The organism is Lysobacter sp. Soil_N_51 (assembly GCF_057655755.1).
The window spans coordinates 516,542-574,212 of the sequence record NZ_JBDGLR010000002.1 but is presented as its reverse complement, the minus strand read 5'-3'; the positions used below and the strand labels follow the sequence as shown (position 1 = coordinate 574,212).

Here is a 57,671-nt window from a genome sequence, read left to right as displayed (position 1 = left end):
GGACTGGCGAATCGTCCAGTTTTCGTTGAAGCGATGCTCGAACAGCCAGCCCGCGGTGGTACGGTCGGTGTCGTAGTGGTCGCCCGGGTTGCCGATGAAGCGATGGGACGGGACGCGGCCGTTCGGATTGGGCGCGATCGAGCCGCTCCAGCCGAAGAACTGCGAGGTCGAGCCGGTGCGGTCCTGCTGCCAGCGCAGCTGCAGCGTCAGCGAGGTGTCTTCGCTCGGCTTCCAGGTCAGCGACGGCGCGATCAGGCGGCGGTCGTCGTCGACGTGATCGACCTGGGTTTCGCTGTCGCGATAGACCCCGACGACGCGGTACAGCCAAGTGCCGTCGTCGGTCAGCGCACCGGTGAAGTCGGCGTTGACCTGGCGACGATCGAAGCTGCCGAGCTGCACGCCGATTTCGCGCCGCGTCTGCGCGTGCGGGCGCTTGCTGACCAGATTGACCACGCCGGCGGTGCTGCCTTGGCCGAACAGCATCGACGCCGGGCCGCGCAACACTTCGATGCGCTCGAGCGTGAAAGGATCGGTGCGCGCGGTGCTGGTGTAGTAGTTGAACGAGCTGCGCAGGCCGTCGAGATATTCCTGCGGCGAACTGCCGCGGATCAGCACCGAATCGGTGCGCGAGTCCAGGCCGTAAGCGTCCGAACGCACACCGGCGGCGTAGTTGAGCGCATCCTGGACGTTCTGCGCGCCCTGATCGCGTATCCGCTCGCCGGTGACCACGGTGATCGCCTGCGGGGTTTGCGAAATCGGCGTGTCGGTCTTGGTCGCGGTACTGGCGTTGTCGGCCTTGTAACCGGTCGATTGACCCTGAACGACGATGTGATCGAGGGTCGTGGCCTGGGGATCAGCGGCCTCGGCCTCGGCGGGGACTGCCGCCCACGCGGGCGCGCTCAGGGAAAAAGCGATGGCCAGGGCCAAGGGCGCCGGAAGGTGGCGGCTGCGGGACATGCGGGGGGACTCCGAAGTTGAAGCAAACGAGAATTATTATCGTTTGATCCAAAAGCCCGCGTAAAGCCCCCTGGCGGCGATCAAAGGCACTGTGAAACCACTCGGACGGCATCGAAAGGGGTGGCACAGCGCCGCACGCGGGCCGCATGGAAGCTGTCTTACCGGCCTGCCAACCACCGCGAAATCGGCCCGACTCAGGCGTCACTTGGCTCAGGCGCCGCTGCTCTCAAGCGCCTGGCCTCAGGGGCACGGGGTCAAAGCCGGGCGGCGATGCGCTTGGCGAGCGCGTCCAGGCTCGCGCGATCGCTGGGCGCCGGCACCTCGTGCTGGTAGCGGCGCAGAATGCCGTCGTCCACCCGCGGCTGTACGTGCAGATGCACGTGCGGGACTTCCTGGCCACCCGCCTCGCCATTGGACTGCCACAGGTTCAGCCCGGCCGGCGGCTGATCGGCGGCCAGGGCCTTGGCGATGCGCACCGCGATCGCCATCAAATGCCCAGCCGTGGCCTCATCGATGACATACAGATCGGGAATATGCCGCAGCGGCACGATCAACACGTGGCCGGGCACGGCTTGACGCAAATCCATGAACGCGGCGACCCGATCGTCGCGGTACACGAAACTCGCCGGCGCCCGGCCGGCGACGATGTCGCAGAACACGCATTCGCTTTCGCTCATCGCCGCTACCGTCGCGCTCAGCGACCGAGAAACTGCAGCAGCGCCGCGCGCAGACGCGCCAGCCCCTCGGCCACGTCGACGTCGCCGATGTTGAGCGCCGGGACGAAACGCAGCACGTCCGGACCGGCCTGCAAGGTCAGCAAGCCGTGTTCGACGCAGCGATCGAGAATTTCGCCGGCCTTGCCCGCGTGTTGCTCGCGCAACTGCGCGCCGATCATCAGGCCGCGGCCGCGCACTTCCACGAACAGATTCAACTCGGCGTCGAGCGCGGCCAAGCCGTCGCGGATCGCCTGCGCCTGACGCTCGACGTTGGCCATCAACTCGGGCGAGCGCAGTTCGCGCAAGGCCGCGCCCGCGACCGCCGCCGCCAGCGGATTGCCACCGAAGGTGGTGCCGTGCGCGCCGAACTGCATCGACTGCGCGGCCTTGGAGCCGACCAGCATCGCACCGATCGGAAAGCCGCTGCCCAATGCCTTGGCCAGAGTGACCACATCGGGCGTCACGCCATAGGCATGACAGGCGAACAACTCGCCGGTGCGGCCCATGCCGCACTGGATTTCGTCGAGGATCAACAGCGCGCCGTGGCGATCGCACAACTCGCGCAGGCCGCGCAGGAACGCGTCGGTGGCCGGAGTCACCCCGCCCTCGCCCTGCACCGGTTCGACCAGCACCGCGCACACCGCGCCGTCGACCATCGCCGCTTCGGCGGCGGCCAGATCGTTGAAATCGCTGTAGCGAAAGCCCGGCGGCAGCGGTTCGAAACCTTCGTGGTACTTGGGCTGCGCGGTGGCGGTGACCGCGGCCAGGGTGCGGCCGTGGAAACTGCCGCGAAAACTCAGGATCGCGCGGCGCTCGGGTTCGCGGCCCTGCGCGGTGGCCCATTTGCGCGCCAGCTTGATTGCCGCCTCGTTGGCTTCGGCGCCGGAGTTGCACAGGAACACGCGCTCGGCGAAACCCGAGGCCGACACCAGTTGTTCGGCCAGACGCAGCGGCGGTTCGCTGATGAACACGTTGCTGGTATGCCACAGCTTACCGGCCTGCTCGGTCAGCGCCGCGATCAGCGCCGGATGCGCGTGGCCGAGCGCGTTGACCGCGATGCCGGCGCCGAAGTCCACGTACTCGCGACCGTCCAGATCCCAGATCCGCGAGCCTTTGCCGTGATCGAGCACGATCCGGCGCGGACGGTAGACGGGCAGGTAATAGCGCTCGGAAAGCGCGTACAGCGAGGCGGTGTCCATGGGGGCGGCAGCGAGGTGGGGAGCGGAACGGCCATTGTCGCCGATCGCCGCTGCGCTTGCAGTGTCGGTGGTAGCCGCTGCGCGATGCGGGCGCTGCGACGCACCGCGCCGGCGCGGTTGCAGTCATGATCGGTCCACGCCGATGGTCGGGGCCCCGCTTGCCACGAACCCACCCGACCTGCCGTATCGGCGCTTCGCGCCCTGCCCGCTTCAAGCTTGCCTACGACGAGGGAAACGCCATGAGTTCACGCAGTCGCCGCACCGCTTCGTTGTTGTCCGCCGCACTCGCACTGGCCTTGTTGCCGATCGCATCGGCGGCGGCCACGCCGCCCAGGATCGAAATCACCGAAACCGCCGCCTTCGACGCCTCCAGCGTGGCGCCCTTCGCCGGCGATTACGCCGACGTCTACGCGTACCTGCATCAGCATCGCGACGCCGACCTCGCCCAGTTGCAGCGCTGGGTGCGGCAGCCGTCGATCAGCGCGCAGAACCAAGGCATCGCGCAGATGGCCGAGTTGCTGCGCGAAGACCTGCAGACCTTGGGCTTTCGCGACACCGCGCTGGTGCCGACCTCGGGTCACCCGGGCGTCTACGGTTATTACGATGCCGGCGCCGAGCACACGCTGGTGGTCTACATGATGTACGACGTGCAGCCGATCGAGCCGACCGGCTGGAAGGTCGACGCCTTCGCCGGCACCCTGGTCGACGACCCCGCGCTCGGCAAGGTGCTGATGGCGCGCGGCGCGACCAACCAGAAAGGGCCGCAGCGCGCGTTCCTCAATGCGCTCGACGCGATCATCAAGGTGCGCGGCAAACCGCCGGTGAATCTGATCGTGCTGGCCGAGGGCGAGGAAGAACTCGGCTCGCCGCACTATCCGCAAGTGGTCGCCAAGTACGAAGCGCAACTGCGCAAGGCCGACGGCGTGTTCTTCCCGATGAACACTCAGGATCGCGACGGACAGGCGTCGATGTTCCTCGGGGTCAAGGGCATTCTCTACATGGAACTGGAAGCCAAGGGCAACGCCAGCAGCGGCGGCCCGCAGCGCGCCGAAGTGCATGGCTCGCTCGCCGCCAAACTCGATTCGCCGAGCTGGCGCCTGGTGCAGGCGCTGGCGACCTTGACCACGCCCGACGGCGAGATCGCGGTGCCCGGCTATCGCGATGCGATCCGCGCACCCAACGCGGAAGAGCAGCGATTGTTCAACGGCATCGTGCGCGGCCGCGAGAGCGAGCAGGCCAAGCAGCTTGAATCGCTGGGCGCGGCGCGCTGGAAGAACGGCCGCGGTTTTCGCGACGCGGCCGCGGCGGAGTTGTTCGACACCACGCTCAATATCGATGGGCTGGTGGCGGGCTACACCGGCGAAGGCGTCAAGACCATCCTGCCGCATCGCGCGGTGGCCAAGGTCGACTCGCGCCTGGTCCCGGACCAGACCCCGGACCAGGCGTTGGCGTTGATCCGCAAACAACTCGATGCGAAGGGGTTCGACGACATCGAAATACGCAAATTGTCGGGTTATCCGCCGGCGCAGACCTCGGTGGACGCGCCGCTGACGCGCGCGGCGTTGGGTGTGTATCGCAAGTACGGCCAAACCCCGCCGGTCGCGCCGCGCATCGGCGGCAGCGCGCCGTATTACGTGTTCACCCAGACCCTGGGGTTGCCGATGATCGCCGGTGGGCTGGGGCATGGCAGCGGGGCGCATGCGCCTAACGAGTACATGGTGGTGGAGCCGCTCAAGGGGTCGAAAGTTGCGGGGTTGGAGGAAGGTGAGCGGTTCTATGTGGATCTGTTGTATTCGTTGGCGGATGCGTTGAAGCAGCCGGGGAAATGATCGGGTTGATTGGGGTTTCGCGATTGATCGATTTTCGCGGTCGGTGCTGAGGTCCATCCACAAAAGTGGTCGGATTCGATCTGGATTCGTCGGATCGGCTCGTGCTGTTGTTGTTTGCTCTTTTGGCTTTGGCCCGGCGCAGCCTGGCTTCAAGCGCAAGCCAAAGCTGCATAGCCTGCCTGTAGGAGCGGCGCAAGCCGCGACCGCGCCATCACGGCAACGGCGCAACATTCGTCGTAACTGCGTTCTCGCGGTCGCGGCTCGCGCCGCTCCTACAGGGGCCAACAGGGCCGGCTTGTGCGGGTACACGTCATAAGGAACGCGTGTGCCGCGCTTACGAATCGATCACCACCGACGACTCAACCCAGAAACAAATCCGGCAACAACGACTTGCTCGGATCGACCGCGTACTTGCTGAAATCGGTCACGCCCGCCTCGGTCAACACCTCCTCGTCGATCAGGAAGCGCCCATAAAAATCCTGCGCCGGACGCACCAACACAGCATGCACCGCGTCGGCCACGATCTGCGGCTTGCGGCAGCGATCCAGCGCAACCCCGGGAATCAGATTCAAGGCATCGGTGGCGATGATGGTCTTCGGCCACAACGCATTGACCGCGATCCCGCGCGGACCGAACTCGCCGGCCAGGCCCAGGGTCACGAAGCTCATGCCCATCTTCGCCAGGGTGTAACCGGTATGCGGCGCCCACCACTTCACGTCCAGACTCGGCGGCGGCGCCAGGGTCAGGATGTGCGGGTTGGCGGCCTGCTGCAGATACGGCAGGCAGGCCTGCGCGCACAGGAAACTGCCGCGCGCGTTGACCTGCTGCATCAGGTCGAAACGCTTCATCGGCGTGTCCAGCGCGCCGCGCAGCCAGATCGCGCTGGCGTTGTTGACCAGGATGTCGAGACCGCCGAACGCGTCGACGGTCGCGGCGACCGCGGCGTTGACTTCGTCTTCTTCGCGGATATCGCACTTGAGCGCCAGCGCGCGGCCGCCGGCGGCTTCGACTTCGGCGGCGACGCTGTGGATGGTGCCCGGCAGCTTGGGATTGGCGACCGAGGACTTGGCCGCGATCGCGATGTTGGCGCCGTCGCGCGCGGCGCGCAGCGCGATCTCGCGGCCGATGCCGCGCGAGGCGCCGGTGATGAAGAGGGTCTTGCCTGAGAGGCTGGTCATGATGAGGCCGTGATTGGGGATTCGGGATTAGGGATTCGCAAAAGCATCAGGCCCCATCCTAATCCCGAATCCCCAATCCCGAATCCCGGCCGTCAGGGCTTCGGCCCCTGCCCCTCGTTGTCTTCCCAATGCAGGATGCGCCGGGTCACGAAGCGGTAGACCGGCTTGCCGGTCGCGAACCAGACCTCGCGCAGCCAGGAATGACGCTTGAGCACACGCCGTTCGACCGGGGTCAGCGCCTGCGGGCAATAGGTGCGCTTGTGCTTGAGCAGGTGGCGCAGGTCTTCGCGCGCGAGCAGGCGCATCCAGCGCGAGCGCGGGTCGCCGCGGGTGGCGAGCTGGAAATCGATGATCGCCGGGGTGCCGTCGATCAGCACCAGCCAGTTGGCCTCCTTGGCCAGATCGTTATGCGCCAGGCCGCGCCGGTGCAGGCGCTGCAGCAGGCGCCGTGCTTGCCGGAAATAGGCCAAATCGCCGCGCGGCGGGCGCTGGTACATGGCCGCGCCGTCGAGATAACTGCGATCGAGCCGGCGACCGTCCCAGCGCAACAGCTGCGGCGTCGCCTCCAGCCCGTCGACGCGTTGCAGCGCGCGCGCCTCGCGCCGCGCCAGCCACCACGCCGGCAGGCGCAGCCACCACGGCACATGGGCCAGATCGCGGCGCACGAACAGGCCATCGCCGTCGCGCATCAACGCGATCCGGCCGAAACTGTCGGCCTTGAGCGCGGCCACTTCGGTAACTTCGGGGGACATTAGGGGAAGTGTACTTCGGAGCCGGGATTGGGGATTCGAGATTGGGGATTCGGCAACAGCAAGCGCCATTCACTGGCCGTATGCGCCAGGCCTTTACAAATCCCGAATCCCCAATCCCGAATCCCGGCACCAAAACCAGTCACCCGCGCCACAGAGAGCGCTGCCTATAATCGTGCGATGGACTCAGCCTGGCTTGAAAGCGCGACCGCATGGATCGCGGCCCACCCCATCGCCGCGGGCGTGGTGATCTTCCTGATCGCCTTCTGCGACGCGCTCATCATTCTCGGCATCGTGGTGCCGGCGCTGCCGCTGCTGTTCGCGGTCGGCACCCTGGTCGGCCTGGGCCATATCAGCGGCCCGTACGCGCTGGCCTGCTCGACCCTCGGCGCGTTCGCCGGCGACGGCCTGAGCTATTGGATCGGTCGTCGCTGGGGGCCGCAGTTGCGTCAACGCTGGCCGTTCTCGCGTTATCCACAATGGCTCGACCGCGGCGAAGCCATCTTCCACCGCCACGGCAGCAAGAGCATCCTGATCGCCCGATTCGTCGGCGCGATCCGGCCGTTCGTGCCGGCCATCGCCGGCATGCTGCGCATGCCGATGCGCCGCTACGCCTTGCCCAGTTTCGTCGCCTGCGTCGGCTGGTCGGCGTTGTTTCTCGCCCCGGGCTGGGTGCTGGGCGCGTCCTACGACGCGGTCGCGGCGGTCGCCGACCGGCTCGCGCTGGTGCTCGGCGCGCTGCTGGTCGCGGTGGCGCTGGTGTGGGCGACGGTGCTCTACACCTGGCGCTGGTTCGCCTCGCACGCCAACAACCTGCTCGCGCGCGCGCTGCGCTGGACCCGCGCACATCCGCACCTGGGCCGCTACGCCGGCGCGCTGATCGATCCCAATCGGCCCGAATCGGCCTCGCTGGTGATGCTGGCGGTGTGTCTGCTCGCGATCAGCTGGATCTGGTTCACCCTGCTGGCGACCTTGCTCGCCAGCGGCGGGCCGCTGCAGATCGATCACACCATCCACGAGTTCATGTGGACTTTGCGCAATCCGCTCGCCGACCGGTTGATGGCCGCGCTGGCCTGCCTCGGCGACGCGCAGGTGCTGGGCCCGGCCTCGCTGGCGGTACTGGCGTATCTGGCCTGGCGGCGGCGCTGGATGGCCGCGGCGCACTGGGTCGGCGCGATCGTGTTCGGACTGGTGCTGACCTCGTTGCTGGAGGCGGCGATCGACATGCCGCGTCCGCCGACCGCGCCGGCCGGTTTCGGCTTCCCCTCGGTCGCGGTCACCATGACCACGATCGTATTCGGTTTTTTCGCGGTTTTGATCGCGCGCGAATTGCCCGGGCGGCAGCGGGTGTGGCCTTACCTGCTGGCCGGCGTGGTCACCACCCTCGTCGGATTTTCGCGGCTGTACCTGGGCGCGCATTGGCCCAGCGATCTGGTCGGCGGCACCTTGTTCGGCATCGTCTGGCTGCTGGTGCTCGGCATCGCCTATCGCCGCCACGTCGCGCGTTCGTTCTGGATGCGGCCGCTGGCGTGGCTGTTCTACAGCGTCTTCGTCGCCGCCGCGCTGTGGCATGCGCCGCGCTCGGCCGATGCGCTGTTGGCCAAGTTCGCCTCGGCCACGCCGAGCACGGTGTTGAACGCCGATGCGTGGTGGAAACACGACTGGACGACCTTGCCCGCGCAACGCAACGAAAGCGATGCGCGTCGGCGCTGGCCGCTGGACCTGCAGATCGCCGGCCCCTTGCCGCCGTTGCGCGCGACCCTGGAAGCCAATGGCTGGCGGGTGCAACCGCAGGCCGATTGGTTGGCGACGATCGCCTTGCTCGACGACGACACCGCGCCGCGCGATCAAGTGGTCCTGCCGGCGACCCTCGACGCGCAGGCCGAAACCCTGCTGATGCTGCGCGACGGGCCGACCCCGGATGTTCAATACGCACTGCGCCTGTGGCCGGCGCCGGCGGTGCTGTCCGACGGGACGCCGTTGTGGATCGGCACCACTCAGACCTTGAAGCTCAACAAGCCGTTCGACTCGGCCGCGCTGTGGTTGCCGCAGCCCGACGACGGCAACGCGCATGCGCAGGTGCGCCGGGCCTTGACCGGGTTCACCATGGTCCAGCAAGCGCATCCGAAGAACGGGGTGGAGGTGCTGCGGATGCAGTCGCAGTATCGGGTGCCGGGGGCTGTGCCGGGGCCTTGAGTGGGGTGTGGGATGCGTTGGGGGATGGAGTAGAAGCGAATCCCCCCTGCCCCTTTTCCAAAGGGGGAAAGCTTTGGGCGAGGTCACCGCGTCGGATTGGTTCGATCAGTTTCTCCCGAGCGGATTGGTTCGGCCGATTGCGAGCTATTGAACTCATTGCGATCGATCCGGTATGAGCCACCGCCACGACGGCGCACTCCATTCGAATCAGCCTCTATTCGAAGCTTCGCCGTATCCGCTACCTCAAAGCCACGAGACGGATTCCCCCCTTTGCAAAAGGGGGGCCAGGGGGGATTTGCTTTTGCTTTTGCTTTTGCTTTTGCTTTTGCTTTTGCTTCTGATGCGGCCGAGGCTCTAAACCCCACTCAAGGCAACAACGCCAACACCTGATCCAGCCGCGCATGCGGATCGTCCAGCTGCAGCAGCAGCTGCCGCTGCGACAACGTCAACGGCAACAGTTCGGCCAGACGCCAGCCGACCCAGGCCGCGTCGTCGAAGCGCGAATGCGCGGCCTTGCTGTGCTCGCCGCCGGCTTGTTCGAACAAACGCTCCAGCAAGGTCACCAGCAGCGAATGCTCGGGCCGCACGACCTCGTCGGGATCGGGTTCGCACCAGCGCACGTCCGCGACCTGCAAACCGTTGTCGCGCACCCGCACGCGGTCGGCGTGGAAGCGCCGCGCGCCGCGCACCCGCAAGGTCAACAGGCCGTCGTCGCCGGTGCCGAAATCCTCGATTACCGCTTCGGTTCCGAACGCCGCGGCCGCGGCCGGCGCGCCGACTTCTTCGCCGTCGATGATCAGACAGACCCCGAAGCCGCGACCGACCCGGCCGCATTCGCGCACCAGATCGAGATAACGGCGTTCGAACACGCGCAGGCTCAACGAGCCGCCCGGCAGCAGCACGGTATGCAGCGGGAACAATCCCAGCGATTCGGCGACGGCGGGCTCGGAGGACATGGCCGCAGTGTACCCGGCCCCAGGCCGGTGTTTCGAGCGCTTATCGGCGCTATGGAAACGCGTAGCGGCTAGCGCCAGCGGCATCACGGCGCGACGCGTCGGCGTCCGCTGACGGCAAAACAAAACCGCGATCGCATCATGGCTGTCGAGGCAACGACCAACGCCTCAACGCATCGCGCAAGCCTGAGCGAATCCCGCTTTTACCAATCCCGCCTTTGCCAATCCCGAATCACGAATCCCCAATCCCGGCCCCAAAAAACCGCCGCGGCGCCCCATCGAAACCGCCGTTGGACATGAACACGACATGGTCCCCGGCGCGCACGCGTTCGCGCAACGCGGCGATCAAGCCATCGGCGTCGGCCACGGTCACGCCTTCGCCGCGCAGGCCAGCGAGAACCTTGCCCGCGTCCCAGACCAATTCCGGCCGATGCAGGAACACGACGACGTCGGCGCCGTCGAGCGACGGCGCGAGCGCGTCGGAATGCGCGCCCAGCCGCATCGAATTGCTGCGCGGTTCCATCGCCACCACGATCCGCGCCGTGCCCACGCGCGCGCGCAAGCCGGCGAGCGTGGTCGCGATCGCGGTCGGATGGTGAGCGAAATCGTCGTACACGGTGATCCCACCGGTCTCGCCGATCACTTCGAGCCGGCGCTTGACGCTGCGGAACCCGGCCAGCGCCGGCAGCACCGAGGCGACCTCGACCCCGACCGCATTGGCCGCGGCGAGCGCGGCCAATGCGTTCATGACGTTGTGGCGACCGAGCAAGGGCCAGCGCACTTCGCCGATATCGCGGCCGCGGTGGATCACCACGAACGCGCTGCCGTCCTCGGCCAGCAGCCGCGCGGTCCATTCGTAACCGGCCTTGCCTTCCAGGCCGAAGCGTTCGACCGGCGTCCAGCAGCCCATCGCCAACACTTCGCTCAGACGCTCGTCTTCGCCGTTGACGATCAGGCGGCCGCGGCGCGGCACGGTACGCACCAGATGGTGGAACTGGCGCTGGATCGCGGCCACGTCGGGGAAGATATCGGCGTGGTCGTATTCAAGATTATTGAGGATCGCCACCAGCGGCCGGTAGTGGACGAACTTGCTGCGCTTGTCGAAGAACGCGGTGTCGTATTCGTCGGCCTCGACCACGAATTCGCGACCGCCGCCGATGCGCGCGGACACGCCGAAATCCTCGGCCACCCCGCCGATCAGGAAGCCGGGCTCGCGGCCGGTGGCCTGCAACAGCCAGGTCAGGATCGAGGTGGTCGTGGTCTTGCCGTGGGTGCCGGCGACCGCGAGCGTGTCGCGTCCCGGCAGCACCTGTTCGGACAACCACTGCGCGCCGGAGGTGTACTTGCGTCCGTCGTCGAGCACCTGCTCGACCGCGGCGTTGCCGCGCGACAGCGCGTTGCCGACCACGATCTCGTCGCAATCGGCGGAAATGTGTTCGGGCTTGTAGCCCTGCTGCAACGCGATGCCGAGCTGTTCGAGCTGGGTCGACATCGGCGGGTACACCGCCTGATCGCTGCCTTCGACCGCATGCCCGAGTTCGCGCGCGAGCGCGGCGACGCCGCCCATGAAGGTGCCGGCGATGCCCAAGATATGGAGCTTCAAGATCCGAAATTCCGAAAGAGGATGCGGGTGTTCAACAAAGCGACTCCCGCTGGCACCAACGCCCCCTGTTCCGCTTGCGGGAGAGGGCTGGGGTGAGGGCACGCGAGGATCGGTCAACGACGGCGGTTGCTATCGCGCGCAAGCCCTGCTCGACGGCCTCGGATTCCCCGCTCACGACAGGATTGCGGGCGCGTGTGCCCTCACCCCGGCCCTCTCCCGCGGGCGGGAGAGGGAGCAACGCCACTGCGAAAAACTCAACCCACCGTCGGCGCCGGCTCCAGCGCCTCGATGATGCGGGTGAACACTTCGTCCAGCGAACCCACGCCGTCGACCACGGTCAGGCGGCCGTGCTGGCGGTAGTACTCGATGACCGGCGCGGTCACGTCGTCGTACACCTTCAGACGGGTGCGCACGGCTTCGGGACTGTCGTCCTTGCGGCCCTGCTCGGCGGCGCGGCCGGCGATGCGCTCGACCAGCAGCTCGATCGGCACTTCCAGCTGCACGGCGAAGTCCATCGGCTGGCCGATCTTCTTGAGCAGCGCGTCCATCGCATCGGCCTGGGCCAGATTGCGCGGGTAGCCGTCGAGAATGAAACCCCCGGCGGTGTCGGGACGCGAGAAACGGCCCTCGAGCATGCCCAGCAGGATTTCGTCGCTGACCAGATTGCCGGCGTCCATCACCGCCTTGGCTTCCAGGCCCAGCTTGCTGCCGGCGGCGACTTCGGCGCGCAACAGATCGCCGGTGGAAATATGCGGCACCTGCAGATGCTCCTTGAGCCGCGTGGCTTGCGTGCCCTTGCCGGAACCGGGCGCGCCCAGTAATACCAATCGCATCAACATCGCTCCTGAGACAACATGAAACCGTCGCGCCCGCGCGCACTGCGCCGGGGCGGCCCGTCGGGCCGCGCCCCAGATCGGCGATCGCCGACCTCGTCGCTGGCCCGTCCGCGGGGCGGCGCTACACTCACAGCCGCCATTCACCCGCCGGGGAATATTGCGGTCAGCTTACCGCAAACCGGCGCAAATCCTGGAATCCCCATGCCGACCGCGAAGTCCTCCGCAAAACCCGCTGGAAACCTGCTGTACGCGCAATCGGGCGGTGTGACCGCCGTCATCAACGCCACCGCCTCGGCGGTGATCGAGACCGCGCGGGCGCGCGGAATCAAGGTATTGGCGGCCCGCAACGGCATCCTCGGCGCGCTGCGCGAGGAGCTGATCGACACCTCCAAGGAGTCGGCCGCGGCGATCGCGGCCCTGGGCCACACCCCGGGCGGCGCGTTCGGCTCGTGCCGGGTCAAGCTGAAGTCGCTGGACGCCGACCGCGCCCGCTACGAGCGCCTGCTGGCCGTGCTCAAGGCCCACGACGTGCGCTGGTTCCTCTACAACGGCGGCAACGATTCGGCCGACACCGCGCTCAAGGTTTCGCGCCTGGCGGCCGAATTCGGCTATCCGCTGACCTGCATCGGCGTGCCCAAGACGGTCGACAACGACCTGGCGGTGACCGACTGCTGCCCGGGTTTCGGCTCGGCCGCCAAGTACACCGCGGTGTCGGTGCGCGAGGCCGCGCTGGACGTGGCGGCGATGGCCGAGACCTCGACCAAGGTGTTCGTGTACGAGGCGATGGGCCGCCACGCCGGCTGGCTCGCGGCCGCGGCCGGCCTGGCCGGCGACGGCGCGGACGCCGCGCCGCACCTGATCCTGTTTCCCGAGCGCCCCTATGACGAAGCCGATTTCTTCGCCAAGGTCAAAGCCACGGTCGAACGCGTGGGCTATTGCGTGGTGGTCGCCAGCGAAGGCATCCAGACCGCCGACGGCCGCTTCGTCGCCGATGCCGGCGGCGGCAAGGATTCGTTCGGCCACACCCAGCTCGGCGGGGTCGCCTCGCATCTGGCCGGCCGGGTCAAGGACGCGCTGGGCTACAAGGTGCATTGGGCGCTGCCGGATTATCTGCAGCGCTCGGCCCGGCATGTCGCCTCCAAGACCGACGTCGAGCAGGCGCGCGCGGTCGGCAAGGCCGCGGTCGAGTACGCGCTCAAGGGCATGAACTCGGTGATGCCGGTGATCGTGCGCACCTCCGATGCGCCGTATCGCTGGAAGATCGAGGCCGCGCCGCTGGACAAGGTGGCCAATCACGAGAAGAAGATGCCGGCCGGGTTTCTGCGCAAGGACGGCTACGGCATCACCGCGGCCGCGCGACGCTATCTGGAACCGTTGATCCGCGGCGAGGCGCCGCCGCCGTATGGGCGCGATGGCCTGCCGAAGTACGTCACGCTCAAGAACGTCGCGGTCAAGCCCAAGCTGCCGCCGTTCGAGGGCTGAACCCAGGCCCATGTCCGCCGACGCGCCGTTGCTGCCGGAACTGCGGCCCTGGATCGAACAGGTCTGGGTCAGCGCGCGTCCGGCCGCGGCGCCCGCGCATGCGCGCGAGCATTCGCTGCCCAGCGGCGCGATGCATCTGGCGATCCGCCTCGATGGGCCGTCGCTGCGCTTGTATGCGGATGCGGGCGATCGGATCGGGCGGGTGTATTCGCCCGCGGTGGTGGGTGGGGTGCGGGCTTCTTACTGCATCAAGGACACTTCATTGCCGGCCGCTTCGGTTGGCGCGGTGCTGAGGCCGGGCGCCGCGCTGGCCTTGTTCGGCGTTTCCGCGTCCGAACTGGAAGGCGCGCATACCGACCTGCGTGATCTGTGCGGCGCCCAGGCCGATGGCTTGTACGAACGCCTGGCCGCGACGGCCGATCCGATCCGCCGCCGCGCGGTCTTCGAACGCTTCCTGCGCGCGCGCCTGCGGCCGTTGCATGGGCTCGATCCGCAGATCGCCGACGCTCTGCACCGACTGCAGCACGAACCGATCGGCGCCGATCGCATCGCCGCGCTCGCGCATGGCAGCGGCCGCAGTCACCGCCATTTCATCGCCCGCTTTCGCGAGGCCGCCGGTCTGGCGCCCAAGCGCTATGCGCGGGTGCTGCGTTTCAAGCGCCTGCTGAAGGCGTTGTCGGCGACGCCGCGGCCGGGCTGGGCGCAACTCGCGTTGGATGCCGGGTACTTCGATCAATCGCATCTGATCCGCGAATTCCGCGAGTTCACCGGAGTGAGCCCGCGCGAGTACGTGGCCGCCGCCGCCGCGAGTGCGCACCATTTGCCGGTGGCTTGAGCGAGAGGCGCTGCGGGTACGATCCCGGGCCTGGCTGGGTCCGCGCGATCAGACAGCGAAGTGTGTAACCGAAGCGGGGATGGATACTTGGGCAGATGCCCGAGCCTCATCTTGAACCTTCGAGCCTTTCGAATGCCCCGAGTTTTTGTGGGAGGGGCTTCAGCCCCGACGCTTTTCTTTCAGATCGCGATGTCGGATCGGAAGGCGTCGGGGCTCAAGCCCCTCCCACAAAAGACCTCGGGCATGCGCACTCGACTCGTGGCTCCTGCAGGCCAGACTGACTCAGTCAGCCAAGACAGGAAAACCATCGACGGCCGACGCCGCCCAGGTAAATTCCATCCAATCCAGCGCCCAACCACCGGCGCAGACTTGCGATCACATCCTCCCGGAGCCCGCCATGGCCGTCCATGAATTGTTCTCCTACCTGTGCGTCGCCGATGCCCAGGCCGCGGTCGAGTTCTACTGCAAGGTGTTCGACGCGAGCGAAAAATTCCGTCTGGTCGAACCCGGCGGCCGCATCGGCCATGTCGAACTCGATCTGGGCGGCACCACCTTGATGCTGTGCGAGGAATTCCCCGAAGTCGACATCCGCCGCCCCGAACCCGCGCGCGGCCACAGCCACACCCTGCACCTGCATGTCGACGACGCCGACGATGTGGTCGCGCGCGCGGTCGCGGCCGGCGCGCAGTTGGCGATGGCGCCGCGCGATCATTTCTACGGCGAACGCTCCGGCACCGTGATCGACCCGTTCGGCCATCGCTGGAATATCGGCCACAGCATCGAAAAGATCGAACCGGACGAAATGCAGCGCCGTTACGATCAAGATCCCGACTGCTGAGTCGAACCCCGCGCGGCGGAACGAACAGACCGAATCGGCCAAGCCGCGGACCAAGCGCCGCAGCGGGCGCACGACACCTCGCGTCCGCTGCGGGCAAATCCGCGCTTGTCCGCCCGGGCCAAGCGCCCCGTCACACTGTGCGCTGCGTCCGGTAATCAGGCCGCTGCACGCGTGCGGTCATCGCCTGCACATTGAATAGCCACTGAGATTGCGGCAATCTGCCGCCGCAAGCGTTCATGCGACACAGGGGCGCACGGACGCACAGTGTCATCACTCAGGGAGTGCTCGATGAAAGGCAAGTTCTTACCGCTGCTGCTGCTCGTTCCGTCGCTGTCGGCTTTCGCCGACCAATGCGACGACAACTTCACCAAGAAGGGCAACCCCATCACCGGCGGCGAGTATTCCACCTCGGTGAAGGTCGCCGGCCTGAGCACCGCCAGCGCGATCGGCCAGATGCGCAACATCGCCATCGGCAACAGCATGCAGATCCTCGACGAGGACATTCAGGGCGGCTCGCTGCTGGTCGAGGAACCGGCCAGCGCCGTGCATCGTCCGCTGCCGATCAGCATCAGCGCGACCGCCGACGGCGAAGTCAGCATGGTGCTCAAGACCCGCAAGGGCTCGTTCGGCAACGCCGGCGAGATCAAGAAGGCCATGTGCGGCATGCTGACCCAGCTCAAGCCGGGCAAGACCGCGCCGGCGCGCGCCGCGGCCGCGGCGGCCAAGCCGATCGCGATGTCGGCCACCGCGCTGGCCACCGAGGTCGAGCAGCAGGCCAAGGAAAACGTCGCGGTTGTCGACACCCGCTACAAAGGCCGCGTCTACACGCTCAAGGGCGTGAACAAGGGCGTGACCACCGACGGCGGCATCCTGCGCGTGTTCTACGACATGAACCCATCGCTGATCCCCGGCCTGACTCAGAGCCGCACCCTGCTCTATCAGACCCGGGTGATGTGCAAGCTGGCCTCCGACCAGAAGGGCTATGCGCTGTCGCTGCGCACCAACGACCGCATCAACCTCACCGGCACCTTCGATTACTACGAAGACGCCGAGCGTCTGGTGATCCTCAAGGATTGCCGCGCGGCCAAGTAATCGCCGCGCAGCTCGCGGTCGGCGAGACCAGAAAAAGGGCCGCATCGCGGCCCTTTTTCGTTATCCGGCGGATTTGTCATCCGGCATGTCCGTCATCCGGCACGGACACGGATCGATCGCCCCCTGCGGCTCAACCTCCGCAGGGCTTGCCCTCGACCGACATCGCCGCGGCGAACATCGGGATCGCCGCCAGCTTGTTGGCCGCGGCCTTTTCCTTTTCGTCCTGCAGGTACAGGCGCGACTTGCCCTGCGCATCCAGGCTCGGCGGCACTGCGGCCGCGGCCGGCTTGCGCCAGATCCGCACCACTGCCTGCTGCTGCGGACAGGCCGCGCTGGGCACCCGGATCAGGTCGTTGAATTTCCAGCCGGAGGCTTCGGACGGCTTGGCCTTGGCCGCATCGACGAAGCGCGCACGCGGCTGACAGTTCGGGCTGGTGCGCACGACCGCGAATTTGTACGCCGGTTCGGCCTGGCCGGTGAACTGGCCTTCGATGCGCGCGCAGGCTTCGGGGATCTGCCGCAACGTATGCACGCCGCCGACCGGCTGGGCGGCGATCGCGGCATCGCGCTTGATCTCCGGGACCGGATCGGCGGCCGCCGAGGCCAGCATGGGGGCCAGCGCGAACAAGGCGCAGGCCAAGACGGGGACGGTTCGCATCGTCGGCTCCTGACTACAAGGCCGGGGCAGACTGGCACGCATCGGCTGAACCATCACTTCACCCCATGCGCTGCCGTTGCGACGTGTCGGCCATGACGCCGGCGCGCCGGCGCCGGTCGTTCACTCGAGCCCCGCTGGTTCGATCTCGCTTGGTCGAGCCTGCTCGGTCGAATTCGTTTGCTCGGGTTCACTCGCTCGCTCCGCGCGAACGCATCATCAGCGCGAGACTCGCATTCAGCCACGCGCCGCACTTACGACAGCGCTCCACTCGCCCCGCATGAAACGTATCGATCCTGAAACCCGCCGCACACGATCCGTGACTGGGGTCGCAAGCCCGGCCGCGGCACGCGGACGCGCGTCGCAGCACGGCCTCGCCCGCTGACGCCGGCCCGGCGCCTATGCCATAGTCGCCGCACGCCGTGCTCGCATCACGGCGTCGCTGCAATGCAACACAACGCAGCGCACAGACGCGATTCCGCGGCACATCGGCCAACGAGCGACTCGCGACTTACAACTCGATCCGTTGTCCTGTGATGTCCACTTTCTACCTTGGGGAGGGGTTCATGCTGGAGAAGTACGGTTTGATCATGGCGCTTGGCTGCGCCGTCATCGCGATCCTGTATGGCATCGTGTCCGCGCGCTGGATCAGCGCTCAACCCGCCGGCAACGCACGCATGCAGGAGATCGCCGGCGCGATCCAGGAAGGCGCACGCGCCTATCTCAATCGTCAATACACCACCATCGCCATCGCCGGCGCGGTGTTGTTCGTACTGATCGGCATCTTCCTCAACTGGCATACCGCGATCGGCTTTCTGATCGGCGCGGTGCTGTCGGGCGCGGCCGGTTACATCGGCATGAACGTGTCGGTGCGCGCCAACGTGCGCACCGCCGAAGCCGCGCGCAAGGGCATCGGCGCGGCGATGGACGTCGCGTTCCGCGGCGGCGCGATCACCGGCATGTTGGTGGTTGGCCTGGGCCTGCTCGGCGTCGCCGGTTACTGGCTGGTGCTGGCGAAACTCGGGGTCAGCAACGAGAAAGCGCTGCACGCGTTGGTGGGTCTGGCGTTCGGCTCCTCGCTGATCTCGATCTTCGCGCGCCTGGGCGGCGGCATCTTCACCAAGGGCGCCGACGTCGGCGCGGATCTGGTCGGCAAGGTCGAAGCCGGCATTCCCGAGGACGACCCGCGCAACCCGGCGGTGATCGCCGACAACGTCGGCGACAACGTCGGCGACTGCGCCGGCATGGCCGCGGACTTGTTCGAAACCTACGCGGTGACGGTGATCGCGACCATGCTGCTCGGTTCGCTGATGGCCAGCCAGGTCGGCGGCAACGGCGTGCTGTATCCGCTGGTGCTCGGCGGCGTGTCGATCATCGCTTCGATCATCGGCGCGTTCTTCGTCAAGGTGAAGGCAGGCGGCTCGATCATGGGCGCGCTGTACAAGGGCGTGATCGTCTCGGCGGTGCTCGCCGCGATCGCGTTCTACCCGATCACCACCGAGCTGATGCGCGACGCCAGCTACGGCGCCTTGAACGTGTACGGTTGCGCGCTGATCGGCCTGATCCTGACCGGCGCGATCGTGTGGATCACCGAGTACTACACCGGCACTCAGTACGCGCCGGTCAAGCACGTGGCGCAGGCCTCGACCACCGGTCACGGCACCAACATCATCGCCGGCCTGGGCGTGTCGATGAAGTCGACCGCACTGCCGGTGATCGCGGTGTGCATCGCGATCTGGGGTTCGCATTATCTCGCCGGCCTGTACGGCATCGCGATCGCCGCGACCTCGATGCTGTCGATGGCCGGCATGATCGTGGCGCTGGACGCTTACGGCCCGATCACCGACAACGCCGGCGGCATCGCCGAGATGGCCGAACTGCCGCCGGAAATCCGCGCGATCACCGATCCGCTGGATGCGGTCGGCAACACCACCAAGGCGGTGACCAAGGGCTACGCGATCGGCTCGGCTGCACTGGCCGCGCTGGTGCTGTTCGCCGACTACACCCACAACCTGCAGGCCGCGCATCCGGGCGTGGTGTTCAACTTCGATCTGTCCGACCACATGGTCATCATCGGCCTGTTGATCGGCGGCTTGATTCCGTATCTGTTCGGCGCGATGGCGATGGAAGCGGTCGGCCGCGCGGCCGGCGCGGTGGTCGAGGAAGTGCGCCGTCAGTTCCGCGACATTCCCGGGATCATGGACGGCACCGGCAAGCCGCAGTACGACAAAGCCGTGGACATGCTGACCAAGTCGGCGATCAAGGAAATGATCGTACCCTCGCTGTTGCCGGTCGCGGTACCGGTGGTGGTCGGCCTGTTGCTCGGGCCGAAGGCGCTCGGTGGTCTGTTGATCGGTACCATCGTCACCGGCATCTTCGTCGCGATTTCGATGACCACCGGCGGCGGCGCCTGGGACAACGCCAAGAAGTACATCGAGGACGGCCATCACGGCGGCAAGGGCTCGGAAGCGCACAAGGCCGCGGTCACCGGCGACACCGTCGGCGATCCGTACAAGGACACGGCGGGCCCGGCGATCAATCCGTTGATCAAGATCATCAACATCGTCGCCTTGTTGCTGGTGCCGTTGTTGCCGGTGTCGGCGACCAGCGAAACCGCGGCGGCCGCGGCGCACGGCGCGAACGACACCAGCATGGCCATGACCGCGCCGGCCGCGGACGGCACCGGCGCGGCGTCGATGTCGGATCAGCCGGCGGACACCCAGGCCGGTGCTAGCACGGCCGATGGCACCGAAAGCGGCGGTGGTGCTCCGGCCGCGGCGCAGCGCAACGCCAAGCTCTACTTCGAGGTCGGCTCGTCGACGCCGCCGGCCAACGCATCGGCCGATCTGGCCGGCGTGGTCGCGGCGCTCAAGGACGATGCCAACGCCAAGGCGCGCATCTCCGGTTTCCACGACGAAACCGGCGGCGCCGCGACCAACGCCGAGCTGGCCAAGAAGCGTGCGCAAGCGGTGCAACAGTGGCTCGAGTCGCAGGGCATCGCGGCCGAGCGCATCGTGCTGGACAAACCGGCGGTGACCGAAGGCGGCGGCAAGCCCGAGGAAGCGCGTCGGGTGGAAGTGTCGGTCGAGTAAGCGAGCCGGCGGCGAGGATCTCGCCGCTGCGGTCGAAACACGATCGCCAGGATGAAAAAACGGCGGCTTCGGCCGCCGTTTTTTTATCGCCTTCGTTTTCTCGCGTCGTCTTTTTCTTTGCGCCAACACCGATCAGGTCGAACTGCTGCGCGAGAGCAGCAAGAACCCGAAAGCACAGTTCTTCGTAGTGCCGCGCGCGGATCACTTCAGCGTGCTGGCGCCGACCACGGAGTTGATCGCGAAGAAGATCCTGGCCGATACCGGCGCGCAGACCGCGATCGGGTTCAGCGACGCGGAGATCGATGACTTGCTGAAGTAAGCCTCGGGTCTCGCCGCGAGGCTTTCAGAAGGATTGAGTCCGGAGCATCGGCCATGCACGATGGCTCCGGATCGCCAGGTCATCTTGCGCGGCGACCCGTGCTCAGGATTCGAACCCGCCCTTGGCGATATCGAACCACGGCGTGCACAGCATCTGCTGAGCCTCGGCGGCGGTGAACGGCGCGCTCCACACTTGCCCGTCCGCGCTTTTGGCCGGCGCATCGAAGAACTTCTCGTCGAACGGCATCACCCCGACGCACCAACGCAGGCGCTTGGGCACGGTGGTGCTCCAGATCTCCGATTCGAACTGGCCCGACAGGGTCGAACCGGGCGCGACCCGGATCGCGAGCGGCGTCGGCGGCGAAGTCGGCGCCGGGTCGGGCAACGGCAACGCGGCGTGCAGCATTTCCACGTCGGTGCCTTCGGTGACGAAACCGGGCTGGCCGATCGCGCCGAGTTTCTGCCGGCCGATCTGCACCGTGTGCAGGTCGCCGCGATCGAACACCGCCAACGGCGGTGCCGCATCGGGGTTATGCAATTGGTAGTTCACCTCGACCGAACGCGCCTGCGCTTGATAGCGCAACTCGACGTCCAGCTTGACGCCGTTGGCGCCTGGGACGGTGATCTTGGTGCGTGCTGCATCCGGCGCTGAAGGAGCCGCAGTGGTCATCGTTTGCTCCGCGGGAGAAGGGGTGCGGGCCTGGGTGCAGCCCGATATGACGAGCGCGGCGAGGGCGAGCGTCATCAGAGGGGAACGGCGCGACGGCGCGACGCGCGCAAGCGGCGCCGACCGCGAATCGCCGTCGCGCTGAAACGAGCGGCGCGTCATCGGCTCGGCCCGGCGCGCACCGGATTGTCCGGTTGCTGCGCCTGCTGTTGCTGTTCGCGTTGCTGCGCGGCGAACTGGTCCTGGCGATCGGCGCCGGCCACCGCTTCGTTACGCAAGGCCTGGCCGGGTTCGGCGTTGGCGGCGGCCTGGGTCAACTTGCGGAAGTCTTCGCGATTGCCGGACTGCGACGCGCTCAGCATGCGATCGACGAAATCGTGCGGATCGTCCTGCAGCGAGGTGCGCGCGGCCGGGCCCGAAGTCGCCGGCGCGCGGTAGCTGGGGCGATCGTTGAATCCCAGTTCCCGACGCATGCCGTTTTCGGTCAACGGCAACGGGTTGGCGGTGGTCGCCGGGGTTCGGGGGTTGTGATCGAAATCGTAGGCGGTGCCGGTATTGCTCAAGCCCACGGCCTGACGCTCGCGATTGTTGACACCTGGGTAGGTGGTCGTGCCGACCGTGCGCGGGCCGTCCGGTCCGGCGCCGGTGTAGGTGCCGGGCTGGAAGGTTCCGGTCACGCCGTTATAAGCGTGCGACAACTCGTGATACAGGACCACGCCCGGAGTCGGGAACCGCTCGGCGAAGAAGCTGGGGTTGTAACGCACCTCCACATCGCCGCCCGCGCCCGGGCGTCCGTCCGGACGAATCGACGCATCGCCCGACGGTGTGGTGCGGGCGAAGCCGTTCTGCTCGTTTTCCAGTTCGCGGATCGTCACCTGATTGCCGCGGGTGCGCGATGCCTCGTCCAACTGGGTCAGCATCTGGCGGCCGTTCGGCGAGCCGCGCAGGAATTCGATGTCCGCCTCGACCCGCTGGCGGAACGCGTCGGAACCTTCGACCCGGATCGACCTGCCCAGGTTGGGATCGGAGCGGCCGTCGCGCACCAGGTCCACCGACTGCCGGCCTTCGATCTGGTTGCGGTCCGCGCCCGGGTAGAGCCGGTCGCCGCCCTCGCCGCCGTTCAAGCGATCGTTGCCGCGGCCTCCGGCGAGAATGTCGCGCCCGGCGCCGCCCTGGATCAGGTCGTTGCCCTTGCCGCCGTCGAGGAAGTCGCGGCCGTGATTGCCGATCAGGTGATCGTTGCCGTCGCCGCCGTAGATCACGTCATTGCCGGCGCCGCCGTTGAGGCGGTCGTTGCCGCGGTTGCCGAAGATGTAGTCGTTGCCGCCGGCGGTGTAGATGCGGTCGTCGCCAAGGCCGCCGTCGACGCGGTCGTTGCCGGCGCCGGTGGTGATGCGGTCGTTACCGGCGCCGCCGTTGACGTCCATGGTGACGTTGACGTCCGGCCGGGCATGGATGACGTCGTTGCCGGCGCCGCTGCGCACGGCGAGTTCCTGGCCGGGCGCGAGCGCGACGTCGTAGCGAGTGCCGTTGATGCTGACATCGAGCCGGCCGCCGGTACCGCGGGCCACCTGGATATTGTCGTTGGCCGCGCCGGTGCTCAGCACGAGTTGATCGAGCCCCGGGTACAGCACGCTGCGCCCGCTGGCGTCGCGGCGGGTCTCCATCGTGGTTTCGCGGGTGATCGCGACATCGCCTTGACGGAACAGCTCGTCGTAGTGGATCGGCTTGCCGTCCGCGGTGGTGCGGCCTACCACGGGCGGGCCGGATCGCGGCGTATGCGTGCCATCGATCGGAATGGGGCGTTGGGTTTCGTCTGCCACCGTCACTCTCCATGTGTGAACGCGGGTGCCGGGGAACGGCTGCTGGAAATTAGCACGCCAGGCGTGATGGGCAGAACCGGTTGCCGATGGCCGGCCTCATGTTGCCGGGACGATTGCCAGGGCGGAGCCGAAAGCGTCGGGGCTGAAGCCCCTCCCACAAAAAACCTCGCCGCCACCGCCGTGCTTGTCGATTCCCGATTCCCGAATCCCCAATCCCGCCCTTACAACGTATAGCTCGGCCGATCCGGCAGCCCCAACTCGCCGCGCAAGCCATTCTCGGTCAGATGATCGGGATTGGCCGTGGTCTTGGGCGTGCTCGGGTCGCCGTCGAAGTCGTAGGCCGGCGCGCTGGTTTCCAGGCCCACCGCCTGACGCTCGGCGTTCGGGACACGGCCGTTGTCCTTGCCGGTGCCGTTGTAGGTGCCCGGCTGGAAGGTGCCGGTCACGCCGTTATAGGCATGCGACATCTCGTGGTACAGCACGACGACCGGAGCCGGGAATGCGTCCATGTGGAACGACGGGTTGTAGCTGATCTGCACGTCGCCGCCGGCGCCGGGCTTGCCGCCCACGATATCGGCGTCGTTGCTGAAGGTCTGGGCGTAGCCGTTCTGCTCGTTGGCCAGTTCCTTGATCGTCACGCTGTTGCCGCGCGCGGCGGCCTGATCGAACTGGGTCAGCATCTGCTGGCCGTTGGGCGAGCTGCGCAGGAAATCGATCTCGGCGCCGACGCGCTGCTTGAACGCGTCGGAACCTTCGATGGTCACGCCCTTGCTGGAACTGATCTCGACATTGATCACGGTGTTCTTGGCGCCGGTCGCGGCGTTGATCACGTCGCTCGCGGTCTGCGCGTACACCGTATCGTTGCCAGACTGATTGTCGATGGTGTCCTTGCCGGCGCCGGTGTAGACCGCGTCGTCGCCATCGCCGCCGCGCAGGGTGTCATCGCCGACGCCGCCCGACAGCATGTCCTTGCCGGCGCCGCCTTCGAGCGTGTCGTTGCCCTGCCCGCCTTCGAGGAAATCCACGCCTTCGCCGCCGGCCAGACGATCCGCGCCGTCGCCGCCGTAAACCACGTCGTCGCCGGCGCCGGCATCGAGGCGGTCGTCGCCGCTGTTGCCGAACACGTCGTCGCGACCGGCGCCGCTGTTGATCTCGTCGTTGCCCAGGCCGCCGTCGATGCGGTCGTTGCCGGCGCCGGTGGCGATCTTGTCGTCGCCCGCGCCGCCGTCGACGACGATGTTGACCGTCACGTTGGAGGCGACGTTGATGGTGTCGTTGCCGGCGCCGCTGCGGATCGTGAGTTCCTGGTTCTCGCCCAGGCGCACCTCGTACTTCTCGCCGTTGATGCCGACATCCAGGGTGCCGTCGTCGCGCTGGCTGATCTGCACGTCGTCGTTCTTGGCGCCGGTGGTCAGCACGACCTGATCGGTGCTGACGTAGGTGCGGCCCAGACCGGCATCGGCCAGGGTCTGCTCGCGGGCGATGGTTACTTCCGCGCCCTGGTGCAGCGGGTCGATCTGGATGGTCTTGCCGTCGGGGGTCTGGCCCTGGGTGCGCTGCTGCGGATTGGTATCGCCGCCGTTGATCGCGACTGCGTCGTCGATCGCCTCGCGCTGCGGCTCGCCCATGGCCCGCAACGGAGCGGCGGGCGACGTCGGATCGGCCGTGCGGTTGGGATCGGTCGAAGCCGGGTTGTCCCAGTACTGCTCGGTCGGGTTGGAAGTCGCGGAGCGGGCGGCGTCGAGCGAAGCGGACATGGCGGACCTGCGTTGACGGGATCGAGTGGCTTTAGATACGCCACGGTATGTAGTCCGTCCAAGCTAGGGCCTACCCCACGCTAGGGTCGTCCCCAGGCCTCTCGCGCGGTGTTCTTGAGGGTCAACCGCGCGGCCTCACCACGCTTCCAGCTCGTAGATCCGCGTGGCCGGATCGGCCGGGTCCTGCGCGGGCTGGCGGATGTCCAGACGCACGTAACGCGCACGCACCGGCGCGATGCGATGCACGCTGACGCCTTCGACGTTGTCGTCGACCTTCACCACCTGCCGCCAGTTCAATCCGTCGCGCGACACCGACAGCGCGAACGCGCGGGTGTTCATCGAGGCCGGCTCATCGCCCGCCTGCGCATGCTTCACGGTGAAGCCGCGAAGCGTGCGTTCGGATTGCAGATCGACGCGCAGCCAAGCCGGCCGCGCCAGCGAACAGAATTTGTCGTGGGTCTTGCTGGCGAGCAGGCCGTTGACGGCCTTCTCCGCCTCTTCGCCGGGCTTGCAGATCGCCGAGCCGGTGCTCGGGCGATGCAGGGCGAAATTGACCGGCGCCGCATCCGCGGCCGTGGCCGTCGCGACCGACAGCGACGCCGCGCACAGCGTCATCGCGACAGATACGAAACGCCGCCTCATGACGCCCCCTGCTGCGCCAGCCAGGCGCGCTTGCTGGCCTGCGCGGTCTTGTGTTCGCCGTCGTGACTCCAGCCCGGCGGCATCACCAGATACAGCAGTTTGTTGCGCCATCCGGGCGCCTTGGCGATGTCGCGCCCCAGCGCATGGAACTCGCCGACATAGGCATCGAGGAAGCTGCCGGGCTTCATCGGCCGGGTGATGCCGTACTCGATCCGGATGTCGTCGCGCTGCGGCTGATAGGTGCCGAACACGCGGTCCCAGACATTGAGCAGATTGCAGAAATTGGTGTCCATGTAGAGCTCATTGCGCGCGTGATGCACGCGGTGATGCGCCGGGGTCAGGATGATCCGGTGCAGCGCGCCCAGGCGTCCGTCCTTGAGCGCGTGCTCGCCCAGATGGATGAACTGCCCCCACAGACCGTCGATGAACATGATCAGCAGCAACAGCGGCGGCTCGACCCCGGCGAGGATGCAGATCGTGGTCCGCACCAGATCGGCGTAGGGCGCTTCCAGAAACAGATGCGCGTAGTTGACCGACAGGTTCATCGCGGTCGGCGCGTGGTGGGTAGAGTGCAGGCACCACAGCAGCCGCACCTTGTGGGCGAGGAAGTGGTAGACGAAGTGGGCGAACTCCCACACCAGATAGCCGTAGATCAGCCCGACCACGCCGATGCCGACCTGGAACGGCGCATACGGCTGGAACAGGCCGATGCACAGGGTCACCACGCCGAAGGTCAGGAACGCGGAGATCAGCCGGTTGGCCAGCATGGTCAGGAACGGAAGCTTGTAGTCCTCCAGCTTGAACCGGCGCGCGGCCACGGTGCGCAGCAGCTCGTACACCAGCAGCAGCGGGATCACCGGATACAGCAGCGCCGCGGCCCCGTCGGCGCTGAGCAACGCCCGGTAGCCCTGCTCGGACAGCAACTTCAGCAAGGCCCCCAGGCCGAAGAAACCGATCACCTCGTGTTGTACGTGCTGCCACCACTGCATCGCGGCCTCTGCGTTTGTATCGATCTAAATGCAGGATTAACACCGTCGGCGGGTAGCGGCAAGCCGCGCGCGCCAACCGGGCCCGACGGGTATTGGACGGTGACTTGTCGCTTTTGGACGCAGAGCGAACCGGACCGGCGCGGTCCCGCCGCTGGCCCGTGGTTCGGCGCCGATCGGCGCACGAAGGCGCGGCTTTGCCGACGATTGGACATTTACGCATCGCCCCGGCCCGCCCCGGCGGCGCCGGCCGCGTGTGCTGCAATGCAACACCCGGCCGCGTAGAATGCGCCACCCCTTTCTTTCACGGCCCGCACCTGCGCGGGCCTCAGCAGTCGGAGCACACATGGGTCTGGACCTCGTTACCACCGGCAATAATCCGCCGCACGAGCTCAACGTCATCATCGAAATCCCGAAGGACGCCGAGCCGGTCAAGTACGAGGTCGACAAAGCCTCCGGCGCGATCTTCGTCGATCGCATCCTCTCGACCCCGATGCGCTATCCGTGCAACTACGGCTACGTCCCGCATACCGTCTGCGGCGACGGCGACCCGGCCGACGTGCTGGTGGTGCTGCCGCTGCCGCTGATCCCCGGCTCGGTGATCCGCTGCCGTCCGGTCGGCGTGCTGCGCATGGTCGACGAGGCCGGCGGCGACGAGAAGATCCTGGCCGTGCCGGTCGACAAGGTGTTCGCCGGTTACAGCCACATCCACGACATCGATCAGGTCAGCCCGCACTGGCTCGAGCGCATCGGCCACTTCTTCGAGCACTACAAGGACCTGGAGAAGGGCAAGTGGGTCAAGCTCGACGGTTGGGGCAACGCCGAAGAGGCCAAGAAGATTCTGGTCGAGTCGATCGAGCGGTATGCGGCTGAGGTCGAGAAGCCGAATTTCTGAGTTTGATCGCAGCCCAACAAAAAGGCCGCCTCATGGGCGGCCTTTTTGTTGGGCTGCGATCGGGAATGGGGAATCGGGAGTCGGGAATCGCAAGGGCAAGAGCGCTTGCGTCGCGGCCGGCCGATCGCCGCGTGCCGGCTCTTACGATTCCCGACTCCCGATTCCCCATTCCCCATTCCCGGCCCCAAAAAACTACGGCCCCTTCCGGAGCCGTAGTTCACAACCTTACCGCCTGATTCGAGATCAGAACCGCTGGGTGTACTTCATGTACACGAAGCGGCCGATGTCGAAGCTGCCGTTGTAGCTGAAGCTGCTGTTCGGCTGGCTGTACATGGTCTGGCCGATGTGGTCGAACACGTTGTTCGCGCCGACCGCCACGGTGGCATTCCACGGGGTGTTGTAGCGGACCTGCATGTCGTGGAAGGTGTTCGAACCCACTTCACGCACGCCCACCTGACCCTTGTACGCCGAACGGTAATCCGGGATGTCGCATTCCGGGCCGCCGTCCAGATCGTACGCGCACTCTTCCTTCAGACCGGAGTAGTAACGCACGTTCCAGCTCGCCCCGAAATCGCCCATGCTCCAGTCCGCGTTGAAGCTCGAACGCACGCGGAAGTTGGCGCTGTCGTTGGCGACCCAGCTGGTGCGCTGCTCGACCGGGGTGGTCGACTCGCTGTCGCGCTTGTATTCCAGGTAGTCGACGTAGGTCGTCTTCCAGTTGAACGCGAAGTTGCCGAAACGGGTCTCGGGCAGACGGTAGGAAATGCCCAGGTCGTAACCCGCGGTTTCCTGGTAGCCGCCGTTGATCAGGGTGCGGGTCACGCCCACGACCTGGCCCAGGCTGCGCGGGTTGGTGCTGCGCACGAAGCGGCTGCAGGCTTCGTCGATGCCGAGCACGTAGCAGTTGTTCAACAGCGAGGTCACGGTCTCGGCCGCGATCACGTCGTCGATCTTGATCTTCCACCAGTCCAGGCTGACGTCGAGGCCGCTGACCCAGCTCGGGCTGTAGACGAAACCGATCGTGGTCGACTTGGAGGTTTCCGGGATCAGGTTCGGGTTGGAACCCGACAGGAACGCGGTGTTGGACTGCGCGTTCGGACCGGTCGCCGGCGAACCGCCGGAAGCGGCCTGACGGAAGTTCACCGGCACCGCGGCGGCGCAACGCGCGTTGCCACGGACCGCGCCGAACACGGTGTCGCACGGATCGGTGTAGTTGTCGAAGCTCTCGCCCACGCCGCCGTACAGGTCGGCCACGGTCGGGGCGCGGAAGCCCGTCGCGTAGGTGCCGCGGATCAGCAGGTCGTCGATCGGCTTCCACTTCAGGCTGAACTTGCCGTTGGTGGTGTCGCCGAAGGTGTTGTAGTCGGAGTAACGGCCGGCGATGTTGAACGACAGTTCCTTCGCGAAGGCCACGTCCGACAGCAACGGCACGGCCAGTTCGACGTAGAACTCGTCGAGCGAGTAGCCGCCTTCGGTTTCGCTGCCGGCCAGGCTGGTGCTCAGGCCGGACTGCAGCAGCGCGTCGGGCGAGTAATGCGCCGATTCCTTGCGGTGTTCATAACCGGCCGCGATGCCGAGGTCGCCCGCCGGCAGCGTGGCGAGCACGCCGCTGAGGTTGAGGCTGTAGACCTGGGTTTCGGTGGTCGAGGTGTCGTGGGTCGGCAGGAACAGGTACTTCTGCAGTTCCTTGTTGTTCATCGAACCCGGCGCGTTGACGTCCGGACCCAGCAGCGGGTTCCACGCCAGGCAGCCGGCGATCGGAGCCGCCGCGGTGCCGCAGCGCGCGACGCCGCTGGCGTCGATGAACGACGGGCCCAGCGCCTTCTCGGCGTTCGGCAGGAACAGGTTGCCGGTCTGGGTCTTGACGCCCTTGTTCTGGTTGTAGACGTAGCCGATGTCCCAATCCCACGGCTTGCCCGCGAACTCGAACGTGCCTTCCAGGCCGCCGCTGAAGCGGTAGGTGGTCAGCTCGGACTTGGTCTGACGCGGCACTTCCCAGCCGCGGCGGTAGAAGTCGGCGTCGTAGCCCAGCGGGTTGAACGCGCTGTTGCCGTCCAGGCGCAGGTCGCCCGCGTAGCGGCTGGTGAAACCGTTGGAACGGAACGGATAGCCGGCGATCTGCTGGGTCGCTTCGCGATCCGTGTACAGCACGTCGGCCTTGGCGCGCACGTTGTCGGTGATGTCGAACTCGGCGTTCGCGAACACCGAGCGACGCTCCAGACCGGTCGACAGGTACATCTGCTCGTTGGCGTTGGCCTGGTCGAGGATGCCGTCGGTCGGGTGGAAGTTGTTCGGGTTCTTGGTGTCGGTCGTGCCGCGGTTGGCGGTCAGCGGGTTACCGGCGGCGTCGAACAGCGTGCCCCACTGGTTGATCGGGCTCCAACCGTTGGTGTCGTCGGCGGTCGGGAACGGATGGCGCGGGCCATTCGGGTAACGGGTGAACGAACGGTCCTTGGCCAGGACCGGATCTTCCTTGCTGTATTCCGCGCCCAAGGTGATCGAACCGCGCTCGCCGGTCTGGCCGATGACGAAGTTGTAGATCTCCTTGTTGCCGTCGCCCTGGCCGTACTGGCCGAGGTAGGCGCTGGCTTCCAGGCCGTCGAAACGCTTGCGGGTGATGATGTTGATCACGCCGGCGATGGCGTCGGAGCCGTACAGCGCGGACGCGCCGTCGGTCAGCACTTCGATGCGTTCGACGATCGAGCTCGGGATCGCGGCCAGGTCGGAGTAACCGGCCGAGCTGATGCCCATGCGCTTGCCGTCGATCAGCACCAGGGTGCGCTGCGGGCCGAGGTTGCGCAGGTCGACGTACTGACCGCCCACCTCTTCGCCCGACGACAGCGCGTCGGCGCGCGAGATCGCCGGCGAGCCGCTGGCGGTGATGTTCTGGACGATGTCGGCGACGCTGGTGAAACCCTGCTTCTGGATTTCGGCGCGCGACATGGTGACGACCGGCTGCGCGGTTTCCAGGCTGGCCTGGCGAATGCGCGAACCGGTGACTTCAATGCGATCGAGCGTGGTGGTCGCCTGATTGGAGGCGTCGGCTTCCTGTGCGCCCGCGATGGCGGGGACGAAGGCCGACACTAACGCCGCAGCGATAGCGGACGGCAGCAAGCCGTACCGCGCCGTCGGGCGCAGACTGCGATGGTTCATCTATCTCTCTCCAGTGATCTCGTTATGAGCGTGTTAAAACGCCCAGCAAAATTACGTTCGAAGTGTCACTGCTGCTTTGCGGCGAGGGCCGGGAAAATTTGCCGAATCGGCCCTAGCAATGGACTGCATACGCGCCATGAAATGTCGATACGCATCGCGTTGCATTCGCGCGTTGCGACTTGCAAATAATTTTTTATTTTGCGATACGCGTGTGCGTGGCGAGCGACGAATTCGTCGCGCGCTTTGCCGAATTTGACTCGATCGTTTGCGATGACGCGCGAGTGCGTTCATCGCGCGTGCTCGCATTCGCTCGCCAGCGTAAATAGCGATTAAACGACGCGATAATTTTTGCGATAACCCGCAAGTTGCGTTAGGCAGTCGTTCATTCCTGCGTAGTGTTGCGCGGATTCGCACGCGCGCTGCAACGCGATACGATGGATGCGGGGTTGATGAGGCCGTGAAGTTGCGCAAGCGCTGATTTTTTGTGTGCGCGGCGGGAGCGGCCCATGTGTGCGCGGTCGCGGCATGTCCGGGTTCAAGCGCTCCACGCGCGGAGCTACGAGCAGCTACGCGCAGCTACGAGCAGCTACGAGCAGCAGCATCCGAATAGTGGCCGGCAATGTCGACCGCGTGATCACGCGCGCTGCCACTTCCGCTTTCCACCACGTCCATTCGACGTTTGGGTCCATCTAAGCGCAGGCATCCAAGCACCCCCAAGCCCGTCATTCCCGCGAACGCGGGAATCCAGTGACTTTCGGTCCGGTGAAGGCATTTCCCACCCGCAGATACTCGCCCTGAAGATCAAAGTCACTGGATTCCCGCGTTCGCGGGAATGACGGCGTGGAGAGAGGCGCGATCGCCTGGCCATGGGTAATAGTCGCCAGTCGCATGGCAAAAACCGGCAGTCGCACGGCAAACACGAACCACCAACCGGACCCAGCCACCGCCAACCCATCCCACAAACGACAACGCCGAGGCTCACAGCGCCAATAGCGCTTGCGAAACCTCGGCGTGTCATACGCGACGCGGGTTGCCGTGTGGGATGAAGCCGGAACCTTGCCTACTTGGGGGAGGGCGGGTTGTTCTTGGGTGCCGCCGCAACCGCGCTCGCGTGGGTCTACTGCAACTGCCTGTCTGGCGCCGGCGGAACCTCGCGACTGCGAAGCGGTTCCATCCAACGGCGCCGGTATTGCGAAGTTGCTGCGGCATGAGCCGTAGCCATTCACAACCTACTGCTTTGTAACGTTTCGCTTTAAGACGTTTGGTTCTACAACGCTTGGATCTGCAGGACTGGGATAGGCAACTCCAGCATCTGCCTCTGGCGAAAGCTCAAGCGCCCCAGCCTCACGAACCCGAAAGTCCGAGAGCCCAGCCGCGCTGATCAAACCACCAGCAATCAAGCCGCCAGCTTGTGCAACGGTGCCGTCGCGCGCACCGCTTCGAGCTTGGCGTTCGCCGCCGCGCTGCGGTAACGGGTCGCCGAGGTGCCGAAGCGGGCGCGGAACGCGCGGGCGAAGCTGCAGCAGTTGTCGAAGCCGCTGGCGGCGGCGACTTCGCCGACCATCATCGAGGTGCTCTTCAACAGGTCGGCCGCGTGCTCCAGACGCATCCGCGCCGAAGCGGCCTGCGGGCTTTCTTCGTACAGGCTGTGGAAGGTCTTGGAGAAGTACCAGCTGGAGAAGCTGGTCAGCTCGGCCAGTTCGCTGATCCGCACGACCCGGTCGCAGTTGCCTTCCAGGTACAGGCGGGCGCGCTGCAGACGGCCGAACACCTGGCGCTTGCGGCTGCGCGAGCGGCCCGGGCAACGCTGGATGCGCGCGGTCAGCTCGCGCTGGACGCCGGCCAGATGCAGCAGGATCGGACGCAGGGCGTTGAAATCGAAGCCCAGGTCGGCCTCGCCGTTGCGGGTATGGGCCTGGCGCCACAGGCGCAGGGCGATGCGGGCGTCGTGACGGCTCATGCGGCCACGGCCGGCATACAGGCTGGCGTCGGCCAGACGGGCCATGGCCTTGATCGCGTCGGCGGTCAGGTTCAGGCCGATGCACACGCCGTAACGGTCGGCCTGGAGGACCGGCTTGGAGTCGCGTTCGAACGCGATCCAGTCGCCGCGCTTCAGGCGGAACTTACCTTCCTTGGCTTCGACCCAGGAGCTGCCGCGCAGTTGGACCCAGATCGAGAAGTGACTGCCGGACAACTGCGCGCTGCCCAGCCGCGAGACGCCGACGCAACTGGCTTGGATGGCGGGGTCCTGCGCGTCCAGCTGCACCAGCTGTCCACGATCCGCCCACAATGCTTGCTCCATTGGTCCACCTCATTTGCAAGTAATGAGGTTTTTATTTGCCTACGCAACGACTGCCGGCGCCGGAAATTTGACGGAGAGTTACCCGAAATCGGAACGACGTCACAACCGAAGCTTTTCCGAAAGAGGTTTTTCGTTCTTATTCAATCAGTTGAGCCAGCCCGGTACGAAGGTCTTCGGCTCTTCGGGCAGGTCCATGTAACCGATATCAGCACCATCCCACTTGGCCAGCGACAGATATACGGTGTCGCCGCGCGGGCTCAGGCTGAATCCGTTGATCGCCGAGCGCCGGCTCTGGTCCAGGCACAGCACCGACGGCGGCAGTTCCGGGCTGGCGATCCGGCGCAACAGCGCCAGGCAGGTCGGCTGCTGGTCGAGGTAGCGCAATTCGCCGGTCTGGGTGGCCACGTCCCACAGCCGGTAGCGCTCGGCGACCGGTTCGCGGTCGTCGATGCGACGCACGCTGGCCGGGGTCAGCGCCAGGTCGGACTGCCACAGGCCGGTCTGGGTCTGGCGGGCGAACAGCAGCCGGTTGCGGGCGCCGTCGACCCGGACCTCGGACACGTCCTCGATCGCGCCGAGCAGCTTCCAAGGCGAGCGCCGGCGGTCGAACAGGTTCAGCCGCAGGCGGCCGTCGCCGACGCTGGCCAGGACCAGCAGCCGGTCCGGATCGGGCAGTTGCACCGCCTGGATCGGCTCGGTTCCCGGCACCGCCAGACGCGTCACCCGGCCGCTGGCCGGGACGATCTCGTGAATCACATTGCGGCCGTCGGCATCCGGCCCGACCACGGTGACCCGGGTGCTGTCGGCCGACCACGATGAGGCATAGCGCGTGCCCGGCTGCACGCCCGGCAGCATGCGCAGCGAGTCGGGCTGGTCGAGGTCGGCCCACCACAGATGGTTGCTGCCCGAGCGGTCGGAGAAGAACACGATCTGGCGACCGTCCGGCGCGACCATCGGCAGCATGTCGCGCGCCGACGACGGGAACAGCGGGTCGACCACGTGCACCGCGCCCTTGGAGGTGTCGCCGAGCACCACCCGGAACAGGCCGAAGTACGGCTTGCGCTGGACGAAGGCCGCGGCCGGCCGCGAGGCCGCGACCGCGGGCGCCTGGGCCGACTCGATGCCCAGGTCGCGGGCCTGGCCGGTTTCCAGGTCGAGGCGGAACATGCGGGTATCGCCGTCGATCATGCGGCCAAACAGGATGCTGCGGTTGTCCGGCAGCCAGTCCCAGCCGCGCACGTCGGCGCTCAGCTGGCTCATCCGCTCGGCGGTGCCGCCCTCGGCCGGCAAGCGCCAGAAATCGCCTTGCGGGTTGTTGCGCAGGAACACGATCCAGCGCCCGTCGGGCGAGAACCGCGGCGACAGATCGAGGTTGCCGGTGCCGGAGCGGTACGGCACCGCGCGCCATTCGCCGCTGGCCAGATCAAGCACGCGCATGCCGGCCATGCCCTGCGCGGTCAGCATGCTGCCGAAGATCAGGCCGCGCCCGTCGGGGGTCCATTCGAAGGTCGGCGGGCTGCGCGGGTCGCATTGGCCGATCTCGCGTTCGGCGCCGCCGTTGGCCGCGATCATCAGCACTTGGCAATCCACGCCGGGCTCGACCCGCAGGAACGCGATCGAGCGACCGTCCGGCGACCACGCCGGCGCGCTGTCCTCGGCCAGGCCGGTGGGACGGGTCAGCTGCCGCGGCGGGGTCTGGTCGGTGGTCTGGACCAGGATCGCGGTGCCGCGCTGGCCGTCGGGCACCGCCACGTAGGCGACCATGGCCGCGTCGGGCGACAAGGTCGGCGCCAGTTCGAAACCCGGCATCGACGTGATCAGGCGGTACGGCCGGGCGGTGCTGGCGACCCGGGTCGGGTCGACCGCCGGCTCGGCGGCATCGGACGCGCGCGGCGGACGCGCCAGCGACCACCAGACCAGGCCGCCGACCAGCACGATCACCGCCGCGATCACCCCGAACATCGAGCCCAGGGTGCCGCGCGACTGCGGCTGCAACGGCAGCGGCACAGGCGCGAGCGGCGCGGGCGCCGGGGTCGCCACGACCGCGGCCGCGAGCGCTTCGCTGTCGGCGGCCGAGGCGGCCTCGCTCTCGCGCGGCTCGCTCTCGCGCGGCGCGTTATCGCGGACCAGCCACTCGACCTGAGCCAGCAGCCGATACCCGTTCTTGGCGATGGTCTCGATGTAGCGCGGGTTGCCGCGGTCTTCGTCGAAGGCCTTGCGCAGTTGGGTGATGGCCTGGGTCACCACGTCGTCGGTCGGCAAGGTGTCCGGCCAGACCTCGGCCAGCAACGCATCGCGACTGACCACCCGGTCGGCGTGGTCGACCAGCACCAGCAGCACGCCCATGGTCTTGGGCGTGATCCGGCGCGGCCGCCGCGCGCCCGGCGCGCGAATCTCGCGCAACGGGATATCGACCACGCAATCGCCTACCCGCAGGTGTTCGGCGGGCAGAGGCGAGGTCGCTGGGTCGTGGATGCGGGGCATGAATCCTGTGGATGGTGCGCAATGGCGCGATGCCGGTCATGTGCCTGAACGCATAGGGCACATAAATGATTAACCGACAAATCCGGCACGGCGCGGTGGCGCGATCGGAAAAGCGCGCCGCGGCTCAGTGTTTTAGCCGCCCATTCTAACGCCCGCCGGCCGGGGCCGGATCGGTCGGAACGTCGCGGGGGCCGTTTCAGGCGCCAAAACGCCGAAACGTATCGTTCCAAAAGTCTGTGCCACAGGCGTGTTTATCCGTAACAAACCCGTGCATCGTTTCAGCGCCGTTCATGCCGCAGAATCGTCAGGCCGATCAGCCGCGACACCACCGCGGCGATATAACCGACCCCGGCGAACTGCTCGAACATGGTCAGCACCCGCGCCGCCGGGCTCATCGGCAGGATATCGCCCAGGCCGACCGCCGACAGGTTGGTGAAACTCAGGAACAGCAGCTCGATCCAGGTGCGCGGCTCGCCTGGCCGTTCGGCGCCGACGAAGCTGCCCGGATACCACGCCTGGCACACCAGGAACGCATAGGCGAAGCCCCAGGCCAACAGCGTGAACGTCGCCCCGGCCGCGAACAGCTCGTCGGCGGTGACCTTGTGGTCGCTCATCATGTAGCAGATCAAGGCCATGGCCGCATAGAAATACAGCGCCGCCTCCAGCGCCGACGACAGGATCAGCAGGCCCGGACTGGCGTAGATCACCGACAGGATCGACAGCGCGAACGCGGGGATCGCGATCAGCCACGCGATCCACTTGATCGCCGGGCTGCGGTTGACCACCCACACCGCCAGCGCGAGCACCAGCACGCCGAACGCGCCGAACACCACGCGCCCGCCGCCGACCGGATCGAACAGCGGATACGCCAGCATGCTCAGCAACTGCGCCGCGAGCAGGAACGCGGACGGATGCCTGCGCGCGATCACGCGCCATTTTAGGGTGGCGTATTGGGGCATGGGTTGAGGCGAGTAGTGAGTGGAGAGGAGTGAGGAGTGAGGAGTGAGTAGGAGCGGGGCAAGCATGCCTTGCTTCGGGCAATTTCTCACTCTTCGATTTTCTCCGCTGCGCGCCCTGCCCGGATTGCTTGCGGCGGGCCTGGTGACGGATAGAGGGCTAGGGTCGTCGCGTCCTGAAAAGCGAATCCCCCTCAATCCCCCTTTTACAAAGGGGGAAGACAAGCGGCTTCGCGGGTCGATCGATTGACGCTTGCAAACGAGGTGGCCGACTCAGCGCCATCGCGGTAACAGCATCATCGCCATAAACGCCCCATGCAGCCTGATGTCGTCGAAGCATCGTCGCCACCCGCTACCTGCGCCTCAAGTCGAAGCGCTTCCCTTTTTTGTAAAAGGGGGATCGAGGGGGATTCGCTTTTCGCCGCGCGAGCCGACGCAACCAACCATCACATTGCAGCCAATCAGCGCGCCGCCCCAAGGCAGCGCGCCGATCGCAACGACTCAAGCCCGCCGATAAACCTCGGCGCCCTGCGCCAAGAACTCCGCCGACTTCTCCGCCATGCCTTCGCTCAAGGCCGCGACCTCTTCCACACCGTGTTCCTTGGCGTAGTCGCGCACGTCCTGGGTGATCTTCATCGAGCAGAAGTGCGGGCCGCACATCGAGCAGAAGTGGGCGACCTTGTGCGCGTCCTTCGGCAGGGTTTCGTCGTGGTATTCGCGAGCGCGTTCCGGGTCCAGGCCCAGGTTGAACTGGTCTTCCCAGCGGAATTCGAAGCGCGCCTTGCTCATGGCGTTGTCTCGCGCCTGCGCGCCCGGATGGCCCTTGGCCAGATCGGCCGCGTGCGCGGCGATCTTGTACGCCATCAGGCCTTCGCGCACATCTTCCTTGTTCGGCAGACCCAGGTGCTCCTTCGGCGTCACGTAGCACAGCATCGCGGTGCCGAACCAGCCGATCATCGCCGCGCCGATCGCGCTGGTGATGTGGTCGTAGCCCGGCGCGATGTCGGTGGTCAGCGGCCCGAGGGTGTAGAACGGCGCTTCGCCGCAGACCTCGAGCTGCTTGTCCATGTTCTCCTTGATCAACTGCATCGGCACGTGGCCGGGGCCTTCGATCATCGTCTGCACATCGTGCTTCCAGGCGATCTTGGTCAGCTCGCCGAGGGTTTCCAGTTCACCGAACTGCGCCGCGTCGTTGGCATCGGCGATCGAACCCGGACGCAGGCCGTCGCCGAGCGAGAAGGCCACGTCGTAGGCCTTCATGATTTCGCAGATGTCTTCGAAATGGGTGTAGAGGAAATTTTCCTTGTGATGCGCCAGGCACCACTTGGCCAGGATCGAACCGCCGCGCGAAACGATGCCGGTCACGCGCTTGGCGGTCAGCGGCACGTAGCGCAGCAGCACGCCGGCGTGGATGGTGAAGTAATCCACGCCCTGCTCGGCCTGCTCGATCAAGGTGTCGCGGAAGATTTCCCAGGTCAGTTCCTCGGCGCGGCCGTCGACTTTTTCCAGCGCCTGATAGATCGGCACCGTGCCGATCGGCACCGGCGAATTGCGCAGGATCCATTCGCGGGTTTCGTGGATGTGCTTGCCGGTCGACAGGTCCATCACCGTGTCCGCGCCCCAGCGGATCGACCACACCAGCTTCTCGACTTCCTCGGCGATGCCCGAGGACACCGCCGAGTTGCCGATGTTCGCGTTGACCTTGGTCAGGAAGTTGCGGCCGATGATCATCGGCTCGCTTTCGGGGTGGTTGATGTTGTTCGGGATGATCGCGCGGCCGCGCGCGACTTCGTCGCGGACGAATTCGGGAGTGATGATCTTCTGGATGTTGGCGCCGAAGCTCTGGCCCGGATGCTGGGTGAGCAGGTGCGCTTCGCGGATCGACTCCAGCCGCTGGTTCTCGCGGATCGCGATGTATTCCATTTCCGGGGTGACGATGCCGCGGCGCGCGTAATGCATCTGGGTGACGTTGGCGCCGCCGATCGCACGGCGCGGCAGCGGCCGGTTGCCGAAGCGCACATGCGCCAGCTTGGGATCGTGCTCGCGCTTGCGGCCGAATTCCGACGACAGCCCGCTCAGCGCCTCGGTGTCGCCGCGTTCGGCGATCCAGGCCGCGCGCAACGGCGCCAGCCCGGCGACCAGATCGATGTTGGCGCCGGTCTGGGTGTAGATGCCCGAGGTGTCGTACACCGCCAGCGGCACGTTGTCTTCGCCGCCGAAGATGGTCGGCGTGCGCGCCAGTTCGATCTCGCGCATCGGCACCTGCAGATCCGGGCGCGAACCTTGCACGTGGATCTTGCGCGACCCGGGAATCGGACGGGTCACGTCGGCCGACAGTTTCTCGGCTTGCTGGATCAGGTCTTGCTTGCTCGAGGGCACCGCATTCATTGGCATTCGTCCTGGTAAAAACTCATGGCGTGGGCTCATGAGCGCGCTCTGGCGAGCAGGGACGAAGCGGGCGGCGCACGGCCACGGCAGGGCCGTGTCCGGCGAAGCTTCCCTACGGCGGTGTCAACCGCATCAGGTTCGAAGGGACTGTCTCAACCGCCGGCCGTGGGCCGCGGTACCCCCGCTTCAACGCACATTAGACATGGAAACGGGCGTGGGCGCCAATTCCGACGGGGATCGCGGCGGCGGGCGGCGACGAAGTCGCGAAATCTTTTGTGGGCGGGGCTTCAGCCCCGACGCCTTTCGTTCAGATCGCTGCGAGCCGACCGAACAGCTTCGGGGCAGAAGCTCCTCCCACAGACCTCGGCGGACACGGATTTGCCCGGCGCGGTCGCGCCCGGTTAGCGTGTGGCCATGACTACTCATTCAAGCCAGCACTCGCCCCGCCCCGTCACCGCAGGCCGCGCCTGCCTGGCGACGGCATTCGCAATCGCCTTGTCGGCCTGCGCCGCGCCCGCGGTCAAGCCAGCGCAAGCGATGCCGAACGCCGCCGACGCCGCGATGGCCGTGGCCGATCCGCTGCAACGTCTGCGCCGGCTGTGCGGCAAGGCCTTCGCCGGCCGCATCGTGACCGACACGCCCAAGAGCACCGACGACCCCTTCGCCGGCAAGCGCCTGGTCATGAATGTGCGCGAATGCGGCGGCGACGAGATCCGCGTGCCGTTCCATGTCGGCGACGATCGCTCGCGCACCTGGGTTTTCACCGAGCACGATGGCGAACTGCGCCTCAAGCACGACCACCGTCATGCCGACGGCAGCGACGATGCGTTGACGATGTACGGCGGCGACCAACGCGCGGGCACGTCGTACGTCCGTTACGAATTCCCCGCCGACGATTACAGCAAGGCGATGTTCCGCAAGCTCGGCCGCGAAGTCTCGATACCGAACGTATGGGCGATCGAGATCGACGATCAGCGCTTCGTCTACGAACTCGCGCGTCCCGGCCGACTGTTCCGGGTCGAATTCGATCTGACCCGGCCGGTGCCCGCGCCCCCGCCGCCGTGGGGCGACTGAGGACGCGGGCGATACGCGCCGACCTCAGTTCGGGCCGGGGTTGGTGTAATAGCCGTAGCAGTAGTTCTGACCGTTCTTGGTCAGGTAGAACCGGCTGCAGTTGGTGTCGTAGCTGCTGCCGGTCGCGGTGATGCGATAGCCCGACAGGTAGGTGCCGTTGAGGTGGTAGAAGCTGCCATTCTGCTTCAGCGACCAATGCTCGTGCGGACCGGTCGAGCTGCCGCCGTTGCACAGCGCCTGCGCCTGGGTGTTGGCCGGGTTGGCGATGGCGGTGTTCATCGACACGTTGGCGCCGGTGTTGTACTGGATGTTCATCAGGTGGTAGTAGGTCGTCGACCAGCCGCCGCTGTGCACGACTTCGGCGAAACACGAGGAGTGGCGCTTGAACGAACCCGCCGCCGACGCCGACACCCAGGTGCCGCTCTGGTTGCTGCCCCAGCCGCCGCCCTGCGACATGTCGAGCGAGGACATCGGGTAATTGCCCGAGCCGGTGTTGGTATGCGCGCCGCCGACGTGCCAGCGCGCGCCGCGCGGGAACGGGAACTGCAGCAGGCCGTTGGGCGACAGCGGCTGCACGTCCGGTCCGGCCTTGGCGAAGCGGTCGGACGTCGGCCGGGCCTGGCGCGGCTCGTTGAACAAACGGCCGTACACCAGCTGGAATTCGCCGTCGCCACGCAGCGCGGCCGCCGGCTCGTTGTCGCCGGAACGTTCGAACAGCGCCTGCAGCGGGTTGGCGCGGGCCAATGTCACCGGCCCCTTGGCGCCTTCGGGATCGCGCTCGTACAACGACTCGCGCAGCGCCAGCGCGACTTCGCGGGTCTGCGCGCCGAAGCCGTCGGCGCGGGCCAGCTTGCCGAACGGACGGTTCGTCGCGCGCTTGGCGCTGATCGCGCCGCTTTGCTGCTCCATCAACGCGATCAGCACTTTCGGGCTGATGCCGCTGTAGCCGGCCCAATGCGAAATCTCTTCCGAATGCTTGCGCAGATGCGGCGCGTGCTTGGCCAGGTAAGTGTCGGTGTCGAAGTCGAACATCTCGTCGTAGGAATAGACCAGATCCTCGCCCGACAACCCGCCGCCGCGTTCCGCCGCTGCCGCCCCGCCGCAGATCGCGATCAACACGCAACCCGCCAACAGCGTCATTCTTGCTGCCGAAATCGCCTTCATTGCCTTGCTCCCGATGATTGAATGAGCGAGCGTCGCGCGCCGCTCCGAATCGTCGTCGGTCGGTGTCGCGTGATGGGTCGATCGTTCGCATCCGTCGCTCATTGGTGATGCGAGCAGCGAAAACTCTGCGGGCCGGGGCATGCCGTGTCGCGCGACGCAGGTCCGTTCCTATGGTTTCAAGTGAGACTGTTTCTCCAGTTCTGACATTCAGCTTCCACATTCGCCGAGGGATGGAATGGGCGATGGCACCGGTGCACGCTGAACTGAATTGATAAACCACATAAATTCAGTATGAAATTCACTGTTTGCGTATTCGTCGTGTCGGTTTTCGGCGGATGCGCAGATCGCAGCGGACCCGCGCCTCGGCGCCGTCATCGCACGGCACCGCGGGTTCGCGCGGCATAATCCGCCGCTCGCGCGCCGCCCGCGCGGTATTCCCCTGCACTCCAACGGATCGGATCGCCATGAAATCGCTGTCTCGCCTCGCCCTTCCCCTGTCGCTGCTGTTGCTGTCGCCGCTCGCACACGCCGCCGATTTCGTGCTGGAAAGCATCGATATCCACGAAGGCGACCGCATCAGCATCCGCCACGCCTACCCCGAGCTGGGCTGCAAGGGCGGCAACCTCGCGCCGATGCTGATGTGGCGCAATCCGCCGGCCGGCACGCGCAGTTTCGCGGTCACCGTCCAGGACCTCGACGCGCCCGGCGGCAACGGCGCGTGGAACTGGATCGTGGTCAATCTTCCGGCCGGAACCACCGAGTTGAAGGAAGGCGCCGCCGGTCTGCCGCCCGGCGCGGTGCAGACCCGCAACGACTACGGCCGTCCCGGTTACGGCGGGCCGTGCTCGCTGCCGGGCAAGACCCATCGCTATGAATTCACGGTCTGGGCGCTCAAGAGCGACAAACTCAAGATCGACGCGAAAGCTAATGCCGCGCTGGCCGCTTTCATGATCAAGAGCGATGCGCTGGGGCAGGCGAAGATCACGGCGACTTACAGTCGTTGAGAGAGTGGGCGGTGAGGCCGCATGCATGCAGTGGTCGTGCATGCGGCGGCTGAGTTGGTTGGTTTCGTCGTCAGTGAAATATCGCGGTCGCGGCTTACGCCGCTCCTACAGTTGCTCCCTGTAGGAGCGGCGTAAGCCGCGACCGCGATACTGCGACTACCGCGCAGCGCACAAGTAGTGCGCACAAACCACCACATCGCGCGGCCAGGCCGCGCAACGCCCCGATCCGCCGACCGCCGGCCGAACCCGCCGCCCGCCACATTCCTCTCGATTGCCCCTTGACGCGCCGCACAACGGCGGGTTATTGCTAGCCCATGCACCCCGCCTTCGCCATCGACCGCAACGCCTCGACCCAGCCCACCGGCTGGGGTTCGCGCGTAGCGTCGATGTCGATTACCACCACCGGTACCGGTACCACTCCCACAGGGGTGCGGACGGGCGTGTCCAGCTAACAGACCACGCCGCTCCGCACCCGACCAGGGTGCGGGCCGCTGGCCTCACCCGAGTCGGGACGCGGAGCTCCACCAGGAGCTTTCCATGTCGTCCGCACCGCACCAAGCCGCTTTCGATGCCCAGCCCGACGTGGTCGAGGCAGAACCGTCCGAAGCCCGGCCAGATCTTTCCGCCGCCCTGACGCCCGCCGCCGCGGCGGTCGCCCCGTTCGCCTCCACCTCCGCGTTGGCGCCCGCTCGCCACACCCACAAGTTCGGCGGCAGCAGCCTGGCCGATGCCGATCGTTATCGGGTCGCGGTCGGCCTGCTCGACGACGGCTCGCCGCATCGCATCGCCGTGGTCTCGGCGATGCAGGGCGTGACCGACGCCCTGGTCGCGCTGGTCGCGGCCGCGCGCGACGGCCAGGACTGGGCGCCGGCCTGGGCCGCGTTGCGCCGCCGTCATCTGGACACCGCCGATTCGCTCGACCCGCATCGCCGTCACGCCACCCGCGCTGTGCTGGAAACCGAATTCGACGCCTTGCGTGGCGCGCTGGAACGGGTCGCCGCGCAGGCCGACGATCAGTTCGCCGCCGCCCTGCCCGGCCTGGGCGAAGTGCTGTCCTCGCATCTGATGCTGGCCGCGGTCGGCGGTGAAGCGGCCGGCTGGACCCGGCTGGACGCACGCGAGGTATTGGTCGTGCATCCCGGCGAAATGGGCGTGGGCGTCGACTGGGCGCTGAGCCGCGAACGCCTGGACGCGTGGCGCAAACAGCATGCCGGCCGCAACGTGGTGATCACCGGCTTCGTCGCCCGCGACAGCCACGGCCGCGACACCACCCTGGGCCGCAACGGCAGCGATTACTCCGCGGCGATCTTCGCCAAGCTGTTCGACGCCGACGCGCTGACCATCTGGACCGACGTCGACGGCGTGCTGTCGGCCGATCCGCGACTGGTGCCCGACGCGGTCTGCCTGCCGTCGATGTCGTACGCCGAAGCCTGCGAACTGGCCTATTTCGGCGCCAAGGTGCTGCATCCGCAGACGCTCGCGCCGGTACAGCAGCGCGGCATTCCGCTGCGCATCCGCAACACCCGCAACCCGCATTCGCCGGGCACGCTGATCAGCCTGCACTCTCAGGCCGACGGCGCGCCGGTCAAGGGGCTAAGTCTGGTTCACGACCTCGCGGTGCTTGAGTTGGTCGGTAACGGCATGGTCGGCGTGCCCGGCACCGCCGAGCGTCTGTTCGGCGCGCTGCGCGGCGCCGGCGTGTCGGTGACGATGATCTCGCAAGGCTCGTCCGAGCATTCGATCTGCTGCGCGGTGCGCGCCGATCAGGCCGAACGCGGACGCGCCGCGATCCTGGCCGCGTTTGCCGACGCGATGGCCGACGGGCAGGCGCAGGACGTCACCATCACCCCCGACATCTGCGTGCTCGCCGCGGTCGGTGACGGCATGGTCGGTCTGCCCGGCGTCGCCGCGCAGTTGTTCGACGGTCTGGCCAAGGCGCGCATCAACCTGCGCGCGATCGCCCAGGGCGCGGGCGAACGCAATATCTCGGTGGCGATCGGCGCGCGCGACGCGACCCGCGCGCTGCGCGCCGCGCACTCGGCGTTCTGGCTGTCGCCGCAATGCATTTCGCTCGGTCTGATCGGGCCGGGCAAGGTCGGGCGCGCGTTGCTCGCGCAACTGGCCGCGGCGCAGCCGCGTTTCCAGCGCGATTCGCGCCTCGACCTGCGCCTGCGCGCGCTCGCCGACAGCCGCCGCATGCATCTGGCGCCGCGCGCGATGGCGTTCGACGAAGCCGGCGAACACTTCGCCGCCGAGGCCGAAACGCTGGACCTGCAACGCTTCGCCGAACACGTCCGCGCCGAGCACATCCCGCATGCGTTGATCGTCGATTGCAGCGGCAGCGACGCGGTCGCCGCGTATTACCCGCAGTGGATCGCCGCCGGCATCCACATCGTCACTCCGAGCAAGCACGCCGGCGCCGGCCCGCTGGAACGCTACGAAGCGATCCGCGAAGCCTCGCGCAACGGCGGCCAGTTCCGCTACGAAGCCACGGTCGGCGCCGGCCTGCCGATCATCCAGACCTTGCGCTCGCTGCTCGACACCGGCGACGAGCTGACCGAAGTCGAAGGCATTCTGTCGGGCACGTTGGCGTGGCTGTTCAACCGCTACGACGGCCAGACCGCGTTTTCCGAACTGGTGCGCGAGGCGCATTCGCTGGGCTACACCGAACCCGATCCGCGCGACGATCTGTCCGGCACCGACGTCGCGCGCAAGCTGGTGATCCTGGCGCGCGAGGCCGGGCGTTCGCTCTCGCTGGACCAGATCGAGGTCGAAAGCCTGGTGCCCGCCTCGCTGCGCGACGTGTCGAAGGACGAATTCTTCGAGCGCCTGCACGAACTCGACGCGCCGCTGCAGCAACGCTTCGACGCCGCGCGCGCGGCCGGGCTGAGCCTGCGTTATCTGGCCCGGCTCGATCGCGACGGCCGCGCCAGCGTCGGCGTGGTTTCGCCGCCGCCGGGACATGCCTCCTTGCACGGCGCGCTGACCGATAATCTGATCCAGTTCCGCACCCGCCGTTACGCGGATAATCCGCTGGTGGTGCAGGGCCCCGGCGCGGGCCCGGATGTCACCGCCGCCGGCGTGTTCGGCGACCTGTTGACGATCGCGCAAACCCTCGGAGCCCGTGCATGAGCGCTGCGTCGCCCGCTTCTCCCGCCCGATCAGACGCCGATGCCGACGGCGCGCAGCAGGCGCGCGCATTCGCGCCCGGCAGCGTCGGCAATATCGGGGTCGGCTTCGATGTGCTTGGTCATTCGATCGACGGGCCGCGCGATGTCGCCACGGTGCGGCGCATCGAAGAACCCGTGGTGCGCATCCGCGCGATCCGCGGCGATGTGCCCGGCGCCGATTCGCTGCCGCTGGAGCCCGAACGCAATACCGCGGGCCAAGCGCTCATCAGCCTGCGCGCCAAGCTCGGGCTTGCGCATGGGTTCGAACTGGAACTCGACAAGGGCATTCCGCTGGGTTCGGGGCTTGGCGGTTCGGCCGCTTCGTGCGTCGCGGCCCTGGTCGCGGCGAATGCCTTGCTCGCCAAGCCGCTGTCGCGCGATGCGCTGTACGAATTCGCGCTCGACGGCGAATCGGTGTCCAGCGGCAGCCGCCACGGCGACAACGTCGCGCCGATGCTGCTCGGTGGCGTGGTGATGGCGACCTCGACCCGGATGATTCCGCTGTCGGTGCCCGACTGGTTGTACGCGGTGGTGGTGCATCCCGATCAGGTCCTGGAAACGCGCCGCGCGCGCGCCGTGCTCAGCGACCCGTATCCGCTGTCGCTGGTGGTCAAGCAAAGCGCGCACCTGGCCTTGTTCCTGACCGGGCTGCAGCGCGGCGATACCCAGTTGCTGCGCGAAGGCCTGGTCGACCTGCTGGTCGAACCGCGCCGCGCGCCGTTGATCCCCGGATTCGCCGCGGTCAAGGCCGCCGCGCTCGATCACGCCGCGCTCGGCGCGAGCATCTCCGGCGCCGGCCCGAGCTGCTTCGCCTGGTTCGCCTCGAAAGCGCAGGCCAGCGTCGCCGCGCCGGCGATGCGCGCCGCGTTCGCCGACGCCGGTTTCGATTCGCGCGCTTATGTCACGGCGGTGAGCGGGCCGCGCGCGGATGTGATCGGTTGATGGGACGCGGTGGCTTGGGGGAAAAGCAAATCCCCCCTAGCCCCCCTTTTTCAAAGGGGGGAACCGCTCTGCGCGTATCTGGAGTTGCTCAACGACCTGAGGCCGTGCTCCTCGTCGTAAGCACATCTGCGCGCGACCGACTCATCACATTCCCACATATCGAGTGCCTCTTCGAAAAACGGCGGCCAGGTGAACTTGGGCTTTAGCTCACTCCTCACTCCTCACTCCTCTTTCCTCATTCCTCATTCGCCTCCAACCCCACCCAACGCCGCCGCCTCCCCCAGAGACCCACCATGAACTTCCTCAGCACCCGCGAACGAACGCCGCCCACCGCCATCGACGCGGCGCTGTCGGCCGGCCTCGCGCCGGACGGCGGCCTGTACGTGCCCGAGCGATTCGCGCCATTGGCGCAGCCGCTCGACACCGATACCCTCGCCGACACCGCGCACGCCGTGCTCGCGCCCTACTTCGAACACTCCGCGCTTGAACCGGACCTCGCCGAGATCTGCGCGCGCGCCTATTCGTTCGACGCACCGCTGCGCCCGCTCGCGCGCGCCGACGATTGGTTGCTGGAGCTGTTCCACGGCCCCACCGCCGCGTTCAAGGACTATGCCGCGCGCTTCCTGGCCGAAGCGCTGGCCGGATTGAAGGCACCGTCCGAAGCACCCACCACCATTCTGGTCGCCACTTCCGGCGACACCGGCGCCGCGGTCGCCGCCGCGTTCCATCGACGCCCCGGCTTCAACGTGGTCATTCTCTACCCCGACGGCCGGGTCTCGCCGCGGCAGGCGCACGGCCTGGGCTGCTGGGGCGACAACGTGCGCGCGCTGCGCGTCGACGGCGATTTCGACGCCTGCCAACGCCTCGCCAAGCAGGCTTTGTCGGACGAAGACCTGCGCGCGCAGCGCCCGCTGAGTTCGGCCAACAGCATCAGCCTGGGCCGTCTGCTGCCGCAGGCGGCTTACTACGCGCACGCGGCATCGCGTCATTACGCGCAACGCGGCGAACCGCTCAACTTCATCGTGCCGACCGGCAACCTGGGCAACGCCTGCGCCGCGTTCGTGGCCAAGCGCATGGGCCTGCCGATCGGCGAGATCCGCCTGGCGACCAACGCCAACGACACCTTGCCGCGTTATTTCGGTGGCGACGACTACGCCGCCCAGCCGACCCGCGCCACCCTCGCCAACGCGATGGACGTCGGCGCGCCGAGCAACTTCGAACGCCTGCGCCACTGGCATTGCGACGACGCGCAACTGCGCGCGGCGATCCAGGCTGAAGGCGTCGACGACGCGACCATCGTTGACACCATTCGCGCCGCGCCGCAACGCCATGGCATCGTGCCCTGCCCGCACACCGCGACCGGCCTGCATGTGCTGGAAACGCTGCGCGCACAGGGCGATGAACGCCCGTGGGCGGTGGTCGCCACCGCGCATCCGGCCAAGTTCGACAGCATCGTCGAGCCGTTGGTGGGGCATGCGGTCGAACCGCCGCCGGCGTTGGCCGAATCGCTGGCACGGCCGGCCTCGGCCGAACCGCTGCGCGCGAACTACGCGGCCTTGCGCGCGCGGTTGCTGGCCTGAGCTGTTGCCGGCCGGTCCTGAAGCGACCGGCCCGGAGCCGATGCCCGGACCCGTCATCGCGATCCGATCGCGGCGCCGGCCTTGCTCACTGCGTCGTGCAGGTCAGATCGAAGTTCACCGACTCACCGTTGGCCAAGGCGCCGAGCGCGACACCCGCGCCCTGCAGCGCCGCCACGGTCACCGATCCCGGACACGCCGTGCCCGCGCACGTCACCGCGGTGCAATCGAGGCCGGGCGAGGCCGGATCGCGCACCAGCGCGCCGGTCACCGCGTCGGGACCGTGATTGGTCACGACGACTCGATAGACCATGGCGGTTTCGCGCGTCACCACGTCGCCCGCCTGATCCGTCGCGCCCGCGGCCGGCGTGTTGGTCTTGGTGATGGACAGATCGGACAAGGGGTTGCGGGTATTGGCGAAGGTGCAGGTGAAGTCGTCGCCGGCCGCCGGTACCAGCTCGAACGTCGCGGCGGCGCCGGACGGCCCCGCGCTGCCGGCCGCGTTGGCGTTGGTGCATGCGTAGCTGATCGCATAGTTGCCGAGATCGGCGCCCGCCGTCGCCGTTTCCGACAGCGTGTAACTCGTGCCGGCGACGGCTGGATCGACCACCGCCTGGCCCGCCGCGACGTCGCCGCTGCCGGCGGTGGTGAACGTCGCCGCCCCCGTGCCCGGCGGCGCGATGCTCAGGACGAACTGGTCGGCGGCGGCGAAACGTCCGTTCGGCAGGCGCTTGCCCAGGCGTACGATCGGCGAGCGGCCATTGCGGAAGGTGCAGGTCAGCGACGCGCCGGCAGCGGTGGCCGCGCCCGGAATGGTCAGCGTGCCGCCAACGAGACTGGTGCCGGCCACCGGCGCATTGGCGGCATCCACGCACTCGGCCGAATTCAGCACCCAGCCCGGCGGGATCGTTTCGGCGATCGTGACGGCCGCGCCGGGCGTTACCACCGCGCTGCCTTGCGCGCCCGCCGCGCCGGCGTCGGCGTCGTGCAAGGCCGCGGTGCCGCTCGCGCTGGTGGCGATGGCGGCGGCGGCCTGGGTGCCGGCGGCGAGCAGATCGGTATCGGCATTGCCGAAGGCGAAGTTGAAGCTGCCGACGGCGCCGTCGCTGATCTTCGCCAGCCGCACCTGCGATTGCCCGGTGATGACGAAATCCGGGGTGGTGGTGGTCTGGGTGCTGCAGGTCGGCGCGCTGCTGAGCCAGTTGTTGCTCGAACTCGAGGCGCCGGGATTGACGATCTGGAAGCGGAACGATTCGCGCGGCTCGATCAGCGCATCGGTAAGGGCATCGACATCGATGCTGATGCCGTCGGGCGGATTGCTCGCGCCGGCGGCGCCCGGCGCGACCCCGCCGTCGAATTCCGCGCCGGCCGGAATCGTGATCAACCAGATGTCGCTGCCGGCGGCATGGCTCATGGTGGCGCCCGCGCCGACGGTGAGGATGAAATCGCTGTCCAGCGCCGCCGCGTCGCCGTTGGCCGCAGCGATGCGCTGCAGCGCGATCACCGTGCCGCCGGGCTGCGAGGTGCCGTTGAGGCGAATGAAGATATCGCCGAGGTCCTGTCCTTCGGCTTGCGCGCCCAACGACGCCGAGCCGCCGAGATCGACCAGCGGACGCAGGCTGATGCTGACGCTGTCGAGCAGGTTGCCGGCGCTGATGTTGCCGGACGAGGTCGCGATGGCCTCGAAGCCCAGGCGCAGGATGCCCGACACGCCCGCGCCGACCGTCGCGCTGCCGGTGCGGATGGCCCAGCTGCTGCCGGTGACGCTGGAAGTGGTGATGGTCTGGACCAGGCCGTTGGCCTGATTCTTGATCCGCAACGCCGCGCTGTCGGGATTGTTTCCGCTGCCGGCGAGCACGCGGCGACGGTGAGCGAAGCGATAGCTCAAGACATCGTCGGCGACCAGGCAGACATTCTGGTAAATCATCGAACCCACGAACGCGTTCAGTTCGACGAAGTTGGTCCCGCTATTGGCCGCGACCGGGCCGGTCAGGTCCGGGTTGACGTTGGACCCCCAGGTTTCGACCGGATGACAGACTCCGACGGCTCCGAAGGCCGCGCTGCACTGCCCCGGCTGGGCCTGGTGCGAGGTGAACCAGGGATTGGATGCGTTCACGCCGCCGTCGAAGGTGGCGCCGAAACCGAAATCGGTGTCCATCATCACCACCGACGCGTTCGGTACACCGAACTCCAGGTCGCCGTTGACGATCACGCGCGAACCGGACTGGGCGAACACGCCCGGGCAGAACCCCGCCAGCAGCGCCCAGCCGAGCAACACCCAGGCATGACGGCGAATCGCCCGTCGCAACCTCGACCGTCGCGGCGACGGCGCCCCCAAACGCCCGTTCATCGAGCCGTGCATCTGCGTTTCCCCCTGATGGCGCATCCGGCAGGTGCGGGCATCCAGGTCGAAGCGCGCGACACCGGGGGGCTCGACCCCGCTGCTTCGTTCTTGAATCGAATGCCGCGTCCCTGTGCGATCCGGCTGCTCCGGTTAAAAGGAGGACACGATCTCATATTGGAGAAATATTTCAATTCAGGACGGCGCTATCCGATCGAACCCGGTCGGCGGCAGCGCTGCCGTCCGCAGCCACGCGGCATGCGCACGCCCTCGATCCGCGCCCAGGCGGAGGCGCAGGCCACAGTTCGCGATGGTTTTTCCAGAAACTGTTGACAAGCCGCAAACGGGCATGCTCTTCTCGACCCCATGACGCAGCGCAACAACCACTCGCAGACGACTTCGCTCCAGGCTCCGGCCTCGAACGACGCCGCGCGCGTCGCGCTTCGCTCCGCGCCCTTGATCGCCACGATTATTCTCGTCCTCGTACTTATTACCGGGCTTACCAGCGCGGGAGTCGGGTTCGTGTAGAAAACCACACAACCCAAGGTCGAAAGAACCTGAACCCCGCGCCCAAAAGGCGCGGGGTTTTTCGTTTTACGGCCCTGGGTTCCTGAAAACACCGCACGCGGACGTGCGGGCACTGCGAAGGATTCGCAGCAAAGGAATCGCCGTTCGTGAGAAGCAACGCCATCAAGCAAGGCCCGGCCCGAGCCCCCGCGCGCGCGATGCTGCGCGCCACCGGTCTCGACGACGCGGCCATCGCCAGACCGCTGGTCGCCGTCGTCCACACCTGGACCGACGTGTCGCCGTGCAACATCACCCTGCGCGATCTGGCCCAGCACGTGCGTCGCGGCGTCGTCGACGGCGGCGGCACGCCGATCGAGTTCAACACCATCGCCGTCACCGACGGCATCGCGATGGGCACCGACGGCATGCGCGCCTCGCTGGCCTCGCGCGAAACCATCGCCGATTCGATCGAACTGGCGGTGTCCGGCCACTGCCTTGACGCGATGGTGCTGCTGGTCGGCTGCGACAAGACCATCCCGGCCGCGGCGATGGCGGCGGCGCGCCTGGATATCCCGACCGTGATCCTCTACGGCGGCACGATCATGCCGGGCCATTGCCCGTCGAAAAAAGGCGCCAGCGACGACAAGCCGCTGACCGTGCAGGACGTGTTCGAAGCGGTCGGCGCGCATTCGGCCGGACGCATCGACGACCGCGAACTGCATCGCATCGAATCGCATGCCTGCCCCGGCGCCGGCGCCTGCGGCGGCCAGTTCACCGCCAACACCATGGCGATGGTGCTGACCTTCCTGGGCCTGTCGCCGCTGGGCTACAACGACATCCCCGCGATCCACGACGACAAGCCCGAAGCCGCGCGCCTGTGCGGCGAACTGGTCATGCAGCAACTGCGTAACGGCGGTCCCACGCCGCGCACGCTGCTGACCCCGCATGCGCTGCGCAACGCCGCGCGCGCGGTCTCGGCCACCGCCGGCTCGACCAACGCCGCGCTGCATCTGCTGGCGATCGCGCACGAAGCCGGCGTCGCCTTCGACCTGGAAGAATTCGAAGCCGCCGCGCACACGCCGGTGATCGCCGACCTGAAACCCGGCGGACGCTACACCGCCGCGGAAATGTTCGAATTCGGCGGCGCGGCGCTGGTGGCGCGCGAACTGAAGACGGCCGGTCTGATCGAGGATATTCCGACGGTCACCGGCCGTTCCTTTTTCGCCGAACTGTCCGAAGCGGTGATGGCCGACGAGCAGGACGTCGTGCGTCCGGTCAGCGATCCGATCAAGCCGCGCGGCGGCTACTCGATCATCTACGGCAACCTCGCGCCGGAAGGCTGCATCCTCAAGCTGGCCGGTCACGGCCGCGAACATTTCGAAGGCCCGGCGCGGGTGTTCGATTCGGAAGAAGCCGCGTTCGCCGCGGTGCAGGCGCGGCAGATCCAGGCCGGCGACATCGTGGTGATCCGCTTCGAAGGCCCGACCGGCGGCCCGGGCATGCGCGAGATGTTGGCGGTGACCGCGGCCTTGGTCGGGCAAGGTCTGAGCAACGACGTGGCCTTGATCACCGACGGCCGCTTCAGCGGCGCGACGCATGGCTTCATGGTCGGCCACATCTCGCCCGAAGCCGCGCACGGCGGCCCGATCGCGCGTCTGCGCGAAGGCGACCGGGTCAGCATCGACGTGAAGACGCGCAAGTTGGAAGTCGCCGCCGATCTGTCCACGCGCGAACCCGCGCGCATCGCGCCGCGCGTGACCACCGGCGTGCTGGCCAAGTACGCACGAATCGTCGGCTCGGCGTCGCAAGGCGCGGTCACCGCGCCCGGCCCGCTGCAATCGCCGACGACGAAAAAAATCGAAGCAACGCTTATCGAACGCCCCGCTCCCGAACCCGCCTGAAACAAAAACTCACTCCTCACTCCTCTCCACTCGTTCCTCCCCTTCCCGAGATCACAGACATGACCGCAACCACCCACCGTCCCAAGATCGCCGTCGTCGGCTACGGCAGCCAAGGCCGCGCGCACGCGCTCAACCTTCGCGATTCCGGTTTCGACGTCACCGTCGGCCTGCGCCCGGGCGGCCCGACCGAACTCAAGGCCAAGGCCGACGGCTTCACCGTCAAGACCCCGGCCGAAGCCGTCGCCGAAGCCGAACTGGTCGCGGTGCTGACGCCCGACATGGTCCAGCCGCAGCTGTACCGCGACGTGATCGAACCCAACATCAAGCAAGGCGCCTGCCTGCTGTTCGCGCACGGCTTCAACGTGCATTACGGCCAGATCACCCCGCGCGCGGATCTCGACGTGGTACTCGTCGCGCCGAAGGGCCCGGGCGCGCTGGTGCGTCGCGAATACGAAATCGGCCGCGGCGTGCCGAGCGTCTACGCCGTGCATCAGGACCAGACCGGCCGCGCGGAAGAGTTCGCCCTGACCTACTGCGGCGGCATCGGCGGCGCGCGCCAGAACGCGATCAAGACCACGTTCAAGGAAGAAACCGAAACCGATCTGTTCGGCGAACAGGCGGTGCTGTGCGGCGGCGCGACCAAGCTGGTCCAGGCCGGTTGGGAAACCCTGGTCGAAGCCGGTTATCAGCCGGAAGTCGCCTATTACGAATGCCTGCACGAACTGAAGCTGATCGTCGATCTGTTCTACGAAGGCGGCGTCACCCGCATGCACGAGTTCATCAGCGAGACCGCGCAGTACGGCGCGCTGACCCGCGGCACCTACATCGTCGACGATCACACCAAGGCGCAGATGCGCAAAGTGCTGACCGAAATCCAGGACGGCACCTTCGCCAAGCAGTGGATCGCCGAGTACGCCGCCGGCAACGCCAACTACAAGGCGCTCAAGCAGGGCGACCTGGAGCATCCGATCGAAGCGGTCGGCAAGAAGCTGCGCGCCAACATGAAGTGGCTGGACAACGCGCCGAAAACACCGGCGGCCGCGCAGGCCGCTCCCGCCGCCGCACAGGGCGAACGACAAGAAGAGGCTGCGTGATGAACGGTGCCCGCTGGCTGGTGCAAGCACTGGCCGCAGAAGGGGTGGACGTGTTGTTCGGTTATCCGGGCGGCACGATCATGCCTTTCTACGATGCCCTGCACGGGTCGGACCTGAAACACATCCTGGTCCGTCACGAGCAAGGCGCGGCTTTCGCGGCGAACGGCTACGCCCGTGCCAGCGGGCGAGTCGGCGTGTGCGTAGCCACTTCCGGTCCCGGCGCGTCCAACCTGGTCACCGGTATCGCCGACGCGATGCTGGACTCGGTGCCGATGGTGGCGATCACCGGGCAAGTCGCGACCTCGCTGATGGGCACCGACGCGTTCCAGGAACTGGACGTGTTCGGCATGACCATGCCGATCGTCAAGCACAGCTTCCTCGCGCGCAGCGTCGATGAGTTGCCGCGCATCGTCGCCGAAGCCTTTCGTCTGGCGCGTTCGGGCCGTCCCGGCCCGGTGCTGATCGATCTGCCGAAGGACGTGCAGAACCAGGATGCCTCGCATCTGGCCGCGCACATGCCGCTGCCGACCGATCCGGTGCCGACCGCGCCGGACGCGGCCTATCACGAAGCCGCGGCCTTGATCGCACATGCGAAGAAGCCGCTGATCTACGGCGGCGGCGGCATTTCGCTGGGCGATGCGGTCGAATCGTTCCGCGCCTTCGTCGAGGGCAGCCAGATCCCGTCGGTGCTGACCTTGAAGGGACTGGGCGCGCTGCCGGCCGAGCACGCCCTGAACCTGGGCATGCTCGGCATGCACGGCAACCGCGCGGCGAATCTGTCGGTGCAGGAATGCGATCTGCTGATCGTGGTCGGCGCGCGTTTCGACGATCGCGCCACCGGCAAGCTGGCCGAGTTCGCGCCGAACGCGCGCGTGGTCCACATGGACCTGGACGCCTGCGAGATCGGCAAGCTGCGTTATGCCGATGCCGCGGTGCAGGGCGACCTGCGCCGTTCGCTGGACGCCCTGACCCCGCCGGTGACCGCGCAACTGCAGGCCCGCAACGGCGGCGCGCGCCGCGCCTGGCGCGACACCTGCCTGCAGCGCAAGCGCGATTGCGCGCCGCGTTACGACGCGCCCGGCGAAACCGTGTACGCGCCGGCGCTGCTGCGTCGTCTGTCGGAACTGGCGCCGGACGCCATCGTCTCGTGCGATGTCGGCCAGCACCAGATGTGGGTCGCGCAGCACTGGCAGTTCAACCACCCGCGCAAGCATCTGACCAGCGGCGCGCTGGGCGCGATGGGCTTCGGCGTTCCCGCCGCGCTGGGTGCGCAGTTGGAAAGCCCCGACGCGCAGGTCATCTGCGTCAGCGGCGACGGCTCGTTCCTGATGAACGTGCAGGAGTTGGCGACGATCGCGCGCTACCGCCTGCCGGTGAAGATCGTGCTGCTCGACAACCAGGCCCTGGGCATGGTCCGGCAGTGGCAGGAGCTGTTCTTCGAACGCCGCTATTCCGAAGTCGATCTGTCCGACAACCCGGACTTCTGCGCATTGGCCGCCGCGTTCGGGGTCAAGGCGATGTATGTCGACCGCGCCGATTCGGTCGAGGAAGCGCTGCACTACATGCTGCACACGCCCGGTCCAGTGCTGCTGCACGTCGCCATCGATCAGGCCGCCAACGTCTGGCCGCTGGTTCCGCCGAATCACAACAACGCGCAGATGCTCGACCCGGAAGCGGGCGACGCCGACGCGATCACCAGCCTCACCCCGCCCACCACCGCCGAAAAGGAGGACGCCCATGCGATACCAGCTTGAACTGACCCTGCGCCAGGCCGAAGGCGCGCTGGCTCGCGTACTGGGCGCCGCCGAACGCCGCGGTTTCCGTCCCCTGTCGGTGGACGGCGAAGCGCAACCCGACGGCGATCGCTGGCATCTGCGCATGACGGTGGAAGGCGATCGCGCCGACACCGCGCTGCAGAGCCAGCTCGCCAAGCTTTACGACTGTCTTGCCGTTGAGGTCTCGCCATGCACCTGAGTACTGAAATTCTCGAACAACCGGCGGCGACGCCAACTCAGCATGCCGGCCTGGCGGCTGCGGCGGTGCGGGAGCGCAGTTATGCGCCGGCGCGTAGCGATCGCGGTGAAACATCCGAGAATCATGATTCGACCGCGTCTGGACGTTCTAAGTCCTACGATCGTGGTGAAGTCCCGCTGGCGGTTGATCTTCCACTGGTGTGGTTCGACGGAAACTTCATCGCCGGCGACGCGCCCGAAGCCCCGCTCACCACCCACGCCATGCACTACGGCACCGCGGTGTTCGAAGGCATCCGCAGCTACGCCACCGCCGACGGCGGCGCGGCGGTGTTCCGTCTGCCCGAGCACATGCAGCGCATGCGCAAGGGCGCGGACATGTTCGGCATCGAATTCGATATCGAACGCGCGACCCAGGCCACGCTCGCCACCTTGCGCGCCAACGGCCACCGCGACGCCTACATCCGTCCGTTGACCTGGATGGGCACCGGCACCATCGGCCTGGACGTCGATCCGCTGACCCAGCACCTGATGATCGCGACCCTGGCCAAGGTCGTGCACCTGGGCGGCGCGCGCACCCGCCTGACCGTGTCGCCGTGGAAGCGCAACCCGGCCACCTCGATGCCGCCGCTCAAGCTCAGCGGCGCCTACGTCAATTCGATCCTGGCCAAGCGCGAAGCCAAGCAACGCGGCTTCGACGAAGCGCTGTTCACCGACGACAAGGGTTATGTCGTCGAATGCACCGGCGCCAACGTGTTCATGGTCAAGAACTCGGTGATCACCTCGGTCGATCATCGCGACGCGCTGCCCGGCATCACCCGCGACACCATGATCGAACTGTCCGGCGCGCAGTCGCGCGAAGTGACCTTGCACGAGTTGCTGGATGCGGACGAAGTGTTCGTCTGCGGCACCGCCGCCGAAGCCACCGCGATCGCGGTGCTGGACCGCCGCGAATTCGGCGACAACCCGGTCACCCGCGAACTGGCCGCGCTGTATGCACGCGTGGTGCGCGGACAGGAAAGCCGCTACGCCTCCTGGCTGACCCCGGTCTGATGGACTGCGACGTAGCCAGCCTGGCCCAGATCAGCGCCGCCGACTTGTTGGCGGCGCAGGCGCGGCTGCGCCGCTACCTGGACCCCACGCCGCTGCACCACGCCGAGCGGTTCGGTTGCTGGTTGAAACTGGAAAACCTGCAGCGCACCGGTTCGTACAAGGTGCGCGGCGCGCTCAACGCACTGTTGGCCGGACGCGAACGCGGCGATCACCGCACGGTGATCGCCGCCTCGGCCGGCAACCATGCGCAAGGCCTGGCCTGGGCGGCGTACCGGCTGGGCGTCAACGCGATCACGGTGATGCCGCGCTGCGCGCCGCAGACCAAGATCGCCGGCGTCGCCCACTGGGGCGCGACCGTGCGCCTGCATGGCGACACCTACGACGAAGCCAAGGCCTTCGCGATCGAACTGGCCGATCAACACGATTACCGACTGCTGTCGGCGTTCGACGATCCCGATGTGATCGCCGGACAAGGCACGGTCGCGCTGGAACTGGCCTCGTTCGCGCCCGACGTGATGCTGGTGCCGATCGGCGGCGGCGGTCTGGCCGCCGGCGTGGCGATCGCATTGAAGTCGGAACTGCTGTCGGGTTCGGCCGCGGCCAAGCGCGTGCGGGTGATCGGCGCGCAAGTAGAAGGCGTCGACTCGATGGCGCGCGCCCTGCGCGGCGACCACCGCCTGATCGAACCGGCCGCGACCTTGGCCGACGGCGTGCGGGTGAAAGACCCCGGCCGCCTGACCGAGCGCGTGCTGAGCAGCTTGCTGGACGACGTGGTGATCGTGCGCGAAGCCGAGCTGCGCGAAACCCTGGTCCGCCTGGCCCTGGAAGAACACATCATCGCCGAAGGCGCCGGCGCGCTGGCGCTGGCCGCCGGCCGGCGCATCGCCGGCAAGCGCAAATGCGCGGTGGTCTCCGGCGGCAATCTCGATGCCGGCGTGCTCGCGCGGCTGCTGTCGGAAGTGCGCCCGCGCGCGCCGCGCCGTCCGCGCCGCCGCACCCGCGAAGCGCTCGGCCGCGACACCGCCGTCGAGGCGGACATTTATCAGCTCGCCAATCTTTCCTTCGACTCCGCGGCCAAACCGGCGCGGAGCCACGCAGCAAGCCCTTCCCCGCAGCATTCAGACGCAACAGAGGAACTGCCCGCATGAACGATCCGTCCGGCCCGGTAAGCCCCATTACCGACGCCCAGCCCCACGTCACGATCTTCGACACCAGCCTGCGCGACGGCGAACAGTCGCCGGGCTGCAGCATGAGCGCCACGCAGAAGCTCCGCTTCGCGCATGCCCTCAGCGA

42 protein-coding genes, 2 pseudogenes and 1 riboswitch (2 of these 45 running past the window's edge) are annotated in these 57,671 nt (G+C 67.2%); of the genes and pseudogenes, 23 read left to right on the top strand and 21 right to left on the bottom strand.

Features of this window, described 5'->3' with window-relative positions:
• From AC3A4T_RS05415 to AC3A4T_RS05405, 3 genes are all read right to left on the bottom strand, one after another.
• On the bottom strand, positions 1 to 957 hold the beginning of the coding sequence (locus AC3A4T_RS05415) for a TonB-dependent siderophore receptor (protein WP_487674443.1). It extends 1,158 nt beyond the left edge of the window; only the first 957 of its 2,115 coding nucleotides appear in the window; its start codon is at positions 955 to 957; the stop codon falls past the left edge of the window.
• A 254-nt stretch (positions 958 to 1,211) separates the two neighbouring features.
• On the bottom strand, positions 1,212 to 1,634 hold the full coding sequence (locus AC3A4T_RS05410) for an HIT family protein (protein WP_487674442.1): 423 nt from the start codon (positions 1,632 to 1,634) through the stop codon (positions 1,212 to 1,214).
• Positions 1,635 to 1,651: 17 nt separating this feature from the next.
• Entirely contained in the window at positions 1,652 to 2,872 is a 1,221-nt protein-coding gene (locus AC3A4T_RS05405) for an aspartate aminotransferase family protein (RefSeq protein ID WP_487674441.1), read from the bottom strand.
• 239 nt (positions 2,873 to 3,111) lie between these two features.
• Here AC3A4T_RS05405 and AC3A4T_RS05400 point away from each other — a divergent pair, with 239 nt between their 5' ends.
• Positions 3,112 to 4,701, top strand: coding sequence for a M20/M25/M40 family metallo-hydrolase (locus tag AC3A4T_RS05400; RefSeq protein WP_487674440.1), 1,590 nt, complete (start codon positions 3,112 to 3,114; stop codon positions 4,699 to 4,701).
• 359 nt (positions 4,702 to 5,060) lie between these two features.
• On the opposite strand, the gene AC3A4T_RS05395 is transcribed toward AC3A4T_RS05400, so the two are convergent.
• Positions 5,061 to 5,879 (bottom strand): SDR family oxidoreductase, encoded by an 819-nt coding sequence (locus AC3A4T_RS05395; protein ID WP_487674439.1) that lies wholly within the window; start codon positions 5,877 to 5,879, stop codon positions 5,061 to 5,063.
• A 92-nt stretch (positions 5,880 to 5,971) separates the two neighbouring features.
• The gene (locus tag AC3A4T_RS05390) at positions 5,972 to 6,631 is read right to left on the bottom strand and encodes a protein kinase family protein (RefSeq protein WP_487674438.1); all 660 of its coding nucleotides are present in this window, start codon (positions 6,629 to 6,631) and stop codon (positions 5,972 to 5,974) included.
• Between the two features lie 177 nt (positions 6,632 to 6,808).
• Here AC3A4T_RS05390 and AC3A4T_RS05385 point away from each other — a divergent pair, with 177 nt between their 5' ends.
• Positions 6,809 to 8,824: a bifunctional DedA family/phosphatase PAP2 family protein gene (locus AC3A4T_RS05385; protein WP_487674437.1), complete on the top strand. Its 2,016-nt coding sequence runs from the start codon at positions 6,809 to 6,811 to the stop codon at positions 8,822 to 8,824.
• Between the two features lie 365 nt (positions 8,825 to 9,189).
• On the opposite strand, the gene AC3A4T_RS05380 is transcribed toward AC3A4T_RS05385, so the two are convergent.
• The 3 genes from AC3A4T_RS05380 to AC3A4T_RS05370 all read right to left on the bottom strand — a co-directional run bounded on the left by AC3A4T_RS05380 (position 9,190) and on the right by AC3A4T_RS05370 (position 12,213).
• Positions 9,190 to 9,780 carry an LON peptidase substrate-binding domain-containing protein gene (locus tag AC3A4T_RS05380; protein ID WP_487674436.1) on the bottom strand — a complete coding sequence of 197 codons (591 nt, stop codon included), beginning with the start codon at positions 9,778 to 9,780 and terminating at the stop codon, positions 9,190 to 9,192.
• A gap of 229 nt (positions 9,781 to 10,009) precedes the next feature.
• Positions 10,010 to 11,383 carry a UDP-N-acetylmuramate:L-alanyl-gamma-D-glutamyl-meso-diaminopimelate ligase gene (gene mpl, locus AC3A4T_RS05375; protein WP_487674464.1) on the bottom strand — a complete coding sequence of 458 codons (1,374 nt, stop codon included), beginning with the start codon at positions 11,381 to 11,383 and terminating at the stop codon, positions 10,010 to 10,012.
• Positions 11,384 to 11,634: 251 nt separating this feature from the next.
• Positions 11,635 to 12,213, bottom strand: a complete 579-nt coding sequence (locus AC3A4T_RS05370) for an adenylate kinase (protein WP_487674435.1) — start codon at positions 12,211 to 12,213, stop codon at positions 11,635 to 11,637.
• A gap of 204 nt (positions 12,214 to 12,417) precedes the next feature.
• Between AC3A4T_RS05370 and AC3A4T_RS05365 the strand changes: the two genes are divergently transcribed.
• From AC3A4T_RS05365 to AC3A4T_RS05350, 4 genes are all read left to right on the top strand, one after another.
• On the top strand, positions 12,418 to 13,698 hold the full coding sequence (locus tag AC3A4T_RS05365) for a 6-phosphofructokinase (protein WP_487674434.1): 1,281 nt from the start codon (positions 12,418 to 12,420) through the stop codon (positions 13,696 to 13,698).
• Between the two features lie 10 nt (positions 13,699 to 13,708).
• A complete protein-coding gene (locus tag AC3A4T_RS05360; protein WP_487674433.1) occupies positions 13,709 to 14,533 on the top strand; it encodes a helix-turn-helix domain-containing protein in 825 nt (274 codons plus the stop codon).
• Between the two features lie 397 nt (positions 14,534 to 14,930).
• Positions 14,931 to 15,371 carry a VOC family protein gene (locus AC3A4T_RS05355; RefSeq protein ID WP_056116408.1) on the top strand — a complete coding sequence of 147 codons (441 nt, stop codon included), beginning with the start codon at positions 14,931 to 14,933 and terminating at the stop codon, positions 15,369 to 15,371.
• Between the two features lie 288 nt (positions 15,372 to 15,659).
• Positions 15,660 to 16,463 carry a hypothetical protein gene (locus AC3A4T_RS05350; RefSeq protein ID WP_056116405.1) on the top strand — a complete coding sequence of 268 codons (804 nt, stop codon included), beginning with the start codon at positions 15,660 to 15,662 and terminating at the stop codon, positions 16,461 to 16,463.
• A 130-nt stretch (positions 16,464 to 16,593) separates the two neighbouring features.
• Here the strand turns inward: AC3A4T_RS05350 and AC3A4T_RS05345 are convergent, their stop codons facing one another.
• Positions 16,594 to 17,073 carry a hypothetical protein gene (locus AC3A4T_RS05345; protein WP_487674463.1) on the bottom strand — a complete coding sequence of 160 codons (480 nt, stop codon included), beginning with the start codon at positions 17,071 to 17,073 and terminating at the stop codon, positions 16,594 to 16,596.
• A gap of 611 nt (positions 17,074 to 17,684) precedes the next feature.
• Between AC3A4T_RS05345 and AC3A4T_RS05340 the strand changes: the two are divergent.
• A pseudogene (locus AC3A4T_RS05340) lies at positions 17,685 to 19,709 on the top strand (sodium-translocating pyrophosphatase); the annotation flags it as partial.
• Positions 19,710 to 19,769: 60 nt separating this feature from the next.
• Complete coding sequence (locus AC3A4T_RS05335; protein WP_487674462.1) at positions 19,770 to 20,210, top strand: OmpA family protein; 441 nt, start codon at positions 19,770 to 19,772, stop codon at positions 20,208 to 20,210.
• 421 nt (positions 20,211 to 20,631) lie between these two features.
• Here AC3A4T_RS05335 and AC3A4T_RS05330 read toward each other — a convergent pair whose 3' ends face one another.
• From AC3A4T_RS05330 to AC3A4T_RS05310, 5 genes are all read right to left on the bottom strand, one after another.
• A complete protein-coding gene (locus tag AC3A4T_RS05330) occupies positions 20,632 to 21,198 on the bottom strand; it encodes a hypothetical protein (RefSeq protein WP_487674432.1) in 567 nt (188 codons plus the stop codon).
• Between the two features lie 155 nt (positions 21,199 to 21,353).
• A complete protein-coding gene (locus AC3A4T_RS05325) occupies positions 21,354 to 23,018 on the bottom strand; it encodes a M91 family zinc metallopeptidase (RefSeq protein WP_487674431.1) in 1,665 nt (554 codons plus the stop codon).
• Positions 23,019 to 23,239: 221 nt separating this feature from the next.
• Positions 23,240 to 24,775, bottom strand: a complete 1,536-nt coding sequence (locus AC3A4T_RS05320) for a M91 family zinc metallopeptidase (protein WP_487674430.1) — start codon at positions 24,773 to 24,775, stop codon at positions 23,240 to 23,242.
• Positions 24,776 to 24,910: 135 nt separating this feature from the next.
• Complete coding sequence (locus AC3A4T_RS05315) at positions 24,911 to 25,417, bottom strand: discoidin domain-containing protein (protein WP_487674429.1); 507 nt, start codon at positions 25,415 to 25,417, stop codon at positions 24,911 to 24,913.
• Positions 25,414 to 26,406: a sterol desaturase family protein gene (locus AC3A4T_RS05310; protein ID WP_487674428.1), complete on the bottom strand. Its 993-nt coding sequence runs from the start codon at positions 26,404 to 26,406 to the stop codon at positions 25,414 to 25,416. Before AC3A4T_RS05310 ends, AC3A4T_RS05315 begins: the two co-directional genes overlap by 4 nt.
• Before the next feature lie 343 nt (positions 26,407 to 26,749).
• On the opposite strand from AC3A4T_RS05310, the gene ppa reads away from it, so the two are divergent.
• Positions 26,750 to 27,298, top strand: a complete 549-nt coding sequence (gene ppa, locus AC3A4T_RS05305) for an inorganic diphosphatase (protein ID WP_487674427.1) — start codon at positions 26,750 to 26,752, stop codon at positions 27,296 to 27,298.
• A 243-nt stretch (positions 27,299 to 27,541) separates the two neighbouring features.
• Here the strand turns inward: ppa and AC3A4T_RS05300 are convergent, their stop codons facing one another.
• The 5 genes from AC3A4T_RS05300 to thiC all read right to left on the bottom strand — a co-directional run bounded on the left by AC3A4T_RS05300 (position 27,542) and on the right by thiC (position 38,581).
• Positions 27,542 to 30,451: a TonB-dependent receptor plug domain-containing protein gene (locus AC3A4T_RS05300; protein ID WP_487674426.1), complete on the bottom strand. Its 2,910-nt coding sequence runs from the start codon at positions 30,449 to 30,451 to the stop codon at positions 27,542 to 27,544.
• 1,396 nt (positions 30,452 to 31,847) lie between these two features.
• Complete coding sequence (locus AC3A4T_RS05295) at positions 31,848 to 32,753, bottom strand: helix-turn-helix domain-containing protein (protein WP_487674425.1); 906 nt, start codon at positions 32,751 to 32,753, stop codon at positions 31,848 to 31,850.
• A gap of 144 nt (positions 32,754 to 32,897) precedes the next feature.
• Positions 32,898 to 35,237 (bottom strand): winged helix-turn-helix domain-containing protein, encoded by a 2,340-nt coding sequence (locus AC3A4T_RS05290; RefSeq protein WP_487674424.1) that lies wholly within the window; start codon positions 35,235 to 35,237, stop codon positions 32,898 to 32,900.
• Positions 35,238 to 35,515: 278 nt separating this feature from the next.
• A complete protein-coding gene (locus AC3A4T_RS05285; RefSeq protein WP_487674423.1) occupies positions 35,516 to 36,196 on the bottom strand; it encodes an ion channel in 681 nt (226 codons plus the stop codon).
• Positions 36,197 to 36,694: 498 nt separating this feature from the next.
• Entirely contained in the window at positions 36,695 to 38,581 is a 1,887-nt protein-coding gene (gene thiC / locus AC3A4T_RS05280; RefSeq protein ID WP_056116362.1) for a phosphomethylpyrimidine synthase ThiC, read from the bottom strand.
• A 91-nt stretch (positions 38,582 to 38,672) separates the two neighbouring features.
• Positions 38,673 to 38,774: riboswitch (TPP riboswitch) on the bottom strand.
• A gap of 82 nt (positions 38,775 to 38,856) precedes the next feature.
• On the opposite strand from thiC, the pseudogene AC3A4T_RS05275 reads away from it, so the two are divergent.
• Positions 38,857 to 38,928: pseudogene (locus AC3A4T_RS05275) on the top strand (DUF6053 domain-containing protein); the annotation flags it as partial.
• Between the two features lie 67 nt (positions 38,929 to 38,995).
• The gene (locus tag AC3A4T_RS05270) at positions 38,996 to 39,655 is read left to right on the top strand and encodes a hypothetical protein (protein WP_487674422.1); all 660 of its coding nucleotides are present in this window, start codon (positions 38,996 to 38,998) and stop codon (positions 39,653 to 39,655) included.
• Positions 39,656 to 39,679: 24 nt separating this feature from the next.
• On the opposite strand, the gene AC3A4T_RS05265 is transcribed toward AC3A4T_RS05270, so the two are convergent.
• Positions 39,680 to 40,795: a M23 family metallopeptidase gene (locus tag AC3A4T_RS05265; protein ID WP_487674421.1), complete on the bottom strand. Its 1,116-nt coding sequence runs from the start codon at positions 40,793 to 40,795 to the stop codon at positions 39,680 to 39,682.
• A 488-nt stretch (positions 40,796 to 41,283) separates the two neighbouring features.
• On the opposite strand from AC3A4T_RS05265, the gene AC3A4T_RS05260 reads away from it, so the two are divergent.
• From AC3A4T_RS05260 to thrC, 4 genes are all read left to right on the top strand, one after another.
• Positions 41,284 to 41,823, top strand: coding sequence for a YbhB/YbcL family Raf kinase inhibitor-like protein (locus AC3A4T_RS05260; RefSeq protein WP_487674420.1), 540 nt, complete (start codon positions 41,284 to 41,286; stop codon positions 41,821 to 41,823).
• Positions 41,824 to 42,360: 537 nt separating this feature from the next.
• Positions 42,361 to 44,955 carry a bifunctional aspartate kinase/homoserine dehydrogenase I gene (gene thrA / locus AC3A4T_RS05255; protein WP_487674419.1) on the top strand — a complete coding sequence of 865 codons (2,595 nt, stop codon included), beginning with the start codon at positions 42,361 to 42,363 and terminating at the stop codon, positions 44,953 to 44,955.
• Complete coding sequence (locus AC3A4T_RS05250; protein WP_487674418.1) at positions 44,952 to 45,935, top strand: homoserine kinase; 984 nt, start codon at positions 44,952 to 44,954, stop codon at positions 45,933 to 45,935. Before thrA ends, AC3A4T_RS05250 begins: the two co-directional genes overlap by 4 nt.
• A 293-nt stretch (positions 45,936 to 46,228) precedes the next feature.
• Positions 46,229 to 47,515 carry a threonine synthase gene (thrC, locus tag AC3A4T_RS05245; RefSeq protein WP_487674417.1) on the top strand — a complete coding sequence of 429 codons (1,287 nt, stop codon included), beginning with the start codon at positions 46,229 to 46,231 and terminating at the stop codon, positions 47,513 to 47,515.
• A gap of 85 nt (positions 47,516 to 47,600) precedes the next feature.
• On the opposite strand, the gene AC3A4T_RS05240 is transcribed toward thrC, so the two are convergent.
• Positions 47,601 to 49,820: a prealbumin-like fold domain-containing protein gene (locus AC3A4T_RS05240; protein ID WP_487674416.1), complete on the bottom strand. Its 2,220-nt coding sequence runs from the start codon at positions 49,818 to 49,820 to the stop codon at positions 47,601 to 47,603.
• Between the two features lie 48 nt (positions 49,821 to 49,868).
• Here AC3A4T_RS05240 and AC3A4T_RS05235 point away from each other — a divergent pair, with 48 nt between their 5' ends.
• The 8 genes from AC3A4T_RS05235 to AC3A4T_RS05200 all read left to right on the top strand — a co-directional run.
• Positions 49,869 to 50,186, top strand: a complete 318-nt coding sequence (locus AC3A4T_RS05235) for a hypothetical protein (RefSeq protein WP_487674415.1) — start codon at positions 49,869 to 49,871, stop codon at positions 50,184 to 50,186.
• Between the two features lie 341 nt (positions 50,187 to 50,527).
• On the top strand, positions 50,528 to 52,261 hold the full coding sequence (gene ilvD / locus AC3A4T_RS05230; protein ID WP_487674414.1) for a dihydroxy-acid dehydratase: 1,734 nt from the start codon (positions 50,528 to 50,530) through the stop codon (positions 52,259 to 52,261).
• Positions 52,262 to 52,320: 59 nt separating this feature from the next.
• Positions 52,321 to 53,355 carry a ketol-acid reductoisomerase gene (ilvC, locus tag AC3A4T_RS05225; protein ID WP_487674413.1) on the top strand — a complete coding sequence of 345 codons (1,035 nt, stop codon included), beginning with the start codon at positions 52,321 to 52,323 and terminating at the stop codon, positions 53,353 to 53,355.
• A complete protein-coding gene (gene ilvG, locus AC3A4T_RS05220) occupies positions 53,355 to 55,109 on the top strand; it encodes an acetolactate synthase 2 catalytic subunit (protein WP_487674412.1) in 1,755 nt (584 codons plus the stop codon). Before ilvC ends, ilvG begins: the two co-directional genes overlap by 1 nt.
• The gene (locus AC3A4T_RS05215; protein ID WP_056116339.1) at positions 55,093 to 55,329 is read left to right on the top strand and encodes an ACT domain-containing protein; all 237 of its coding nucleotides are present in this window, start codon (positions 55,093 to 55,095) and stop codon (positions 55,327 to 55,329) included. Before ilvG ends, AC3A4T_RS05215 begins: the two co-directional genes overlap by 17 nt.
• 197 nt (positions 55,330 to 55,526) lie before the next feature.
• Positions 55,527 to 56,378: an aminotransferase class IV gene (locus AC3A4T_RS05210; RefSeq protein ID WP_487674461.1), complete on the top strand. Its 852-nt coding sequence runs from the start codon at positions 55,527 to 55,529 to the stop codon at positions 56,376 to 56,378.
• Entirely contained in the window at positions 56,279 to 57,526 is a 1,248-nt protein-coding gene (locus AC3A4T_RS05205) for a threonine dehydratase (protein WP_487674460.1), read from the top strand. The genes AC3A4T_RS05210 and AC3A4T_RS05205 overlap by 100 nt, the downstream gene beginning before the upstream one ends.
• Positions 57,523 to 57,671, top strand: the beginning of a protein-coding gene (locus AC3A4T_RS05200; protein WP_487674411.1) for a 2-isopropylmalate synthase. Its footprint extends 1,441 nt past the window's final position; only the first 149 of its 1,590 coding nucleotides appear in the window; it begins with the start codon at positions 57,523 to 57,525; the stop codon falls past the right edge of the window. Before AC3A4T_RS05205 ends, AC3A4T_RS05200 begins: the two co-directional genes overlap by 4 nt.

Bases quoted from the DNA above. Each gene is read 5' to 3' on its own strand.
- AC3A4T_RS05365 (WP_487674434.1), top strand. From the start codon at position 12,418: ATGCCGACCGCGAAGTCCTCCGCAAAACCCGCTGGAAACCTGCTGTAC.
- AC3A4T_RS05330 (WP_487674432.1), bottom strand. From the start codon at position 21,198: ATGACCACTGCGGCTCCTTCAGCGCCGGATGCAGCACGCACCAAGATC.
- AC3A4T_RS05380 (WP_487674436.1), bottom strand. From the start codon at position 9,780: ATGTCCTCCGAGCCCGCCGTCGCCGAATCGCTGGGATTGTTCCCGCTG.
- AC3A4T_RS05395 (WP_487674439.1), bottom strand. From the start codon at position 5,879: ATGACCAGCCTCTCAGGCAAGACCCTCTTCATCACCGGCGCCTCGCGC.
- AC3A4T_RS05410 (WP_487674442.1), bottom strand. From the start codon at position 1,634: ATGAGCGAAAGCGAATGCGTGTTCTGCGACATCGTCGCCGGCCGGGCG.
- AC3A4T_RS05285 (WP_487674423.1), bottom strand. From the start codon at position 36,196: ATGCCCCAATACGCCACCCTAAAATGGCGCGTGATCGCGCGCAGGCAT.
- AC3A4T_RS05270 (WP_487674422.1), top strand. From the start codon at position 38,996: ATGACTACTCATTCAAGCCAGCACTCGCCCCGCCCCGTCACCGCAGGC.
- AC3A4T_RS05345 (WP_487674463.1), bottom strand. From the start codon at position 17,073: ATGCTGGCCTCGGCGGCCGCCGATCCGGTCCCGGAGATCAAGCGCGAT.
- AC3A4T_RS05310 (WP_487674428.1), bottom strand. From the start codon at position 26,406: ATGCAGTGGTGGCAGCACGTACAACACGAGGTGATCGGTTTCTTCGGC.
- AC3A4T_RS05295 (WP_487674425.1), bottom strand. From the start codon at position 32,753: ATGGAGCAAGCATTGTGGGCGGATCGTGGACAGCTGGTGCAGCTGGAC.
- AC3A4T_RS05315 (WP_487674429.1), bottom strand. From the start codon at position 25,417: ATGAGGCGGCGTTTCGTATCTGTCGCGATGACGCTGTGCGCGGCGTCG.
- ilvC (WP_487674413.1), top strand. From the start codon at position 52,321: ATGACCGCAACCACCCACCGTCCCAAGATCGCCGTCGTCGGCTACGGC.
- AC3A4T_RS05300 (WP_487674426.1), bottom strand. From the start codon at position 30,451: ATGAACCATCGCAGTCTGCGCCCGACGGCGCGGTACGGCTTGCTGCCG.
- thrC (WP_487674417.1), top strand. From the start codon at position 46,229: ATGAACTTCCTCAGCACCCGCGAACGAACGCCGCCCACCGCCATCGAC.
- AC3A4T_RS05360 (WP_487674433.1), top strand. From the start codon at position 13,709: ATGTCCGCCGACGCGCCGTTGCTGCCGGAACTGCGGCCCTGGATCGAA.
- ppa (WP_487674427.1), top strand. From the start codon at position 26,750: ATGGGTCTGGACCTCGTTACCACCGGCAATAATCCGCCGCACGAGCTC.
- AC3A4T_RS05290 (WP_487674424.1), bottom strand. From the start codon at position 35,237: ATGCCCCGCATCCACGACCCAGCGACCTCGCCTCTGCCCGCCGAACAC.
- thrA (WP_487674419.1), top strand. From the start codon at position 42,361: ATGTCGTCCGCACCGCACCAAGCCGCTTTCGATGCCCAGCCCGACGTG.
- AC3A4T_RS05350 (WP_056116405.1), top strand. From the start codon at position 15,660: ATGAAAGGCAAGTTCTTACCGCTGCTGCTGCTCGTTCCGTCGCTGTCG.
- AC3A4T_RS05250 (WP_487674418.1), top strand. From the start codon at position 44,952: ATGAGCGCTGCGTCGCCCGCTTCTCCCGCCCGATCAGACGCCGATGCC.
- AC3A4T_RS05405 (WP_487674441.1), bottom strand. From the start codon at position 2,872: ATGGACACCGCCTCGCTGTACGCGCTTTCCGAGCGCTATTACCTGCCC.
- AC3A4T_RS05400 (WP_487674440.1), top strand. From the start codon at position 3,112: ATGAGTTCACGCAGTCGCCGCACCGCTTCGTTGTTGTCCGCCGCACTC.
- ilvG (WP_487674412.1), top strand. From the start codon at position 53,355: ATGAACGGTGCCCGCTGGCTGGTGCAAGCACTGGCCGCAGAAGGGGTG.
- AC3A4T_RS05265 (WP_487674421.1), bottom strand. From the start codon at position 40,795: ATGACGCTGTTGGCGGGTTGCGTGTTGATCGCGATCTGCGGCGGGGCG.
- AC3A4T_RS05385 (WP_487674437.1), top strand. From the start codon at position 6,809: ATGGACTCAGCCTGGCTTGAAAGCGCGACCGCATGGATCGCGGCCCAC.
- AC3A4T_RS05355 (WP_056116408.1), top strand. From the start codon at position 14,931: ATGGCCGTCCATGAATTGTTCTCCTACCTGTGCGTCGCCGATGCCCAG.
- AC3A4T_RS05370 (WP_487674435.1), bottom strand. From the start codon at position 12,213: ATGCGATTGGTATTACTGGGCGCGCCCGGTTCCGGCAAGGGCACGCAA.
- AC3A4T_RS05390 (WP_487674438.1), bottom strand. From the start codon at position 6,631: ATGTCCCCCGAAGTTACCGAAGTGGCCGCGCTCAAGGCCGACAGTTTC.
- AC3A4T_RS05335 (WP_487674462.1), top strand. From the start codon at position 19,770: ATGGCCATGACCGCGCCGGCCGCGGACGGCACCGGCGCGGCGTCGATG.
- thiC (WP_056116362.1), bottom strand. From the start codon at position 38,581: ATGAATGCGGTGCCCTCGAGCAAGCAAGACCTGATCCAGCAAGCCGAG.
- AC3A4T_RS05215 (WP_056116339.1), top strand. From the start codon at position 55,093: ATGCGATACCAGCTTGAACTGACCCTGCGCCAGGCCGAAGGCGCGCTG.
- AC3A4T_RS05260 (WP_487674420.1), top strand. From the start codon at position 41,284: ATGAAATCGCTGTCTCGCCTCGCCCTTCCCCTGTCGCTGCTGTTGCTG.
- AC3A4T_RS05320 (WP_487674430.1), bottom strand. From the start codon at position 24,775: ATGTCCGCTTCGCTCGACGCCGCCCGCTCCGCGACTTCCAACCCGACC.